Genomic DNA, 57,671 nt, shown 5'->3' with positions numbered 1-57,671 from the left:
GAGAGAGGTTCTTCGTAAAAGGACTGGTCATGGGCTCGGTAAAGGAATAGGGCAGCGGTTGAAGGCATATCTTGATAACAAAAGCATAGTCGGTTAGGCAATGGAGCCTAGGCAGGAAGCGTGCGCGGAGCACGCTTTCATCCTAGGCTCTTTCTGTCTGCCGACGATTTCTCGGCAAGGAGGTGAGTGGGGTGATTCGGCAATCGCAACCCCAGCTGCAACGGCGTCCTATATGGGCAATTCCGATGTCCGTCAGGGTCATTCCGAATGTGGATGCCGGATTGGCTGCACAACTGGGCCTCAAGCCCGGCATTCGGAGCATCGGGCTCCTGACATCGACCATTGACGATGTTGGTTATACCGCAATTGACGAAGCTACGAAGAAAGCGGCAGTGGAGGTGGTCTATGCGAAGTCATTCTATGCCGGATCCTCACACGCGTCCGGACCGTTGTCGGGGGAATTTATCGGCATGATCGGCGGCGCATCGCCGGCCGAAGTGACGAGCGGACTGGAAGCTGCGGTCGCGCTGATGCAGAGCGGAGCTTGTTTCTATGCCTTGAATGAGGAAGGGACACATGCCTATTACGCGCATGTCGTCTCCCGAACCGGCTCTTATCTGTCAGGCATAGCCAATATAGCGGAAGGCGAGCCGCTGGCTTATCTAATCGCGCCGCCGCTTGAAGCGGTATGCGGCTTGGATGCCGCGCTCAAGGCTGCGGATGTGAGGCTGTGCACCTTCTACGGACCGCCAACGGAAACGAACTTCGCCGGCGGTTTATTAACGGGCAGTCAATCCGCTTGTATGGCTGCTGCCGAAGCCTTCGCCGAGGTGGTAGCGGAGATCGCCGGGAGACCCATCAAACTGTGAGAAAGCAAAGGTGAGCGGACATGAAACAGCCCTTGCAATCACTGGGGATGATTGAGACGTATGGACTTCCCGCGCTTATTGCAGCTGCGGATGCTGCAGCCAAGACGGCAGATGTGCGGGTGACGGCTTACGAGAAAATCGATGCCGGTATCGTGACCCTCTATATTCTCGGCGATGTCGCTGCGGTGAAAGCAGCCGTGGATGCAGGCGGACAGGCAGCGCGGGCGGTCGGCAAGCTGCTTGGCGTTCATGTTATCGCAAGGCCGGATGCTGCCATCTCCCATTTCGTAGCATCGCTGCTGCCTCCGGATTTGGCGGGAGGAGGTGACAGCGGGGCATGAAGCTGGATGCGGATTTGCAAGCGATCCAGGAAGTGCGCGATTGTCTGCATGAAGCGAAGGCTGCGCAAAAGCAGTACGAGTCTATGACGCAGCTTCAAGTAGACCGCATCGTGGAGGCGATGGCTGCTGCAGCGGAGGAGCATGCGGAGCGGCTTGGCAGACTGGCGGTAGAGGAAACCGGCTTTGGGAACGGCGCGGATAAGAAAGCGAAGAACCTGTTTGTGGCGCGCAATGTTTATGAGGCGATCAAGGATATGAAGACCGTCGGCATCATCCGCAAGGATGAGGAGCGGAGCGTATGGGAAGTGGCGCAGCCTGTTGGCGTTGTAGCTGCTATCGTGCCATCGACCAACCCGACTTCAACGGTTCTCTTCAAAAGCATAATCGCGCTCAAAGCAAGGAATGCCGTCGTCATTTCCCCACACCCCGCTGCGCTGCGATGCTCGCAGGAGGCGGCGAGGCTGATGCGGCAGGCGGCGGAGCAGGCAGGCGCTCCGGCGGGATTGATTCAGTGCTTGTCATACCCATCGGTCGAAGCGAGCATGGAGCTAATGAGGCATAAGCTGACGGACATCATTCTCGCAACCGGCGGATCGGCGATGGTGAAGGCTGCCTACAGTTCTGGCAAGCCCGCGTATGGTGTTGGCCCCGGCAATGTTCCTGTCTATGTTCATCACAGCGCGAATATCGCGCGCGCGGCCAGTCAGATTGTGCAGAGCAAGACGTTCGATTACGGCACAATCTGCGCCTCCGAACAAGCGATTGTGGTCGAGAGGCAAGTGAAGCCGCAGCTGGTCGATGAGTTGAAACGGCAAGGAGCATATGCACTAAGCGAGCAGGAGAAGGAGAGAGTAGCAGACATCATCATGTCCGCAAACGGTAAAAGCCTGAATCCGAAGATCGTAGGCCAATCGCCGCAAGTACTAGCCGAGATGGCAGGGATTTCTGTCCCGCTGCGCACAACCGTGCTGATTGCGGAAGAAACCAACGTCGGACCCGCGTATCCGCTGTCGGTGGAGAAGCTGACGCCAATCTTGGCTCTGTACACGGTAGACGATTGGCAGGAAGGCCGCCGCCGCTGCACGGAGCTTCTTGAGCTGGGAGGACTCGGACATACGCTCGGCATCCACTGCGAGGATGAGCGTATTATTGAGGCATTCGGGCTCGAGCTTCCCGCCTCGCGCATTATCGTGAACGCGGGGACGACCTTCGGCGGCATCGGTGCGACGACCGGCATTCAGCCATCGATGACGCTGGGCTGCGGATCGCTCGGGCATAACATTACGTCGGATAATATCGGGCCGCAGCATTTGATGAATGTAAAACGGGTGGCCTTCGGTATACGAGAGATGCCAACTTCGGAACCGGCTGGTATGACGCAACTCGCCGAACAGGTTGCGGGCAGCCTCGCTCGCGGCATTACCAGAGAGGAAGTATTAACGATCGTAAAGAGTGTGCTGTCCCAGATGAAGCTCTAATCCAGTTAGGGTCAACCAATAAGGAGGAATGAACAATGGCAGGCGAACTCACGGCCCTTGGCATGATCGAGACCAAAGGTTTAATTGGCTCAATTGAAGCAGCCGATGCGATGGTGAAGGCGGCAAACGTAAGACTGGTGGGCAAAGTCCATGTTGGAGGCGGATTGGTCACGGTTCTGGTTAGAGGCGATGTCGGTGCTGTGAAAGCGGCAACGGATGCAGGAGCAGCCGCCGCGGATAAAGTCGGAGAGCTCGTATCGGTTCACGTTATTCCGCGTCCGCATTCCGATATCGAGTTTATTTTGCCGAAGCTTGAAGGCTGACCTCCCCCTCTATGAGACTCATTACCGAAGCGTCGCTGCGCGCAAGATTGGCCGGAGGACTCCCGAACCCTTATCCGGTTGAACAAGGAGACAAATTGACGCCGGCTGCTGCTGATTTCTTGAAAGATAGAGGAATTCAACTGCTTGAGCATTCGGATTCCTTAGAGGCTGCAGCTGATATGTCCGAGCGGAATCCTGCGTTGCAGCTGATCCCTGTAGGCGTGTCGGGCCGTCATCTACATCTCTCCCAGCAGCATCTCGAAGTCCTGTTCGGCACCGGGTATCAGCTGCAGGTACATAGAGAGCTGTCACAGCCCAAGCAATTCGCGGCGCAGGAGACCGTCACCATTGCAGGTCCGAAAGGTGCCATTCCCAATGTGCGTATTCTCGGTCCGGTTCGAGCCGCGACACAGGTGGAGATTTCCCGAACGGATGCCCACCAGCTGGGGCTTCAGCCGGAAGTCAGACTGTCCGGCGATATTACCGGAACCATCGGTGTAACGATAATTGGCCCATCAGGTGTCGTCATCCTTCAGGAGGGACTGATCATCGCGAAGCGGCATGTTCATATGTCGGTGACGGAGGCGGCGGACTATCAGGTTGCAGACGGCGATCGTATCATGCTGCAGACGGACTCGGAACGACCGCTTATTTTTCCGGATGTCGTCGTACGGGTGGATGGGCGATTTGCGCTTGAGCTGCACATCGATCGAGATGAGGCGAATGCTGCCGGGCTGGAAACAGGCGATAAAGTAAGGGTCATCGGGAAAAATGGCAACATTGCCGCAGGCGGTGGTGGTGCGAGGAGGTGAGTCAGGTGGAGATGAAACAGCTGGTGGAATCGATCATCCGGGAGCTCGTCGGCACGATGCGGGCACAAGCGGCCGAGCCGCCTCCTAAAGTGTTGTACCTATTCTGCGACAGTACGGCCCATGAAGCGTATCGGGATCATTTTATCCTGCTGCAGAAGTACGGGATTCATTATGATCGGTTGTTTCTCGACGGAGTAACATCGGGATGGCTTGGCATGCATAAAGTAGAGTCAAGCGGGCTTGGCAGAACGATCGCGATTGACGAGTCCGCGCCGGCTCCGATTGAAATTCCAAACGACTATGCAGGTATCGTTATTCCGGAGATCGACTTAGGGGATGCCGGACGAGTTGCGCTTGGAATGAAGGGAACGGTGAGGTCGGAGATTATTTTCGCGGCGCTCGTGATGGGGAAGTTTGTGGTGGTGGGCGAAGACGGTTCCGGGCTCTCGCGTTCTGATCGGCGCACGCTCAAGGAGCTGACCTTGCCGGTGCCGTACCAGAAGCTGTTCAGCTATTACAAGAGCGAGATGGCAATGTACGGCGTAGCGTTCGCTCCGGCAAAAGAGTTGGCGGAATGGGTGGTACAACGAGTAGGCCGAGCTGCTGTTCTGATGAATGGGAATGCCGGGGAACCTACTGCTGATGCAACTGCTAGTGAAAGGCATGAGCACGCCGAATCCGCCGAGCCCACCGAACCGTTGCCCGAGCATACCGAACGTTTCGATGGTAAATTCCTGTCCGCGGACTGGGTTAATCAGAGGACAAGGCATAAACGCATCACGGTCGTTCTCGTGAAGAGAGGGACCATTCTATCGCCGCTCGCCAAAGATGTGCTGAGAGAGAAAGGCATCGCTGTCCAATTCCGGGAAGAAGGGTGAGCAGCCAATGTTCTACGGGAAAGTAATCGGAAGCGTTTGGGCGACCCAGAAGGAAGAAGGGATGGATAATCTGAAGCTCATGGTTGTTCAGCCTGTTGATTTCGTTGGCAGGTCGAAGGGTACGGCGGTGATAGCTGTCGATCGTATTGGGGCAGGAGTTGGCGAGCATGTGATTATTTCTCGCGGGAGCCCGGCAAGAGCGCTGTTCGGCGGCCGCAATGTCCCGATCGACGCCATGGTTGTCGGCATTGTCGACAGCTTCGACGTTGTAACACCGCAAGATGGAGCGGAGGATGAATGATGGAGCCACAGTCGCAGAAACAACGCGTCATCCAGGAATATGTGCCGGGCAAGCAGCTGACGCTTGCGCATGTCATTGCGAACCCCGATCCGATGCTGTACACGAAGCTCGGCATTGAAGAAGCGAGCGCCATCGGAATCCTGACGCTGACGCCAACGGAAACCGCCATCATCGCCGCAGATATCGCGACGAAGGCAGCCCATGTAAGCATTGGCTACCTAGACCGATTTACCGGGTCGCTGGTTATTGTCGGCGAAGTATCCGCTGTTAGTATGGCAATTGAAGCGGTGAATATTTTTCTGGCTGAGAAGCTTCAATTCACCATTGCGCCGTTAACGAGATCATGATGAAGACAGTCGCGAAGAAAATCATGATGATTGGCGCCATCGGCTCGGGCAAATCCACTTTGATTAAACGGCTGTTCGGCGAGCAGGACCCGGCACTGAAGACGCAGTCACTTGTCTATCGCGATTGGCTGATCGATACGCCGGGCGAGTACAGCGAGAACCCGCTCTTCTATCGCGCATTAATGGCTACTTCGTATGAGGCATGCGCGCTCGTGCTGGTTCAAGATGCGACGCGGCTGCGGAACTATTTTCCACCCGGATTCTCCGGCGGATTTCCTATCCCGGCGATCGGTGTCATCACGAAGATGGATGCCGAAGGGGCGGATGGCGATCGGGCAGTCAAGCTGCTGCGGCAGTCTCTAGGTATCGGAAATGAAATCTTCTTTACTTCCTCCCTGCAGCTTCAAGGGATCGAAGAGCTTCGCGTTAAGCTTCGTTCAATTGCGTTTAAGGAGTGACGAGCGGTGATGGGTATGGTTAGGGAATTGTGCGGCAGCCATACAACGATGCCAATCGATGACGTGGAAACGATTGAGGATTTGGCGCGCCACCTGCAGTGGATAGCCGATGCGTCCCAATCCGATGCTTTTATAGATTGCCCGCTCGCCGATGAGCGCACGGCGCTCGTTGTTGCGCAGGCGCATCCGACGACTGCGGCTTCGCTGTACAAGACCTCCGTTGTCGGTCAATTTGCCCATTTTCATAATGAACCTGCCGTGATGTTCTGCCTCTTGTCAGGTAAACCGATGCTGGGCTCGCGCGGTACCTCGCAGGAAGGAATCGCCATGCAGCAGAACGTCGTACCGATCCGCTCCAAACGGGGCAGCGTCATTGGCGCGCTTATCCTGGAATCGGATATATCCAAACATGTCGAGCAAGAGCGGAATGTCGAGAGATTGCTAGAGTCGAATGAGCAGCTGGGCGAAACCTTGCTCTCGCTTGCCATGTCCGAAGGCGGGATGCAGTCCTTGATGCAAGAGGGGATTGTGCTGTTCGATGATCGGCATGCCGTCACTTATACGAATGTTCAGGCACACAAGCTGCTCCAGGAAATCGGCTGCACCGGCTCAATTGAGGGCAGCTCAATTGGTGATTTGTTTGGCGGCGAGTTGAGCAGTGTTGTTATGCAAGAGCATACCGGCGTCTACCGCAGCGAATTCCAATCGAGGCATGTGGCGCTGGAGCTGAAAGCTTTATCGCTGCAGCGAGATCATCGCATGGTAGGCGGTTTTATTCTCATTCGGGATTTGACGGAGCTGAAGGAGAAGGAGAAGCAGCTTCTCGTCAAGTCGGCCGTCATCAAGGAAATCCATCACCGGGTCAAAAATAATCTGCAAACGGTAGCCGGTCTTCTGCGGCTGCAAATGCGAAGAACGAAACATGAGGAAATCCGGCATGTCTATCTGGACAGCATCAATCGGATCAACAGTATTGCCGTCATCCATGAGATGCTGGCTTTCGAAGGGATGGAGACGATCCCATTCCATGACGTTGCGGCCCGGATCGTGAAGTCGATCATTGCCTCTTCCGTCAAACCGGAACAAAGGATAACGACGAATATTTGCGGGGATGAGCTGATTTTATCGGCAGAGCAGGCAATGACGCTGGGACTTGTATTGAACGAGCTCGTGCAAAATTGCGTCAATCATGCTTTCGTGGAGCGAAGCGCAGGCAACATTGAAGTTTCGCTGCAGCTCCTTGGTGCGGATGGACGAGTTCGGGTGTCGGATACAGGGGGAGGTATGCGTGGCAGTGGAACAGTTTCAGCGGAGAGGAAGGGACATATCGGCCTCCAAATCTCCGAAACGCTGGTGATCGAAAATCTTGGCGGTACGCTAAACCTGTCTTCCAGCCCGCTTGGCACGCAGGTTGACATCACATTTCCGCTTAGGGGGATGAACGGTGAGCAGAACGATTGTCATTATCGACGATGATCCGATCATTCGGATGGATATTCGCGAGATGCTGGAGGAAGAGCACTATTCCGTTGTAGGCGAAGGGAAGAACGGACAAGAGGCGATTGAGCTTGCCGCGAAGCTAAAGCCGGATCTTGTCATCATGGATGTGAAGATGCCTGTGATGAACGGGATCAAGGCTTCGATGATCATTCGAAGCATGCAGCATTCTTCGGTGCTGCTGCTCACGGCGTACAGCCAGAAGGAACTGGTGCAGCAGGCGCGCGACGCCGGTGTGATCGCCTATCTGGTCAAGCCGGTGTCAGAGGCGGATTTAATTCCCGCTGTTGAGATTGCACTAAGTCAGAAGGCTGCGTTGGATGGGCTGAAGCAAGATATCCGGCAGCTTCAACGAACGCTGGAAGAGCGCAAGCTCATTGAGAAGGCAAAAGGAATCCTAATGAAGCGGCATGGACTGGATGAGCCTGCCGCCTATCATCGCATCCAAGCGCACAGTATGACGGAGCGTATCCCGCTGCCGGAGCTGGCAGTACGCATTATCGAAGGCGGCGGATAGGGGGAGCCGCCATGGAGGATCAGTGGATCACGAGTGTCGGTATCGATATCGGAACGAGCACGACGAAGATGATCGTAAGCCGGCTGCGACTGAAGCGCACCTCGAGCGTGGTTTCGATCCCCCGCTATGAAATTGTGGAGCGGCAGCTGGTGTATGCAAGCCCTATGTATAGCACACCGCTGAGTGGAAGGGATCAGCTCGATTCGGACGGTGTCTGGGCGATGATTACGGCGGAGTATCAGCATGCAGGTATTCGTCCGGCCGAGCTGAAGACAGGCGCCGTTATCATCACGGGTGAGACTGCGAATAAGAGGAACGCTCGCGAGATCGTTCAGCGGCTCGCGGAGCGTTCCGGCGACTTCGTTGTAGCGGCGGCCGGCGCGGATCTGGAAGGATTGCTAGCAGGCAGGGGAGCGGGAGCGGATCAGCGTTCCCTGCAAACCAAAGGCGCGGTAGCCAATCTGGATATTGGCGGCGGAACTGCGAATGTAGCGATCTTTCGGCGGGGGAGGCCAATCGGTACGGTAACGTTTCATGTCGGCGGCCGATTGATTGAGCTTGATACGACCGGGAGGGTTACGGCGGTATCCCCAACGATCCGGCCGTGGCTCACATCGAGAGGATATGGGATCGAAAAGGGACAATCCATCAGCTTCGAAGCCGTAGCGGAGATTTGCCGTGACATGAGCCGCAGCATGCTGGACTATTTGGCAGGTGGCGATTCTGCGCATCTCACGGATAATACCGCATTGCGAGTGCTCCTTCTTGGCGGCGGTGAACCGGCGGATGGGAGTGGTCTACCGCAGATTGAGGAATGGATGGTTTCAGGCGGCATCGGCCTGTTGATGGAGCTTAAGAAGCCGACTACGATCGCGGAGGTTGCCGTTTACGGCGACATCGGTCCTTTGCTTGCGCATGAGATCAAGGCTGCAATGGCTCATTACGATATCGCGCTGGGGAAACCGAATCAGACTGTTCGAGCGACCGTCATCGGAGCAGGCATGCAAAGCACGGAAATAAGTGGGGCCACCGTCTATCTCGATGCTTCGTCGATACTGCCGATTCGGAACTTGCCGGTGCACCGGCTGGATGAGCTGACAGATGATATCCTCGCGGATCAAGACGCGCTGATGGAGCTGGCATCGGCTGTGATGCGGGTATGCGCCGGTCTCTATGACAAAGGGGCTTCGATCCCTTTTGCGCTCGCTATGCGGGGGATGAAAGGAATCTCTTATGCCTCTGTGCAGCGCTTGGCAGCGGTGATCAGCCGCGTTTATTTGGAATACTTCGCTCAAGCAAAGGTGCTGGTCGTCGTATGCGAGCATGATATGGCGCAGGCGCTCGGACAATCGCTCCGGAAGCGGCTGGAGAAACGGCTATCTCTTATTTGCATCGACCAAATCACCGTGATGCATGGCGATTATATGGATCTGGGAGAACCTCTGCCCGGATTGATGCTCCCGGTTGTGATTAAAACGCTTGTTTTCCAGTCTGAGTCTGCGCTTGGCCGCTCCGAGGGGGGATAGAAGGATGAAGCTGAAGACGGGTTTGCTCGGGCGAACGTTCCAATTCCGTGATTTGAAGTCCGTTATGGCAAAGGCCAATGAGGAGAAATCAGGGGATCAGTTAGCCGGAATCGCTGCGGAGGATGCCAAAGAGAGAATGGCCGCGAAGCTCGTACTCTCCGAGCTGACGCTTGGCGATATTCGCGATCATCCGCTCCTTGCTCCCGAGGAGGACGAGGTATCTCGGATTATTGAAGAAGCGGTTAACGAGCGGGTTTTTGCCGAGATTCGCAATTGGAGCATTGGCGAGCTGAGGGAATATCTGCTGAGGCAGGATACCGGTCAAGAGCAGCTCCGCCGCTTGAGCCGCGGCTTAACGAGCGAGATGATTGCAGCCGTCACGAAGGTAATGAGCAATCTGGACCTGATCCAAGCCGCGTCGAAGGCGGAGATTATTACTAGCTGTAACAGTACGATGGGTCAGCGGGGCGTTCTCGCAGGGCGCGCGCAGCCCAATCATCCGTCGGACAGTATTCAGGGCGTAAAAGCTTCCTTATTCGAAGCATTAAGCTACGGCATTGGGGACGCCGTCATTGGCGTGAATCCGGTCATCGATACGGCTGACAGCGTGAAGAGCCTGCTCGAAGCGACGAAGGAAGAGATGACCAAGTGGAAGATTCCAACGCAAAACTGCGTCTTAGCCCATGTGAAAACGCAAATGCGCGCGATTCGCAGCGGCGCGCCGGCGGATCTGATGTTCCAAAGCCTCGCCGGCACGGAGAAAGGGAACGGCGCGTTCGGCATTAGCGTAGGGTTGCTCGATGAGGCGCATGAGCTGATTCAAAGGCAGGGGACGGGAGCGGGACCGAACCTGTGGTATTTTGAAACCGGGCAAGGGTCGGAGCTCTCCAGCGAAGCTCATCATGGCATCGATCAGGTGACGCTGGAAGCCAGATGCTACGGTCTTGCTAGACGATATCGGCCCTTCATGATCAATACGGTCGTCGGGTTCATCGGCCCGGAATATCTCTACGATAGCAGGCAGGTTATTCGAGCTGGGCTTGAGGATCATTTTATGGGGAAGCTGCATGGGCTGCCGATGGGAGTCGACGTCTGTTACACAAATCATATGCGGGCGGATCAGAATGATATGGATAACTTGGCGGTGCTGCTCACGGCGGCCGGTGTGAATTTCATCATCGGTGTCGCGATGGCGGACGATTGCATGCTCAACTATCAATCTACCAGCTACCACGATATCGCAACGCTTCGGGAGACGCTTGGGCGAAGGCCGGCACCGGAGTTCGAGAAGTGGCTTGTCTCGATGGGACTGATGGAGAACGGCAGGCTGACGCCGCTGGCAGGCGACCCAAGCCTCTTCATGATTTGAGCGCAAAGGAGGAAGCGGGCATGCACTCGAAACTATCCGTGGAGCAGTTGGTTGATCGCGTTATGGCTGAACTGGAGAAGCGTATAGCTCCGGCGCCTACTCCGGCTCCATCACATTCATTTTCGCAATCGCATACACCATTACATCCTACTGAGGTTGGAGGTTCAGTCGAAGGCTCAGCGGCGGAAGAAACATTCGGCGACCCTCGTATATCCCATGTACCGAACCCCAAATGGGAGGAAGGGATGTCGGAGCTCATCGCCAGCACACCTGCTCGTATTGGCGTATGGCGGGCAGGCACGCGTCCGCTTACGAGAGAGCTGCTCCATTTTCGCTGTGACCATGCTGCTGCGGTGGACTCCATCTACGGGAGCGTCAGCCAGTCGCTGCTGGATGAATACAAGCTTTTTACCGTGGAGACCTGCTTCGTAAATACGGAGAACTATCTGAAACGTCCCGATATGGGCCGCGTCATTACGGAAGAGGGAGCCCGAGTCATCTTGGAGAGGTGTAAGAGGAGACCTCAAGTTCAAATCGTCGTCTCCGACGGCCTGAGCGCGAATGCGGTTAATGCTAATTTTGCCGACGTCTATCCTTCCTTGCTGGATTCGCTTAGCGGATTGGGGCTCTCCACCGGAACACCGTTCTTCGTACGCGGAGGACGGGTTGCCGTGATGGATCACATTGGCGACCTGCTGGAACCGGAGGTGCTCGTGCTGCTGATCGGAGAAAGGCCGGGGCTCGTCTCGTCGAAGTCGATGAGCGCCTATATGTGTTACCGGCCCCGTGCGGGAACGGTTGAGAGCAGCCGAACCGTGTTATCCAACATTCATGCCGGAGGAACAGCACCGGTTGAAGCAGGAGCCCATATGGGCTCGATTGTCCGCAAAATGCTAGAGCAGCGCGCGAGCGGCGTGCATCTCGAGTAGAGAAGAGCCTTCGACCCACTGAAGCAGTGGTGTCGGAGGCTTTTTTTACTGCGGCAGCCAGATGGTCTAGATCCTCTGCACTCGATTCGGCTACCTAAAAAAAACACAAGCGCTATTAAAGCGATTCCATTGTTGGCTCCCCCGATGAACAGCTAGGATGGGAATATGCAGAAACGACTATCATGAGGGAGGGACGGCTATTGTTCGGTTTTATGTGGAAGTACCGGACGTTATATCTGATTTCATTTCCGGGCATCGTCTATTTCGTCGTCTTCAAGTATGTGCCGTTGCTCGGCTCGGTCATCGCGTTCCAAAATTATAATATCTTCTCCGGATTCAGCGGAAGCCCCTGGGTCGGTTTCAATCATTTCGAGCGCATGTTCCAGCATTACGACTTTCTGCGGATTTTGAAAAATACGCTCATTCTGGGATTCCTCGATATACTAATCGCCTTCACGGCACCGATTATACTTGCCCTGCTGCTCAATGAAGTCCGGCTCGCCGTGTACAAGAAGATTGTCCAGACGATTGTTTATGCGCCGCACTTTCTGTCTTGGGTCATCGTGAGCGGGATCTTCGTTGGCATGCTTTCTCCGACTTCCGGTATCGTGAATGTCATTATAGGCTGGTTCGGCATCGAACCGATCTACTTTCTGGGTGAGGACTCCTATATACGGGCTATCTTGGTCGGCTCGGGATTATGGCGCGACGTAGGCTGGGGGACGATTATTTATTTGGCTGCGTTGACCGGGATCAACCCGGAATTGTATGAAGCATCCGAAATCGACGGCGCGGGCCGCTGGAAGCAGACCATCCGAATTACGCTGCCGTCCCTGCTGCCTGTTATCACGGTGCTGTTCCTGCTTAAGATTGGGGATTTCATGGACTATGGCTTTGAACGCGTCTTTGTTTTCCAGAATCCGCTGAACATTACCAATAGTGAAATCTTGGATACTTATATTTACAAAGCCGGCTTGAAACAAATGCAATACAGCTATGCGACTGCCATTGGTCTGTTCAAATCGGTCGTAGGTTTGGTCTTGCTTGTGATCGCCAACGCATTAAGCCGCAAGGCTACCGGAGAATCGTTGTATTGAAGGAGGGGTGGCCGTGATTCGGCGAGAGCATTGGAGCAGGAAGCTGTTTCTTATTGCAAACTATTTGGTATTAACAGGGCTGTCGCTAACGATGCTGCTCCCTTTTCTAAATGTGATTGCTCAGTCATTTAGCGGAGCGGCGGCGATTGATCGAGGGGATGTCATGTTCTGGCCTGTTGATTTCACGCTCAATTATTATCGCTACGTCTTCGATGACGTCTCCATTTGGCGGGCATTCAGTATTACCGTTTATATCACAGTTCTCGGTACACTCATTAATCTGGCTGCTACTTCCTCCTTGGCCTATCCGTTATCGCGAGCGGAATACGTTGGACGCAAATACGTGCTGCTGTTTGTCTTGATGACGATGATCTTCACGGCACCGCTGATCCCGCAGTTTATTCTCATGAGGGAAATCCATCTGATCAATACACTATGGGCACTTATGATTCCAACCGCGATCAGTGCGTTTAATATGATCGTCTTGCGGTCGTTCTTCGTCCAAATTCCGACGGAGCTTATCGATAGTGCAAGGATTGACGGCTGCGGCGAAATGAGGATACTCTGGAGCTTGATGCTCCCGTTGTCCAAGCCTGCCCTGGCGACAATCGGCATTTTCTATTCCGTGACGAACTGGAACAAGTACATGGATGCCCTGTATTATTTGAATGATCGCAGGCTGTATCCGCTGCAGGTTAAGCTGCGGGAGCTGCTCATTAACGATGACCTGGTCGACACCGGTAATTTGCCGTTCGACATCGCATCCCAATCGGTACAAGGGGTCCAGATGGCCGTCATTCTCGTGGCAACCTTGCCGATCATTATGCTGTATCCGTTCATGCAGCGTTATTTTATTAAGGGGATGCTCATAGGTTCGATCAAATCTTGAGTGTGGAACGATGATACAGAAATATAAAAAAATGACAAACCGAGCCAAACAAACTCCATTGTGACCGTGTAGCGTTCGTACCTATACTGAGGTTGAGTTTTGAAAGCGCTCTACGGAGCGAATTTCGACTGAGGAGATGAGGGGGATTTTATGAGAAAGCTTGTCGTACTGGCCACGGTTGCCGCACTATCCATCTCGATGCTGTCATCCTGTTCGAAGAACAGCAACAATGAACCATCCAAGGCTGCGAACACCCCTGCAAGCACGGCGGCTACAACGAACCAAACAGATGAAACGCCGGCAGCGGAACCGACTAAATTCTCCATTTCCATGCGGACACTGAACGTGCCTTACGTAGAGCAGAACCCAGACATCAACAAAGACAAGTACGTGCTCGCAATGGAGAAAATGACGAACACCGATCTCGATATACGGCTTATTCCGCATAACGAGTATCAAGACAAAATGATCCAAATGTTTGCGACCAATGACATTCCGGACGTTGTTCAAGGCAGCGGCGGCATTAGCGGCCAAGAGCTCGGCGGCGCAGTACAAAGCGGAGTGTTCCTGCCACTGAATGATCTACTCAAGGAAAATGGACAGAATTTGCTCAAGTTCCTTCCGCAGGCAGCCTGGGATCGATTAACGGATGCGAAGACCGGCAACATATACGGAATTCCGGAAGTACTGAGCAATCCATCGAGACGGGCAACTTGGATTCGGACTGACCTGCTGGAGAAAGCCGGCAAACCGATTCCGAAGACGGTGGAGGAAACGCTTGACGTGCTGCGGGCGTTCAAAGAGCTTGGCGTCGAGCATCCGTACATGGGGCGCAAGAACTTCAAGTACGCGGACACCTTCTTCGGTTCGTATGACGTCTTCGGTTATTTGAACCAATTCAAACAGTTCCCCGACGGTAAAGTGAAGCCGAGCTTCTTCGATGCCGATCCGATGAAGAAAGCCATTCAGACCTACAAAACGATGTACGATGAAGGTTTGATCAGCAAAGAATTTGCCACCATCGAAAGCGCAGACTTCAAGAGCATCATTACCAGCGGTAAAGCGGGCATGTGGTCCATGAACGCTAACGAGCTTCCGATCTGGGGCACGCAGCTTACGACGAACGTTCCCGGCGCGAAGGTTGCCCTCATTCCGTCTCCGGTTGGCGATGACGGCAAAGGCGGCTATGCGCACTATAACCCGGTTACGCGGTCCTACTTTATCAATGTGAGCGCGAAAGACAAAGCGGCTGAAATCATCAAGTTCTTCGATTGGATGGTCAGCGAGCAAGCACAGGAGTTCTTCAGCTATGGCATCCAAGGCGAAGACTATACGAATGATGGCGGCACGATCAGCTACACGCCTCCTACGGACGAAGCCGGCACGAACAAGCAGCGTTTCTTGAACTACTGGCTGTGGATGGTGCAGGATACGACGTACAACAAGCGCATCGCCGAGCTTTCGGAGCCGGGCAAACAAATGGTCGATGCATTCGATAACCTGCTGACGAAGGAAGGACGCAGAGGCATCGAGTTCGATCCAAGGCTGGAAGCGTTCGTAAACTACCCGGATTTGAGCCCGTTATCCGATCAGCTTCCGCCGCTGGTGCTTGAGCATGTGCTCAAGATGGTTTATGGCAAAGAGCCGATCGACAATTACGGCAAGGTGCTGGAGGAGTATCTTTCCAAGGGCGGCAACGAAGTCATAGAGGAAGCAACTACCCGGTTTAATAGTAAAGAAAACGCTTTTGAGTAAGGTTCGCGATGCACTAAAATGACAGTAAGAGACTCGGATGCTCCCCCTGCTTGGCTGGGGGAGCATCTTGCTCCATAACCGGATTGCCGACTGCAATCGGTAATCGAGGAGGACACAGCCATGTACCGCATCTTAGTCGTCGACGACGAACCGATGATTCGCAAAGGATTGCAGAAGCTGATTAGCGAAGCCGATCCCACTATTTTCCATGCCGAAACAGCGGACAATGGTCAGGATGCGCTGGACAAAATAGCGGCGAACCGTCCCGACCTACTGTTCACCGATATCAAAATGCCGAAGATGGACGGATTGGAGCTTTGCCGCCAATTGAATGAGCAGTATCCCGACCTGCCAGTCGTCATTATATCGGGCTATGGAGATTTCGAATACGCCAGGCAGTGTATGTCTTTTGGCGTGAAGGAATATTTGTTGAAGCCGGTCACCAAAGCAGCTGTGAGCCAAACGGTTGCGAAGATGATTGCCGGCCTCGAAGCCCAGCGGCAAGCCACCTATATTCCGCTGAAGCTGACGGAAGAATGGCTGGATCAACTGCAGGACAGCATCTGGTTTTTGCGCTCCGAATCTATTCAAGCCGTAATCGCGAACATGGAGCAGTACTGCGCGATGAGCAAGTTCGATGCCCAGATGGTTGGAGAGCTGATGCAAGAGCTTTCAGGCAAATTGGCGGATCGACTGAACGCGCGCGATGTGTATCCGTTCGAGCGGCCGCTGCGGCCGGCGGACCGGGACTTGGCCGCGATCACCTGGCTTGGAGAATCGGCGACCTTGATGATGGAGCAATTGCGATCGAAACGTAAAGGCAATCTGAAGGATCCGGTCGAGGAAGCCAAGCGCTATATCGAGCAGCATCTGGGCAGGGAATTATCGCTTGAGGAAGTGGCTGACAAGCTGGGCTTGAATGCTTCGTATTTCAGTCAGTTATTTAAGCAAATGACGAATGAGACGTTCGTGCAATATCGGACGAAGCGGCGGATGGAGCGGGCGAAACGGCTGCTATCGCTGCCGCATCATAAGATTACGGATGTATCTGCTGAAGTCGGATTTGCCGATCATCCGCATTTTACGAAGACCTTCAAGAAATACAGCGGGCAAACGCCATCCGAATACCGGGAATCGCTGGGGATTCGCGGATGAAGCTAAGTTTATCGCGAAAGTTGTTTCTCTATTTTCTGATCGTCATCCTGTTCTCGCTATCTACGGTCGGGATCTTCACCTACTTAAAGTCGTCCGCTGCAATCGACAAGCAGGTCGAGCGCTATATTTCTACTGTCATTGAGAACGCGGGGGCACAAACCGACCAACAGCTCGAAACGTTCGAGCGGGTGAGCAATTCGATTCTATCCCAGCAATCCGTCAAACGGTTCCTCGATATGGACCCGTCGGATAGCTACGAGTATTACCGGTTTGCCAATGGTATCCGTCAGGATGTATTTCAGAAGATATTCATTACGTATCCGACTCAGATTCATATGATCTACATATTAGGCGAGCATGGACGTTCTATCTTCGATCAGAATCAAAGCTTCTCGTCGCTCTCGGTCGACCCTACGAATCGGTACGAGGAGTTGAAGGCGAAGACGCCTGATAATGGCGAGATTGCAATACTGAACACGGCGCTGATGAACGGTGAGCGAGTCGTTACGATTGCCCGCAAGATCAGAGGCTATACGTCTTATGCGGTGAAGGGGATTCTCGCGATCGAGCTGAACGAAAGTCAACTGGCAACGTTATGGAATAACGTGGATCTGGGCGAGAACGGCTTCTTCTTCATCCTCGATTCGGAAGGGTCTATTGTATACGCCCCTGCTGCCGGTACGAGGAGTGAACTGGCGAAGACGGACCTTGGGAAACGAATCGCAACCGGCGAGAACACGCGCTTCAATGAGAAGATGAATGGGAGGAACATGTTGATCGTCTCGCATAAGTCTACATACTCGGGGTGGAGCCTCGCAGTCTCGATGCCGCTTGATGAGCTGCGCGAGCCGATCTCGGGCATTCGTTCCACAACGGTAACGGTCGGTCTTGTCACGCTTGTGATCGCCCTGTTCCTTGCATTCCGGTTTGGCAATTCCATCGTTCGCCCGATTCGAACACTGAAGAACGGGATGCGCGAGACGGAGAAGGGAAACTGGATCAGCATCGAAAGCAAGCAGCGGGATGACGAGATTGGCGGGCTCATTCACAGCTACAATCTCATGGTAAGTCGGCTCTCGGACATGATTGAGCGCGTGTACGATACGGAGCTCAGCAGCCAGAAGACAAAGCTGCAGCTGCAGGAGATTGAGCTGGAGCGGCATAAGGCGGAGTTCCAGGCGCTGCAGCTGCAAATTAATCCTCATTTTCTGTACAACACGCTGGAGACGATCAATTGCTATGCGATTGTACAGGATTCGGATGAAATATCGGAAATGGTCGAGGCGATGGCGTTCATGCTGCGCTACTCGATTCAAACGAATCTCGAAGAAGTGACGCTGGCCAACGAATTGAATCATGTGCGCAATTATATGATCATCCAGAAGCACCGCATCGGACATGATTTCGAAATTGAAGTCGCTACACCGCCATCGCTGCTGCTGTCGGGGATGGTCAGGCTGACATTGCAGCCGATTGTGGAAAATATTTTTCAGCACGCGTTTGCAGATGGGTTTGAAGCAAAGCATTTCATCCGCATCGATACCCGCCTAGACGAGGGCGAGCTGCTTGTCATTGTGGAAGACAACGGAGTGGGGATGACGGAAGAGAAGCTGGCTGGATTGCGAAGGAGATTGGAACGGAATCGTCTGGTAGAGGTGGAGACGGCAAACGATGGACGGCGCGGGGGAATCGGACTGGTGAATGTTCACCGGAGAATTCAGATGGTGTATGGCGATACATTCGGACTTCGCATCGACAGCTCGCTTGGCCAAGGAACGCGGATTGTGCTGCGAATGCCGCATGAGGTTCGTTCGCTTGCGAAGCCGGAGCTCGCGGTCGAGCTTAAGCATGAGCTTGCGAAGGCCTAACGACGAGAAGGGAAGGCGATTGGGATGGCAATCGATTTGACGGGGAAAGTCGCGATCATAACGGGAGCGAGCGGAGGAATTGGGCGAGCAATTGCGATCTCGCTCGCTGCTTCCGGAGCGAAGGTGGTTCTGAACTACTTGAACAGCAAGGAGGCTGCTGAAGAGGCAGTTGCTTTGATTAAACTTAGAGGCGGAAAGGCGAATGCCATTCAGGCAGACGTCTCAAAGGCGGAAGAAGCGCAGCGGCTGGCAGCCGCGTCGGAGCAAGCCTTCGGCCAGCCGGTCGATGTGCTGATCAACAATGCGGGACATCTCGTTCAGCGCGTACTCAATGAGGACATGACGGAGGAAGCGTACGAGCGCATCATGGATGTGAACCTGAAGAGCGCTGTGTTCGTTACGAAAGCGGTCATTCCGGGCATGAAGGCTGCAGGCGGCGGATGCATCGTGAACTTAACTTCGGTAGCCGCTCACAACGGAGGAGGGCCCGGCGCTTCCATCTACGCCGCAAGTAAAGCAGCCGTGCTCGCGTATACGAAAGGGTTGGCCAAAGAAGTTGCGGCCAGCGGCATCCGCGTTAATGCGATATCACCCGGCTTTATCGGGAATACGGCGTTTCATGCAACGTTCACGTCTGCTGCAGCGAGAGAAGCGACGATTCAGAGCATACCGCTTCGAAGAGAAGGGACGCCGGAGGATGTGGCAGGAGTCGCTCTGTTCCTCGTTTCCGATTTGTCGGCCTATCTGACCGGCGAGACGATTGAGGTTAATGGCGGCATGTTCATGCGATAAACGCATTTGGAGGCTATCAACGACGAGCGAAAGTGAGGGACTGCCATGTCCAAGCTATTCGAACCGGTCAGCGGCTTGTTGACCGTACCCTATGAACCGAACGAAGCATCAGAGCTTCGGGAGAATCCGCCGCGATTCACGTGGATGCCAGCAAAGCCGGATGAAGATCGGTATATGCTGCAGGTTTCTGCTTCCGAGCGATTCGAAGCGGATCAGGTGGAGACAATCGGACCGATCCCCTATAACTTCTATACGCCGGATCATGTCTATGAGCCGGGAATCTATTATTGGCGTTATGCTTTGGTATTAGAAGAGGCGGCTTCGCAGTCGAATTGGAGCCAGGTGAGGACGTTTACCGTCCCGGCTTCCATTCCGGCGACGCCACTGCCCGCGCCTGATGCAAGATACGCGCAGACGAGCGCCGCACATCCTCGGCTGTGGCTTGATCGCGATCGAGTAGAAGCGCTCCGAAGCCGTATCCGTGAGGATGCTTCGAGCTGCGGCTTCGATGTCTTCTACGAGAAGTCGGTTAGGCCGTGGATGGAACGGGAGCTCATCGCCGAGCCGGAGCGATACCCGGATAATAAACGCGTCGCGAAGCTGTGGCGCCGGATGTATATGGACTGCCAAGAAACGCTGTATGCGATTCGCCATCTGAGCGTGGCAGGGGTGCTGCTTGAGGATGCACACATCGTAGAGAAGGCTAAGCGCTGGTTGCTGCATGTCATTTCTTGGAATCCGCAAGGAACGACTTCACGAGATTACAACGATGAAGCTGCGTTTCGTATCGCCCAAGCCGTGGCTTGGGGATACGACTGGCTGCATGGTTTCTTGTCAGAGGAGGAGCGCTCAGCGGTCCGGGCGAATTTGCTTGTCCGCACGGAGCAGGTTGCTATTCACGTCATCGAACGATCTCGCATTCATTGGGTCCCCTATGATAGTCACGCGGTGCGCTCTCTCTCTTCCGTGCTTGTGCCGGCATGTATCGCCATGCTGCATGAAGAGCCGGAAGCCCGGGAATGGCTGGATTACACGCTGGAATATTACGCATGTCTATACTCCCCTTGGGGCGGTCAAGATGGCGGATGGGCGGAAGGGCCGATGTATTGGACGACAGGCCTTGCCTATCTCATTGACGCTTTTAATCTGGTTCGGCAATATGTTGGCATCGATTTGTTTGAGCGGCCTTTCTTCACGAGTACCGGCGATTTCCCGCTTTATGTACACAGCCCGGATACAGTGCGAGCCAGCTTCGGCGATCAGTCCACGCTTGGCGAGCCGCCGAGCCTGAAGACCGCTTATAACATTCGCCAATTTGCAGGTTTAACAGGCAATGGGCTGTACCAGTGGTATTATGAGCAGGTCAAAGAGCGGGATAAAGACGCCGACAGCAAGTTTTATAACTACGGCTGGTGGGATTTCCGGTTTGACGATTTACTCTATGCTCACGACTATCCGGCGGTCGAGCCGCTGTCTCCTGAACCGGGGAGAATTGAGCCGGTCAAGTGGTTTCGAGATGTTGGCTGGGTCGCCTTTCATCGGCGGATGGACGATCCGAACGAGCATATTCAGTTGATCGTGAAGAGCAGTCCCTACGGGTCGATCAGTCATAGCCATGGAGATCAGAACGGCTTCCTGCTCCATGCCTACGGTGAACCGATTGCCATCGACAGCGGCTACTATGTTGCCCACGGAAGTACGATGCACCGCAACTGGCGGAGGCAGACGATTTCGAAAAACAACCTGCTTATTGATGGCAACGGTCAATACGCCGGCGCAGATAAGGTGCTTTGCAAGGAAGCCTATGGCGTCGTGGAGGAGGTCTCCTCGAAGCCGGGATTTGCAAGCGTACGCATGAACGCGACAAAGGCGTATCGGGAGACGGTACCGTATTTGAAGCAATTCGTACGCGAGGTGTACTGGCTGGATGACACGTATGCCGTCATCGTGGACGCCGTAGACCTGGAGCAGCCGAGCCGCGTGAGCTGGCTTATGCATACGCTGCATCCCATGGAGCTGAAAGGACAGACGTTCCGTACGATCGGAGCCAGGGCGGAAATGGATGGCCGATTCGTATATGCCTCTTCCGGCGACCTGACGCTTCGTCAGCATGATCAGTTTACCGATGTGGATCCTTCCGAATACGAAGGGCTACCAAACCAGTGGCATCTGATGGCTGCAACCAAGGAAGCGACGAACCACCGTATCGTTACGCTGTTAGTGCCAATGAAGAAGGGCGAGGACAAGTTCGTCTCCTATTTCATTGACGATCAGGATCATGGCATTCACCTCTACTTCACGAACGAAGACGGCATAACCCGCATGATTGCGGTGCCCAAAGCATACTGATCAGCCGAAGGAGGCATAGAAGAGTATGAGCAACATTGGAGTATGGGAAGCGGCAGAGCCTGGCGTGACACGCAAAATATTACGGGCCGATGGCGGTCTTATGATGATGGAAGTGCATTTCGAGAGCGGCGCGGAAGGCTACGAGCATGACCATCCGCATGAGCAAATGTCCTATTGCCTCAAAGGGGCTATGGCGTTCACAATCGATGGAATAGAGACGGTGATTAGTCAGGGCGAATCCATCTATATCCCAGGGGGAGCGAGGCACGGGGCAAAGGCGCTGGAGCCGTCCGCATTGCTGGACACGTTTACGCCGATCCGTCAGGATTTATTGAAGTAAGACCTATACGATAAGGTGAAAGAAGCTCGGTGTTCGCGGCAGGTAGCGTGGATGCGGGGCTTCTTTTGATGATGAAGAGAAGTGAGTTGAGTACTCTTGTTTACTCTACTGCTCTCTATTAATCGCTCTACTAATGTCCCGATCAAACTATTGTATACATATTGTGTACAGATTTAATATATGATAGGCTGAGGGTACAGCTAGATGATGCCGATCAATAACCTATACCAGGAGCGTGAGTAAGAGGATGTCGAGCACGTTGCAGCAGTTGAAGGTCAGCGATAACAAGAGGTTTTTGATGCAAGCGGACGGTACGCCGTTTTTTTGGCTTGGGGATACGGCTTGGGAGCTGTTTCATAGATTAAACCGCGAGGATGCGGACGAATATTTAAGAGGCAGAGCAGAGCAGAAGTTCAACGTGGTTCAAATCGTTGCACTTGCCGAGTTTGAGGGGCTGACCGTCGATAACGTTTACGGTCGCCGTCCGCTGAAGCAGAATGCTGAGGGAAACTATGATCCGACATTGCCTGATCTAGACGGTGACGATAACTACTGGAGCCATGTCGATTATGTTGTGGATCGTGCGGCGGAGTACGGCATTTATGTAGCGTTCCTGCCTACTTGGGGCGATAAATACAATGTAGCATGGGGCAAAGGGCCGGCTATTTTCAATGCAGATAATGCGCGAGTCTACGGACAATGGTTAGGTGAGCGGTACAAGAATCGTTCGAACATCATCTGGGTGCTGGGCGGCGACCGTCCTCTGCAGACGCTGTTGCATTTTGAGGTGAATAACGAATTGGCAGCGGGTCTGCGTGAAGGGGATGGCGGACGCAATCTGATTACCTTCCATCCGTGCGGCGATTCTTCCTCCTCGCGCCATCTGCATGATGCGTCTTGGCTTGACTTTAATATGATTCAATCCGGTCATCATGAGCGAATTCGCGTCAATTACAAACATGTGAAAGCGGATTACGAGAAGCTGCCGGTAAAGCCTACATTTGATGCAGAGCCATGTTATGAGGACCATCCGGTTAACTTCAATGCGGTAAATGGCTACTTCGACCAAGCGGATGTTCGGACAGGGGCGTATTATGCGGTATTCGCCGGCGGGTTCGGCCATACGTACGGGCATCATTCCATCTGGTCGATGACAACGAAGCCGGAACCCTATTTCATTATGAACTGGAGACAAGCGCTCCACCGTCCAGGCGCTCAGCAAATGCAGCATGTGCGCAATCTGATTGAATCGGTGTCCTTCTTTGACCGGGTACCGGATCAAAGCCTAATAGCAGAAAACTACGAAGGCGCCAACTACATGGTCGCTACTCGTGGCGAGGATTACGGCTTTATCTACAGCCCGAACGGCTTGCCGTTCCGAGCGGCGCTCGGTATCTTGGCAGGAAGCCGCATCGAAGCTTCGTGGTTTGACCCTCGGACAGGGGAGTACAGCTCAATTAGCGAATACGACAATAGCGGCGAAGTCGCGTTCACCCCGCCAATCAGCGGCAGAGGAAATGACTGGGTGCTGGTGCTCAGAACCGTGCAATAAGAGTCAGTCCGGCATTTCTATTCCTGCACTCCTAATTCCTCATCTATTAAATGCCTGTCATTATGCCTCCACCGGCATAGTGACAGGCATTTTGGCGTTTCTAAGTTATTTAGGGTGCAAATGGAACGGAAAGCAGCATGAAAAATCACATGTTAATATATTCGTGTCCGAATGACGTGCTCTATGATGATGGTGTCTCTCTATTGAAATAAAGGAGCCCTGGTCCTATGAATCTCTATCGCCCGATCTATCATTTTCTGCCGCCGAGCAACTGGATGAACGATCCTAACGGCCTGCTTTATTATCAAGGAGATTATCATGTGTTCTATCAATACAATCCGAACGGAGATACATGGGGAACGATTCATTGGGGTCATGCGAAGAGCAAGGATCTGATCCATTGGGAGCATCTTCCTGTCGCGCTGACCCCCTCGACGGATCGAGGGGAAGAGCATTGTTTCTCTGGCTGCGCCGTGATCGGACCGGAAGGCGTTCCCACCTTGTTCTATACAAGCATCGGCAGCGGGGAGCGGGGATACGAAGATGGAGCAGAGCAATGGATGGCTACGAGCACGGATGGGATGATGACCTGGAACAAGGATCCGGGCAATCCGGTTCTGTCGAAGGACGTTCATGGAGAGCTGAATATCCGCGATTGGCGCGATCCATACATTTGGAAGCACGAGGGAAGCTGGCTGATGGTACTCGGTGGAAAGCATGACGGCAAAGGCTGTGCCATGATCTATGGTTCGGACGATCTGAAGTCATGGAAGCTGCTGAACAAGCTGATGGAAGCTGAGCGCAAAGAAGAGTATCTATGGGAGTGCCCGATATTCTTCCCGCTGGATGGCAAATATGTGTTGATCTACTCGCCTAAGGATGCAGTTCGCTATTATACGGGCACTTTAAATGACGACTTTACGTTTACGCCTGAGCGGCATGGGATACTCGACCCCAGCGGTTGGGAAGGCTTCTATGCGCCGAATGTGATGGAGGATGGCGAGGGACGGAAATTACTGTGGGCTTGGATGCCCGAATTTGCGCGGGGAGAATTCGATGGCGCGAAGGGTTGGGCAGGCGCGCTGACCGTTCCTCGGACTTTATCGCTGACGGAGACTGGAGCGCTCCGCATGGAGCCGGTCCAGGAGCTTAAGCAGTTACGCGGTGAGTACGAGAGCACAAGCGATTTGACATTGAGCTCTGGTCAGACATTGACGCTGAAGACGAGGGGGCGGGCGTTCGAGTTGCTTGCAGAAATCGAGTTGACGGATTCGGACTCGACGTTCGGATTCAAGCTGCTGCATGGGGAGAATGATGAAGAAGCAACGCTCATCTTATTTGATCCAAGTCAGCGGCGGTTTATTCTTGACCGCTCCCGTTCAAGCCTTTCACCTTCGACACATCGCATGGAGCTGCAGGGTGAGATCAATTGGAAGATCGGCGATACGGCGACCGTACATATTTTCCTGGATCATTCCTTGTTGGAGATATTTGCCGGCTATGAATCCTGTCTGTCTGCACGGATGTACCCGCTATTGGAAGACAGTGATCGAATTACTGTATTTGCCGGCAGCGGGAGCGTCACGTTCCGTTCGCTGCAGGTCTGGACGCTTCATTCGATATGGCCTCAGCAGCACGAACCCGGATAACCATCCGGGTTTTTCTATTTTCCCCGAATGAAACCCACCCAAGGATGGAGGCAGCTGTTCACCTTAAAAAGAGCGTTTTCAAACATGAATGTCCGCTAATTTGGATATTTCCCGAGAGAGGCGTGAGCTATGATGAATACAGGAAATGAATCCGCTTTCAATGCAGCGAGGAAAGGCCAGAGAGGATGACCAGAATATGAATCATGTCCCGGCAGAGTTAATAACGGCAGCTTCCCCTCCTATTCATCGAAGAAACCACATATGGAGGAAGATTAAGAGGCAGAAAATACTACTACTCTTCAGCCTCCCATTTGCGATTTGGGCAGCCGTGTTCTGCTATGCTCCGATTTGGGGCTGGATCATGGCTTTCCAGGACTACAATCCCGGTAAAGGAGTGACGGGCAGTCCTTGGGTTGGCTTCAAGCATTTTCAAGCTTTTTTCCAAGAAGAAATGCTCTATACGCTGCTTCGGAACACCATTGCGATCAGCGTCTTGAATATCGTGGTGGGTACGTTCGGAGCTGTAGCCCTTGCGTTACTGCTGAATGAAGTGAAGGGCGTTTTCTTCAAGCGGACGGTTCAAACCGTATCGTATTTGCCCTATTTCATTTCGTATGTAGTTGTCGCCAACCTGTTCCTGACGCTACTCTCTCCTTCAGATGGGACAGTTAACCGAATATTATTGAAGCTTGGCTTGATCGATAAGCCGATCTTCTTCTTCGCCGAGCCGCATCTGTTCTGGGTGCTCGTCGTACTCATCAACGTTTGGAAAAACATCGGCTGGGATGCGATTATCTACATTGCAGCGATGTCGTCCGTAGACACGGAATTGTACGATGCAGCCAGTGTAGATGGGGCGGGACGCTGGCGGAAAATGTGGCATATCACCTTACCATGTATCCGTCCGACAATTGTGGTGCTGCTCGTGCTTAGCGCAAGCGGAATCTTGAATGCAGGCTTCGATCCTTCCTACTTGCTCGGCAATCCGATGGTTCACGATTATTCCGAAGTCATTGATACGTACGTTTACCGCATGGGACTAGGGAATGCGATGTATTCCTACGCAACTGCGATTGGCCTGTTTCGATTGTTGGTATCCCTGGTGCTATTGTATCTTGTAAACCGCATGGCGAAGAAGCTCGGAGAGGACAACGTGCTATGAAAAGAGGGACAAGACGATGAAACAGAGATGGCAGGATACCGCGTTCGATTTCTTTAACATAGGCGGACTTACGATATTGATGATTGTTACTCTGTACCCGTTCCTGCATGTGCTGGCTTTCTCTCTAAATGATGCCGTAGATTCCATGCGGGGAGGGCTGATGGTATGGCCGCGTAAATTCACTTTTGCGAATTACGGCGTCATCTTCCGCTACGATGCATTAATCGATGCTTCCATCATGAGCGTGCTTCGGACCGTCGTCGGGACGGTGACCTCAGTCATATGCACGGCTATGCTGGCTTATTCGTTATGTAAGAAGGATCTGATCGGCTACAAGTTTTTCAATTCGCTGTTCATTATGACCATGTTCCTCTACGGCGGCTTGATACCAACGTTTATTTTGTTTAAGACGATTCACATTTACAATTCGTTCTGGGTCTATATTGTCCCGGGGTTGATCAGCGCCTTCAATATGATCTTGCTTCGTACCAATTTCAAGTCCATTCCGGATTCCCTGATTGAATCCGCCTATATGGACGGGGCTAACGATGTGTATGTGTTTTTCCGAATCATATTGCCGCTATCGACGCCGATTATCGCCACGATTGGCCTGTTCGTTGCCGTCGGCCAATGGAACTCCTGGCAGGACACGCTGTTTTTCACGGTCAATGGCAAGCTGCAGACGCTTCAGTACGTGCTTATGAAAATTTTGAATCAGACCGAGGCCGGCGCGATGATCAATCAGATGAAATCCAGCATGGCTCGCCGCGGTATGGTCAAAGTAACGCCTGAAGCAGTCAAGATGGCGATTACAATGGTTGCCACGGTGCCCATACTGTGCGTGTACCCCTTCATTCAGAAATATTTCGTCAAAGGCATGCTGCTCGGCTCCATCAAGGGTTAATCGGTTAGGCTGGTTCGAGGCTGTTCGTCCTCCAAGAGGATTTGTAATAGCAAAATAGGCAAAGAGAATTTACACTAATGGGGGAGGTTTCAAATGAGAAAAGCAAGTGTTCGGAAAGTACTTGGTATTATGTTGAGCGTTTTTATGATCATTTCCGCAGCGGCCGGTTGCTCAAACAACAATAACAATACGACGGGCGATTCGACGCAGCAGGCATCGGAATCAAACGGGGCGGCGAATACGGAAGGAAACACAGCGGCGCAGGCAGGAGATATGTCTACATTGCCGGATGCCGAATTCAGCGTCATGCTTGGTTGGAACGTACCGCAGCTTGCGTCTCAGGATGCGCCGATCGTGAAGCAGGTCTATGATAAAACGAAAGTCCGCCTTAATCTTGAATCGCCTCCGGCTAATGTGGATGAGAAGCTGAACATTATGCTGGCAAGCGGGGAAATGACGGATGCGATCGTTATTACGAACCCCTCGATGGCGCAAAAGTTCATTGACGCCGGATATGTGATTCCATTAGACGAATTGTTCGATAAATACGGCGGACAAATCAAAGAAAATTTAAGCTCGGTATGGGGCCAGCTGAAGAACGAAGACGGCAAGATCTATAAAATCCCTTCGGGCTACATTCTTCCGGGTGCGGATAGAATGCTCGAGACCGGCTATAGCTTTCAGTTTCTGACCAACGTTCTGGAGGCTAAGGGCTGGTACAAGCCGCAAACGTTCGACGAACTTACGGCGCTGCTCAAAGAAGTGAAGGAAAAGTATCCGCAATACATTCCGATGTCTCTGGCGCTCGGAACGGAGAGCTTCTTTACGAACATGGTCAAAACCTTGGCAGGCGCCGAGGGCGTAAGGCTGTACAACGATTATGTCTGGACGCCCGACGATAAGCTGATTTACAAATATAAGGATGCCGGCATCCGCGATTCGCTGAAATGGCTGAACCAACTCTATCAGCAAGGGCTGCTCGACGAGGAGTCTGCCGTTCAGAACATCGACGGGTTTAAGGCGAAGATGGCTTCAGAGAAGGTTTTCTCTTCTATCGGATCTTGGTTCGACAACATGTACGAAGCGAACAGTATCTTCACCCAAGACAAGAAGCCGTTTCGCTTCAAATACTTCCTGTTGAAAGGGAAACCGGAAGTAGCGAAGACGACTTACGACGCATACGGAGCAAACTACGATTCGGGCGTCTATATTTCGAGTAAAATGAAAGATCCGGAGCGGTTTATGCAGTTCGTGAATTACTTGAATACGCAGGAAGGCAACTTACTGCAAAAAGGCGTCGTGAACTTTGACGGTGAAGATAAAGATGGCTATGATTATTTTATTACGGAAGAAGACGGCAAAAAATATATTAAGAGCACGACTTTCCAAGTGAACGGTTGGCAGAATGATGAGCTGTTTGCGTCGAAGCGCGGATTGAACACATTTGGGTTTCTGACCTTCAGCACGGATATGAACGACCACCCGAGCTTCACTTACCAAATGTCGCGCAAAGAACTGGATTTCTCCATGTGGTGGGACGAAGAGACAAAGCGGGCCAACGAGGGTTATGGCGAGAAAGGGACGGATTGGATCGAGGAAGGAAGAAACACGGGGTGGGACTTCACGGATATCGCCGGACTTAACTTTAAACCGGAGAGCAAGGAGTTCATTGCTTCGACTAAAGTCAATCAGTTATCCTACAACTCGATCGTCAAGCTGATTCTGTCCGCGTCCGATGCGGAATTCGATAAAGGGTACGATGAATTCTTGAAGAAAGCGGATGATATGGGCATCGGCCAAGCGGAAGCGGCAATGAACCAAATGTATCAAGACCGCAAAGCAGAATGGCAACAATAAGAAGGTAAGTTTCGGAAAGGCTCCGGTTGCCACGACGGGAGCCTTTCCGAATTTCTCATGGGCAATTTCGGCAAGGAGGAATCATCATGATCAACTTGTTTATCGTGGACGACGAAGATATGGAACGGGAGGGTATCCGTTCGCTCTTTGACTGGAACCAGCTCGGCATCACGATCATTGGCGAGGCGTGGAACGGCCAAGCCGCTTTGGAGGCTCTTGTTGACGTGGAACCGGACATCGTAATTACAGATGTGAGGATGCCGGGCATGAATGGTCTGGAGTTCGCGAGCCGGTTGAAGCGGCATTATCCGAACGTCAAATTTATATTCATTAGCGGGTACGAGGATTTCGATGCGGCAAGGAACGCGGTGGATGTGAGCGCGGTTGCTTACTTAATGAAACCCATCAATAAAGAGACCCTGATGGATACGATTGCCGGAGCGATAGGCCGGATTCAGGAAGAGAAACATCGCGTGAAAGAGGAAGTCCAGCTTAAGCATCAAGTAGAAGAAAGCCTGCCCTTGCTGCGAGAGCAGCTGCTGCGGGACATTCTGCTCGGCATCGAACGGATCGACGACGATAGGACGATGCAGCGGGCAGAGTCCTATGGGTTGTCGCTGCCTGTGATCCCTACGGCCGTCATGATCGTGAAAGCGGAGGAGCTTGGGGCTGACCGCGAGGATGCGGAGCACTTGAAGACGATCGCTGTCTATCGAGAGCTCAGCGGGATGATCGGGGAGGAAACGAGCTTGCCGGCCGTCATGACCCGGGAGGGTGAATATGTCGTGCTGATTCCGTGTTCTCCGATTCTTACGCAGGAAGACATGGAAGAGCATTTGGAACAGACGGCCGCGAGCTGGATTCAGCAGCTGCAGCGGTCAACGGGCATGACCCTTGCGATCGGCATTGCGCTGGCAGAGGAAGGGATTCGAAGCTGCCCGCGCTATTACCGGATGGCCAGAACTGCAGTCGGACGCAAGTTTTATTCAGGCGCACAAAATGTGCTGTGGCACGAGGAAGACGAAGGCAGCTGGGATGATGTTCCGATTCTCGTTCATCGCTCCAAAGATGAATTGGAGGAAGCGATTATCGCCTCCGATACGTCCAGGATTGAACAAATCGTTACCACCAGCTTACAAGGCAAATCGATGAAGAAGGAACAAGCCTGGTTCGTCGCGATCGATCTTCTAAATACGGCTTTGCAAACGCTTGCGGAGAAGAAAGAGCTGGTGAAAGCGGCGTTCGAGCAAGAAAAGGCACCGTGGGAGAAGTTGATGTTGATGGATACCATTGATTCACTTGCAGCTTGGGTCGTCGCTTACATTCAAGGCATCGCTGAATTAATCAAGAAGAACCAAGGCAACCGAAACGAACACATCGTGCAAACGATCAAGCAGTGGGTGAAAAGCGAGTACATGACGGATTTAACGATCAATTCCATAGCAGGCCGAGTATTCCTGGCTCCGGGCTATGTCCGGAAACTATTTAAGAACCACACGGGCATGACGTTGAAGGAGTACATCGTGCAAACCCGAATGAAAAATGCGAGCGAGCTGCTTCGCCAACCTGAGCGTAAAGTAAACGAAGTCGCGCTTGCTGTCGGCTACGAGAACGTTTCATACTTCTGCGCGGTATTCAAAAACTTTTACGGCATATCGCCGGGGGATTTCAAAGATGCCTATCAAATCCTGGCTTAACGATTTACCCAACCATACCATTAACCGGATCAGGCTGAAGCCGAAATTAATCGCTTCTTATATGATTGCGGCCTTTTTACCGCTTCTGTTCATGGGCTTCTTTCTGGTGCATAAGGCGAATCAGATCATCGAGAATCAGACCAACCTTACCTACGGGATCTCGATGCAGCAGTTGATGTACAATATGGAAACCCGGCTTGCTTCGTATGAGGAGCTATCCAATCATTTCTACTTCGATACCAATTTGAACCTGGATCTCCAGAAGGATTACAGCAAAAGTTCGAACCTGGACAAATACGAGGTCGAGAGCGATTTCATCGAGCGGGTCAAAGTATTGCTGAAATTCAAAAACGATGTGCGTACCGTCGGTATTTATTTTCATAATGCGAGCCTGTATAATGCCAAGCCCTATTTGACCTATGCCGACGACAAAATCGCGGGTCAGCTTAATTTCCAGAGAGCCTCGGCATCCAAGTATAAAGGATATTGGGGGAAGGTGAGATCCGTACCGGACGGTAATTTGTATTGGGACGTGGAATTAAGGCGCAACGCGCCGAATACCCGCGTATTTAGCTATAATCGGCCCTTGGAGTTTTATACGGATCATCATTCGGTAGGTTTGCTGACGATTGAAATCAAGGAATCGGAGTTCTATCAGCTGCTTTCCAAAGAGGGAACCGACAAGGCAATCTACCTCGTGGAGCCAGATGGGAATATCATTACGTCCAATGATCGGGCTAGCTTGGGCAATAACCTGGAAGCGGACGTGCTGGGCGAAATCGGGAGGCAGGCTAGCGGCGATTTTCTGCTGCAGCGGAGCGAGGACCATTTCAAAGTCATGTACAGCGAATTGTCGAACGGCTGGAAAATGGTTTATATGATTCCGGTCAACCGTCTGCTGGAAGAAACGAAGAACATGCGAAATTACGGGCTGTTGTTTATTCTTGTCAGCGCAGCCGTGTCGGTAGCTTTGCTGATCATTTTCTCGAATCTGATTCTCTCCCGTATGACCATTCTGCTCAAGCGCATCCAAAGAATGAGGAACGGAGAAATCGAGACGGGGCGGTTTGTGAGCGGGAAGGATGAAATCGCCGTTCTGGACCATAGCTTTAATCAAATGGCGGAACGCATGAAATATTTGATCGACGAAGTCTATACGCTCACGATTAAGAGAAAGGAAGCAGAATTGACGGCACTCCAAAGCCAAATCAATCCGCACTTTCTGTACAATACCTTGTCCACGGTCAGCTGGCTTGGGCGGAAGAACGGGAATGACGACGTATGCGAGATCGTCGAAAGCCTGGCGAAGTTCTACCGTATTTCCCTGAGCAAGGGAAAGGATGTCATTACGATGCGGGAGGAGTTCGAATGCATTAAAGCTTATATCGATATTCAGCGATATAGGATGAAAAACCGCATCCGCTCGATCTACGCGCTCGATGAAGGCATTATGGACGCCACTGTGCTGAAGCTGATTTTACAGCCGATCGTCGAGAACGCGATTCTGCACGGACTCAGCCATGAGAAGGAACAAATTTCGATCTTGATCAAGGGAGGGTATAACGGGGGGAGCGTCCAGCTTGAGGTGAGCGACGATGGAGTCGGCATGGAGCCAGAGGTATTAGCTATGCTGCTGGATGCAAATTCACAGTTGAACCAAAAGGGCGGTTATGGCCTGCGAAACGTGAACGAACGGATTAAGCTCCAATTCGGACACGATTACGGTGTAGAAGTAAAGAGCAAGCCCGGTTTGGGTACGTCGGTATTCATCCGATTGCCGTACCAAACGGAATAAAGGAACGTTTTCGAGCACAAATGTCCGGTTATTTTGATATTTCGATGCGGGTGCCCTGATGTATGATGAGGGCAATTCCTCTGGTGCGGACAACACGGCTGGATTGGAAAATGATAAAACGGAGTGTGAAAGGGAATGATGGGGAATTCCGAAAGATCGGCTCTTGCGAATCATACAATGCCTGAGGATTATGTGGAACGCGTATATGCGGGATGGGTGGGGAAAACGATCGGCGTCCGCCATGGCGGCAACGTCGAAGGCTGGTCCTACGAGCAGCTGGAGCGTACGTTCGGCGAAATGACCGGTTATTTGCACCAATTCAAAAATTTCGCGGCTGACGACGACACGAACGGCCCGCTGTTCTTCCTGCGGGCGCTTGAGGATTATACGCATACGCCTGACATCTCCGCAGAGCAGATGGGGCTGACTTGGCTCAATTATGCGCCTGACGGACATGGTTTCTATTGGTGGGGCGGCTACGGTAAATCCACGGAGCATACCGCGTACCTGAACTTGAAGAACGGTATCATGGCACCGCGTTCCGGCTCTACGGCGTTAAATGGAAGCGCTGTCGCCGAGCAAATCGGCGGGCAAATTTTCATCGACGCATGGGGATTGATCGCGCCTGGCAACCCAAGACTGGCTGCCCATTATGCGGAGAAAATTGCCAGTGTATCGCATGACGGCAACGGCAAATACGGAGGCATGTTCATTGCGGCCTGTATCGCAGCCGCTTTTGTGGAGCGGGATATCGAAGCGATTATCAAGGCAGGCTTGGACGTTATTCCTGAGGATTGCGAATATACCCGGATGACGAAAGACGTGATCGCGTTCTATCACCGTAATCCGGAAAATTGGCGGGATTGCTTCAAGTTCGTATTTGACAACTACGGTTATGATCGTTATCCCGGCGTCTGCCATATTATCCCGAACTCCGCGGTCATCGTCTTATCCTTGCTTTATTCCGGAGGCGATTACTCCAAGGCGATTAATATATGCAATATGTGCGGATGGGACACCGATTGCAACGTCGGTAACGTGGGTACGATTATGGGCGTGATGGTCGGCCTAGACGGCATCGATCCATCGTGGCGCAAGCCAATCAACGATTTCCTCTGCTGCTCAAGCGTCATTGGTTCCCTGAACGCGATCGATTTGCCGTGGTGCGCCCAGTACGTGGCCGATTTGGGCTATCGCATCGCGGGCACCAAACCTTCGGACAAATGGAAGCCAATCTTAAGCGGCGGGCAATCGCAGTTCCATTTTGAATTTCCGGGTTCAACGCACGCGTTCAAGACCGATTGGGACGACCGGAGCCATCATGTCACGAGCTTCGTGGAGAACACGACGGAAGCCGCGGCAAGCGGAGAGCGCTCGCTCAAAGTCGTATTCGATCGTTCCCACGGCGGACAAGGCTATCGGGCTTACCGACAAACCTATTACCGTCCTGAGGATTTCAACGACAGCCGGTACGATCCATGCTTTTCGCCGAATCTTTACCCGGGGCAGTCGATTGCGGCGAAGGTAATGCTGCCGAAGACGGAGAAAAGGTCGATCCAGGTGCGACTTTATGTGCGAGACCGAAATGCCGGCGTCCGCCATTACGGAGAGAAAACGACATTGACTCCAGGGCAATGGACGGAGCTTACTTATTCCATCCCGGCGATGGAGGATGTCTGTCTGCTAGAAGCAGGTATCGAATGGATTCCCGAAGGAGGCTGGGGACCGCTGATCGCTTATGTGGACGACATGCACTTCGCCGGGAAGCCCGATTATGCGGTCGACTTTGCGCAGGAACGTCTGGAGAAGTGGACCGGCACGCATATTGAAGTAAGCCAGCTCACCTATTTGCGCGGCTTGTGGACGCTGGATGAAGGTAAGCTATGCGGCAGCTATTACGGCGAGTCAGCCGAGAGCTATACGGGAGATCTGCAGTGGAAGGATTACCGCTATACGGCTTCGGTCATTCCGCAATCGGGCAGCGAGCATCGTATTCTCTTCCGCGTGCAGGGTGGTATTCGTTCTTATGCCGCAGGCTTCTCCGAAGGGAATACGTTCCGCTTGTACAAGAACGAGAACGGCTATCGCGAGCTCGCAAGCGTAGACTTCGAATGGGCTTGCGGCCAGGAGTATGAGGTAGGGATTAGCGCAATTGGCGGTGACTTCGAAGTTACTGTTAATGGAGATACTGTGATTCGATATAAGGATGAGACCGCGCCTTATTTGAACGGAATGATAGGCTTTGCAAATAAGAACGGCAGCCGTACCCAATATGCTTCTTTCCGTGTTAAGGGACACTAGTACGCTCGTGGGATGTGTATAGGAAGAGAATAGCGGCGGTGCAGAGGTTGATCATCTGCACCGCCGCTTTTTGATTTAAGCCCGCTGCATAATAGTCTTGTACATTTCAGGGTAAATTACTACTATTATCCATTGGATTGGTGAGAGTAGGCAGCGGAGAACGATGAAGCAGGCACAGAGCACAAGCAAATCGAGATACATAACGAAAGCGTCAGCCCCCATATTGGATGCCCAATTAAATGTCGGCTTTTCAGGCAGCCTTGAGGAAGCTATCGAAGCCGTGCAGAGCATTATGATGGATGACGGCGATTTTATTATGCGCCGTTTTCATCTATTCGGGCGCTATGATGCGGTATTGTTCTTCTATAGCACGATGTCAGACCTCGCGACGATAAACAATCATATCCTAAAGCCGCTAATGCACTTGCCAGCTCACTTGGAAGGCAGGAGCGTCGAAATACAAAGTTTGCGCGATATCGTGATCGATGACGTTCTCTATCACAGCGGCGTTGAGTCGGAAATGAAGCTTTCCGGTCTGATCTCATGCATCCTGCGCGGAGATACCGCTTTGGTCATCGATGGATTGGAGGAATCCTTCTCGATTAGCACAAGCAGCGTAGAGAAGCGAGCCGTCGATCAGCCGGCCACCGAGCAAGTTATTCGCGGTCCGCGCGAAGGCTTTATTGAGATGCTGGAGAAAAATATCGCCTTGATCCGCTACCGGCTTCAAACGCCGGAGCTTCGCATTCATTCGTTAGAGATCGGCCGCAGAAGCCGGTCGAAGGTGTCCGTATGTTACTTGGATGGGGTCACCAACACAGAGCTTGTGGATGAAGTGAAACGCCGGCTCTCTTTAATCGATATCGATGCCGTGCTGGATTCCGGTTACCTGGAACAGTTTATCGAGGATAACCACGTAACCCCATTTCCGCAGGTGCAGTATACGGAGCGTCCGGATAAAGTCGTCGCGAATTTGCTGGAGGGCAGGGTAGCCATCCTAGTGAACGGATCGCCGCTTGCGCTCATCGTTCCCACGGTGTTCAGCCAGTTCTATCAGACCGTCGAGGACTATACGGAACGGTTTCTGCTCATGAGCGCCATTCGGCTGGCGAGATTGGTGGCGCTTGTTTTCTCGCTGGTTTTCCCAGCGATCTACGTCTCCATCATCTCCTTCAATCCGGAGCTGATTCCGACGGAATTTGCGGTAGCGGTGGCCGGTGGGCGGGCAGGCGTCCCTTTCCCAGCCATGGTTGAGGTCATCATCATCGAGATCTCGATGGAAGTATTGAGGGAGGCAACGATTAGGCTGCCGCAGCAGGTGGGCGGAGCGCTGTCGATTGTCGGTGTGCTGGTTATCGGCCAAGCTGCGGTAGCGGCCGGCTTCGCGAGCCCGATTACGGTTGTCATTATTGCGCTGACCACGATCGGTTCCTTCGCAACGCCGGCCTATAATGCCGCGCTCGCCTTGCGTCTGCTGCGCTTCCCGCTAATTATCATGGCGGGCATATTCGGTCTGTATGGCGTCGTGATTGGACTGATTCTCATTGCGAACCATCTGCTGTCCTTAAAGTCATTCGGTGTCCCTTACCTAAGCCCGCTTATTCCGGGAAACTTCAAGGGAATGAAGGACCTCCTCATCCGGAGTCCGTTGAAATGGATGACGGAACGCCCTGCGTCTTTGCAGACGCAGGACATGAAACGGGTTTCCACCGGGAAATCGGCTGAGGAGCAGCCTAAGAATGTGCTGGATCCCAGCAACTTCAAACCATCTAATGAGGAGCAATAAGGTATGCAGAACACCCGTACAATTACAACGATTCAGTCTGCCGCCATTCTGGTCAGCACCATCATTGGTGTAGGCGTTCTCCCGCTACCTTTGTTTACGGTGCGCGCGGCAGACGCAGGTGCGCCGCTTGTTACGTTATTAGGCGCCTTGGTCGGTTTCATCGGGCTTGGGCTGATCAGCATACTCGGCATGCGGTTTCCGAATCAATCCTTCGTGGAGTATAGCGAGGCCATCATAGGCAAATGGCTGGCCGCCATGGGAAGTCTAATGATTATTGCCTTCTTCGCCGTTCTGACTTCACTTGCCGCACGCGAGTTCGGTGAGGTTGTCGTCACCTCCGTACTCAAGAATACGCCCCTTGAGGTGACTGTCATCGTGATGCTGCTGCTTGCCGCCGTTTCCACGCGCAACAACCTGGTGACCTTTACCTATATCCATCTGTTCTATTTCCCGTTTCTCCTTGGGCCTGCGCTGCTCATTATCGCGCTTTCCTTAAAAAATGCGGACGTTATCAATCTTCAGCCGGTATGGGGAAATAACCATGCTCATATGCTGCCTGGTATTCTGACGGTTGCTTCCTTGTTTCAAGGCTCCTTCATCATGACAATCATTATTCCCAGCATGCATAATCCGAACAAATCGCTGAAGGCGAGTATAGCGGCGATGATCGTTTCGGGCGGTCTTTATGTCGCGATCGTCGTTGCGGCGGTAGGTGTCTTCGGCGCCGAGGAAATCCGTAATTTGTTGTGGCCTACACTGGAATTGGCTAAGGCTACTTCGTTGCCGGCCAATATCTTGGAACGGCTGGATGCGGCGTTTCTGGCGGTTTGGGTAACGGCGGTATTTACGACGCTGTTTTCCAGTTATTATTTAATGATTCGCTTTACCAGCTATCTGTTTCGTTTGAAGGACCATAACATGTTCGCCTTCTTCTTTCTTCCGTTTGTTTTCGTTATGGCGATCCTTCCTCAAAATATTTTGCAAATGTATGACATTATTGAAGACATCGGACGAATCGGCTTGTTTATCACGATCGGATATCCGGCATTCCTGTACATTATCTCACTCATTCGCGGGAAGAGAGGCGAGCGCAATGAGCCAGATCCCTTGGATCCGGTCGGTTAAGACCTTGCTTGTTATAGTGCTGACAGTACCGCTCCTAAGCGGCTGCTGGGACCGGCTTGAAATCGAGGAACGCGCCGTCGTACTGGGGATATCGATTGACGAAGCCGGCAAGCGAACGCAGGAGGAGCGAGAGTCCCAGGTTACGCAGACAGCGCCTCAGACGGACTTGGTTCGGGTAACGGTTCAAATCGCCTTGCCTGGCCGGATTCCGCTTGGACCGGGAGAAAGCGGAGGCAGCAGCGGCGCTGGCACGCAAGAAACACTCTGGGTGCTGGATTCAGTGGGACACTCCGTCGATGATGCGTTGATGAACTTGCAGCAACAGCTCTCCAGCAGACTGTTCTTCGGACATTTGCGCGTCATCGTCGTGTCCGAGAGCGTCGCGAGAAGAGGACTTGAGAACGTCAACGATTTCTTCCACCGTAATTCGGAGGTTAGACGATTGGCCTGGCTCATGATTTCGGAAGGCAATGCGAAGGCGCTCATGAAGGCTGCTCCGAAGCTGGAACGGGTGCCGACGCTTTATTTAATGGCAACGCTGGATGAAGGCACTCGAATGGGAAAGTTCCCGTCCAATTACATCGGCAATTTCTGGAGCAACTCGGTAAAGCTGGGGGAGGAAGGTTTCCTGCCTTATGTCGCTATTCGCAAGGAACAAAACGTCCAAATTGCCGGTCTGGCCTATTTTAGAGGCAATAAGATGGTTGGCCATACAAACGCGAGTCAAATCGGAGCCTACATGGGGGTCAAGGGCATTAATCCTGCCGGTTACCGCATCTTTGTCGATCTTGGCGGACCGAAGAAGAACGTCATGACGACAATCACGCACCGAGACAAGAAGATAGTTGTGCGCATTGTAAATGGGCTTCCCCGGTTCACCATTCATATCGCCCTTGAGATCAATGTGGAAGAGAAGCTTAGCGAGGCAGTTGCCATCGATGATTCGAGTATCTTGAAGCGAATTGAACAAGATGAGAAGGAAAAGGCGATTCAGATCTATAGAAAATTTCTCAGACAAACGCAAGCAGATGGCTCGGATATTTTCGGTTTTGGCGAATATGTGCGCGCGAAAAAGCCGGGATATTGGAATTCAAGGGTTCGCACGAAGGAGCGCTGGCAGGAGATGTACAAGGAAGTCGAGTTCGATCTGGATGTCCAAATTAATGTAAGACGAGTCGGTATGAAATCCAGATAAGGAGGAGAAGTCATGTTCGGCGGAGGCTTTGTCGCCATTAGCTATATCGGTTACTCCATCCCCTTATTCTGGTTAACCGGCATGTTGATTCTGCAATTCGATATTAAGGAATATCGGATCAAGAAAATGGAGAAAGAGCGCAGGCTTTCCAAGGTTCTGGGATGGACGAACCTCGGATTAGGAGCTGCGATGCTTATTGGTAATTACTTTTTCTTGTAATGACGTGGCAAGCGATGGGCCCGCGCCCGCTTGCACAATAAAATCGCCCGCCAATATGCATGTCTGCATAATGGCGGGCGATTTGCATTATTTGAGCAGCGATTTCAGCTTCGTGCCCGCGCTGGCGAGAACTGCCGGATCGATGACGGCTTTGCGCTCGATGAGCATCTCCGCCAGGCGGATGTCCTTGGCGATGCCGGGACCGATGCCGCTGGCTGCTGCCAGCGTGCCGTCTTCTGCCAGATGGAAGAAGAAATGCACATTGTCGGCCGATTCGCGTTTGATCTTATTCGCGCTGCCGAAGTCGACAAGGCCCGCTACCTGCAGCGACTCGTCGTATTGATCCGACCAGAACCAGGGAATCGCTTCATACGGCTGATCTGCGCCGAGCATGTTTTGCGCGGCAAGAATGCCTTGATCCTGCGCATTGCGCCACGATTCCAGACGGACGCGCTTGCCGCCGTACAGGGCAAGAGGGAAGGAGCAGCAGTCGCCGGCCGCGAAAATATCCGGGTCGCTCGTAGCAAGCTTCTCGTTGGCGCGGATGCCATTCTCAATCTCAAGGCCGCAGCCTTCGGCCAGCGCAATCTCAGGCACGGCGCCGATGCCGATGATGAGGGCATCGCAGCGAATTACAGTGCCATCGGCCAGTTCAATGATTTGCGTGCCGTTATCGTTCGTGATGCGGCTGATGGCCGTGCCGATCTTGAACGTAACGCCGGCTTCGCGATGTCTCGCTTCCACGACATTCGCGATTTCTTCCGGTACGCCACGCGTCAGAATACGCGGGCCAACTTCAAGCAAAGTAACGTCGCAGCCGCGCGCGCGCGCGCTCGCCGCAACTTCAAGGCCGATGAAGCCGCCGCCGATGATGACGATATGGTTGCCCGCGTGCAGCTGCGAACGAATCGCAAGCGCATCGGAGAAGGTACGAAGGTACATGGCGCCGGATGTATCGGAGCCTTCCATGATCAGTTTGCGCGGGCTTGCACCTGTTGCTAGCAGCAGCTTCTCATAGGACAGCTCTCTGCCGTCTGCCAGTACAATCCGATGTGCATCGCGATCGATGCTTGTTACATGGCTGTCCGATAGCAGCTGAATATTAAGCTCGTCGAGCTTAGCCGCATCCAGCATGAATGTCGGAGCCGGTGTTTCTTCTTCGAGCAGGACGCTCTTCGATAGCGGCGGACGCTCGTAAGGCGTACGATTTTCCTTGCCGATCAGCGTAATGCCGCCCGTGTAGCCTTGATTGCGCAGCTCCATTGCCGCATTTGCACCAGCCTCGCCGGCGCCGATAATAACCATTCCCGGTTGTGTCATCTATGTTAAGTCTCCTGTCTTAGTCAAGTTTGATATAGACCTTGCCCGATTCCACTTGAACCGGATAGGTTTTGAGATCTTCGCAGACAGGAGCTTTCTTGCCTTGTCCCGTCGTATAGTCGAATCTGCCGTTATGTTTCGGACATTCAATCGTGTGCCCCATCACCAAACCGTCGGATAAGTGAACCTTCTCATGGGTGCAAAAGCCGTCGGTCGCGTAAAATTTCCCTTTATCGGAATGGTAGACGGCAAACGTCCGGTCTTGATGATCGAAACGGATGACATCCTCCTCATCAATATCGTCAACTTCACAAACTTCAATCCAGCCTTCTAGTGTACTCATGTGTTAACTTCCTCCTGTTCGTAATGGTGAAACGTTTCACCTTCGTTATTCCATTATAAACATTGCTCCATCTGCTGTCTATTATACAGATCCTACATACCGGGCTGGATGACGTGGGGCGGCGATTATAAAGGTGCGAATATCGATGCGGATTACACGCAAGCAGGCGGAATGAGCGGAGGTTCCTACGAGGCGGTGCACTGGAAAGCGACAGCCTATAACGTGTACACAAGCCAAGATATTAGTTTGCCGAACGGAACGTATACGCTGAAAGCGAATGTAAGATCAAGCGGCGGCCAGAGCCAGGCGAGGATGGTTGCTAAGAACTATGGCGGGGCAGAGCTGTCTGTGAACATTCCGACGACCTCCACTTATACGACGGTCACGATTCCGAGCGTTCCGGTCAGCAATGGCAGCGTTCAGATCGGATTCTATTCCGTCGCTAACGGAGGGAACTGGATCGCTTTTGATAATGTAAGTTTAACACCGGTGAATTTGGGGCTGAACAAGACGATTTGGGGCTCAAGCCAGTGGGATGCGAACTATGCGCCTGCGAAGGCCAACGATGGCGACTCAGCGGGAACAAGATGGAACTCGGCTTCGGGAACAAGTGCGGGGGAATGGCTGCAGATTGATTTTGGCAGCAGTACGACGTTTAATACGGTGGTGCTGAAGGAGTTCGATACGCGGATTACGAGCTTCAAGATCTCCTACTGGAATGGCTCGGCTTAGGTGGATAGCGCCACGGGAACAACGATTGGTGCAAGCAAGACGGTGACCTTCGCGCCGGTAACGGGTACGAGCGTCAGGCTGCTGATTAACTCGGCGACCAATACGCCATCCATCTATGAGTTTGAGGTTTATAATCAGTAAAAAGAAGGGAAGCACCGCCCTCTCAAGGTTGGCCGGTTCCCTTTTCTAATTTCTAAGAATTTATAAGTTCCACATCTATGAATGAGCTTAGAAATCTCCGGAATGAACCGCGCTACGCCATCAAAGGACGGCGTCAGCCGTTTCACCTTGTGCGTGGAATTTCCGTACTGTTCAAGGAATCTACAAAGGTGCGGGGTACATGTTCGCGTCGTTATTTGTAAACTAGTAGCAGGAAGTATTTCTTCGTTTACTAGTCTATTTCAGGTGGTGAGCAGGATGGGTTTTTGGTTCAGAAAGAGCAAAAAACAATCCACATCAGTCGATACTCCGCAAACAGACGAAGTGCCGAATGCGAAGTCCGAATTAACGGTGGAATCTACTGCGGAAACGGAACGTCCCGAATCTGCGGTCGAGTCTAGACAATTCTGGAATTCCGGTCTGTCCACGCAGGATTGGATCGGTGAGATGTACAAGGAGCAGGAGCGAAAAGGCGCGTTCGATCATCTGCCCGGAAAAGGGAAGCCAATCGAGGTTCCTTCGGGCGATATGACCAACAGTTTTCTGAAGGAAGCTAATTTCTTGCCGGCTTGGCTGATGCTGCAGCATGAAATCCGGGATCAACTGCAGAAGCTGCTACTTTCATCAGATGGTGGCAGAAACAGCAGTGGCAGTGGCAGTATCGAATCGGAGCTTACTGAAATCAACAAGAAAATCATGAAGTACAACAACATGGTGCCGAGTGCGATTTTGCAAAAGAGGCGCATAACGAAGGAAACGATGCAGCAGCAGTTTGAGCTTTGGAAATAACAAAAGCAGCCCGGGCGGGCTGCTTTTATTTTGGTTGACTTCCCATCGGCGCCAGCTTAATAATCAAGGTACAGATGGAAATAACTAGGACAAGGTTAGTCCTTTGGCAGGTGCTGCTTAAGAGCAGCTTTTTTCGTGACCAGCTCTTTGGCCAGATCGGCTTGCTTGCGCGTGCTTGCCTTAATCTCTTCATTTAGCTTATTCATCCGTGACATCTTGCTGCTTAAATCACTTGCGGATTGACTTAGCTTCATGTCGCGCTGCAGCTGCTTGATTTTCGCTTGCGCCTTATCCGTCTTGGCTTTCTCTTGCGGTATTTTGCTCTCTATTTCAGCAATTTCGCGTTGCAAACGATCGACAATTGCTTTGGTGAAATTAATGGACATGTCGGGCACCCCATACTCGTTTAGTGTAGCTAAGTCCTCATTTTACTATAGATGATCCGGTTATGCGAGGGATGGGGGCTGAAGGATCGAAGGAGGCAGCGTGATGCAGGAGCTAGTCGGGCAGTGTGAGCAATGTAAGAAGGACATTTACTGCAAGGATGGATTTGTGGAAGGTATGATTTTGGAGAATGGGAAATTGGTTTGTTTGGATTGTTCAAATCAGGAAGAAATGGAGCGATTCCAATAATATGCCGATCCAATTAAGGAGCACCTATCTGAACGTTCCGGTAAGCAGTTTCACGAAGTCCATTGCGTGGTATGGTGAACATGTGGGATTTCGCGTAGTGAAAGAGGATCCATTCTATATCGAATTAGCGAATGATACGGGCATTCGTATCCTATTCCAGCAGAACGAGCATAGGCTTCATTCGCATTTCGTATACCCGGATGGATCGCTGCAGTCCTCGTATGGTTTTAAGGTGGAAGATGCGGAGGCTGCTTATCATGAATTTGCGGAGCGAGGCATTGAGGTCGGCCAGCTCTTCGATTATCAGGGCAAGTCGTTCTCCTTCTATGATCCGGATGGCAATTTCATTGAAATATGGAGCACGGAGCGATAACGGATTGCAGGAGGTAGTCAGCTATGATCAAGCTTCATACCTGTTATGCGAAGGATTTTCACGGTAAATGGGAAATGGGCAAAAGCCCCACGCAGTTTCACATTCTGCTCGTAGTGACGAAGGGGAAAATCATCTATTACGTCAATGATGAGTCCGTTTTGCTCCAAAAAGGGGATGTTCTCTTCATGCCGGCCGGCACGGTACGCGGAGGGATTTCGAGTGAAGAGCATCAGCGGTATGCGACTCATTTTACGCTGGACGATAGTGATCGCATGCTGCTTCCGCTTCTAACGGAGAATCGTTATTGCAAAACGACGATCAGCGGATTTGAATATTTTAAGCAGCGGTTCATGTTATTGAAGCATCATTGGCTCATGAGGGGGCCGTATTCGGAGCCGACTTGTTACGCGATTCTGCTGGAGCTGCTTAGCATTATCAACTACGAGCGGGATAAGTGGAAGCTTCCGGCTAAGAAGATTGAGATGGCGGAGGATATCAAAACCTATCTGCTCGATCATTATAAGGAATCCGTATCGCTGGATGATCTGGCGCAATTGACGGGGAGGACGCCGAATCATGTCTCGCATCTGTTCAAGTCGGTCACGGGCTTGTCCCCGATTGATTATTTGCACCATGTTCGGATCGCGAAGGCGAAAGAGCTGATGTTCGACAAAATGATGTCGATCAGCGATATCGCAGAGGAGACGGGCTTCTGTGATCAGGCGTATTTTAACCGGGTGTTCAAGAAAGTGACGGGCTGCTCGCCTACGGCATTTATGAAGGGGAGAACGGGCTGAGTGGGGTGGCAGTGGTGTTAGTTTGTGGCAGCGCTGTCATCGAAATCGTTGAATCGTCCAAAAGAAAGCTAGATCGTTACTCGAAAGGAGCACGTAAACCATCTATGATTGAAACAGGTTGATTACCAATCATACGGAGGGGATTACGCGTGGATCCATCTTGCTTGCAGTATGCGTTGACCGAAGAAGAACGGAAACAGTTTAACGAATTGGGTTATTTGATTGTGGAGGATGCGCTCTCGCCGGAGCAGATTGCTGAACTGACTACGGAATTTGACCGTATTTATGAAGATAAGCTAAGCAGCGGCCATGATCCGAAGACGGCATTGTTTTATCCAAACTTTATTCCTGATCATTCATCTTTTCTAAACCTGGTGGATTACGATAAAGTGCTGCCGAAGGTATGGGACATTCTCGGCTGGAACATCTACTTGTATCATGCGCATATGATTGCGACGCCTCCGTCGGGGAAAGCGAAGAGCGATGCGACGTTCGGCTGGCACCAGGACAGCGGTCGCGTCAATATGGAGATGGAGTCGCATCCGCGTCCGCGCTTATCGCTCAAGGTGGCGTATTTCCTCTCCGATGTGTCGGAGCCGGACCGGGGCAACTTCTGGGTGGTGCCGGGCAGTCACCTGAAGGACAGCCTGGAGATGCCGGCTGATCGACAAGGCCAGCCGGAAGGCGCCATTCCGGTATGCGTGAAGCCGGGGTCAGCGGTCTTCTTCGATCGCCGCACCTGGCATGCCGGTTCGCCGAACTGGTCGGACTACACGCGCAAAGTGCTGTTCTACGGCTACGGATACCGTTGGATCCGCACGAAGGACGATATGACCGTGCAGCACCTGTGGGAGAGCGCCGATCCGATCCGCCGTCAGCTGCTTGGCGCAGGCGTGAATTGCAACGGCTATTACAGTCCGACGGACGAGGATGTGCCGCTGCGCGGTTGGCTGAAGGAACACCAGCCGGAATTGGTGCGATAATAGGTGAAGTTGCGAGGCTGCCGATCATGTGATCGGCAGCCCTTTTTTTTGTTATGTGGCGCGCAAGAAAGGCATGAAGGGATCTACATGAGCGAGATTGCCGGGTTTTCGGCAGAAGAAGGGTACGTAGGGATCTACATGAGCGAGATTGCCGGGTATTCGGCGGAAGAATGGTACGTAGGGATCTACATGAGTGTGATTGCCGGGTTTTCGCCGGAAGAAGGGTACGTAGGGATCTACATGAGCAAGATTGCCGGGTTTTCGGCGGAAGAAGGGTACGTAGGGATCTACATGAGCGAGATTGCCGGGTTTTTGGCGGAAGAAGGGTACATAGGGATCTACATGAGCGGGATGGCCGTGTTTTCGGCGGAAGAAGCGCATGTAGAGATCTACATGCGCCGAGCTTTCCGGGTTTCCCGCCGAGCCCCTACTCCATCCCATACTGCCGCTTGCGGAATTCGCTTGGCGTGCAGTCCATTAATTTCTTGAACACTTTGCTGAAGTACTTCTCGTCCTGGAAGCCGGACATTTCGGCGACTTGGGTGATCTTCAAGTGTGCGCTTGCTAGTAGAATCTTTGCCCGGTTGATCCGGCAAGCGGTGATGAAGTCCGAGACATTCTGGTTCAGCTCCTGCTTGAATTTGCGTGAGATGTACTCGCGGCTGAGATGAAACTTGTCCGAGATACTCTGCAGCGTCAGGTCTTCATGAGCGAACTTCTCAATATGAGCAGCGATGTCGCGAATGGTGCTGCCACGCTCGCTGGCGGCGTTCAGCCGGGCTCCGATCTCGCATGCTTCGCGGACGAAAGCTTCCTTCCATGCTGCATACTGGAAAGCGCCGCCAGCATCTACAGGCAAGGAGCTGCTGCCTTCTCTCGAATAGGGAATGTCCGCCTCGGCGACATTGCGTCCGCCTTCCCAAATCGCTGCGGCGAGCTGGAATTCCCTCTGCCAGAGCAGGAGATTATCCGGCGTCAGCCGGCTTCTCTGATCGAGAGCGTCGAACCATAGCTGCAGCGCGCGGCGGATGTTAACCGGACTGCCGCTTTGCACGGCGTAGCGTACTCGCTCCTCGTAAGGGCTGAAGAATAATGCCGGCTCCGTAGAAGTAGCCGACCGAACATCAAAGCAGTGGATGCATTTACCCGTTTGCAGCAGGTTTCGCTGCATCAGTGCAGTCCGCGCTTGCCGGTAGGAAGCGGTAAGTCCGGACGGGAAAGCAACCGGCAGGCCGAGTCCTATGGCCAGCCGCGCTTTCAATGCGACGAACAAGGCGTCGTTGCACTCGACGAGCAGTCCGGGCACATCATCCGGGTTACCCCAGAAGAGCAGGACAATCTCCTGCTCAGCTCCGGCGTGATGGCGGAAGGCGTGACCCGCACCGCGCTCGCGCAGCATCTCATTCACGATGTTGGCTACAGCATAAGCAAAGAGATCCCGGCCGGAAGAGCCGAATTTATCTGCAACGGCAGGTGGGGTGGAGCTTAGCTCCACAACAGCAGTCCGAATGATCGTCTCGGAAGCGGCCAAAGTCGCAGCGTCCTTCACAGTTCTGCCCTCGCCAGCAGCGCTAGTCCCGCCGCCAGCACTCCCAATTCCGCCCCCGCCAGCTCCATACCGCATCCCAAACGGCTTCATCGCCTGCGCGAACTCCTGCGCAGATCCTGTCCCCTTCATCAGAGCAGCCAACAGCTGCTCCGAATAAAGCGGCTTGAGCTGATTCAGCTCAATATCCTGCCCGCGCGCGCGCGAGCGGCTCGCATCCTCGCTGCGCCAGCTGCTGACCGCCCGTTCCACGGCACTCGTCAGCTGCTCCGCATCGATCGGCTTCAAGATGTAGTCCATGCCCCCGAATTTCACGGCCGTGCGGACAAAATCAAACGTATCATGCCCGCTGATGACGATGATTTTGCTCTCCGGCGCATGCTCCGCCATCCATTCCATCAGCTTGTCGCCGCCCATATGGGGCATCATCATATCCGTGAATACAAGCGCAGGCCGCTGCGCCTGAATCATCGCCATTCCGGTCGTCCCGTCATCGGCCTCCAGCACCGTTTCAATGCCAAATTGCTGCCATGGCACAAGCAGCCGAATCGCCTCGCGAACATGCCGTTCATCATCTACTATGAGTGCTTTCATAAAGGCTGGTCCTCCAATGCATGTGGAATGTGAAGCGTCACCGAAAATCCATGCGGGTGCAAATGCTGGATACTAAGCGCCGCATCCTGTTTAAAGTAAAGCCTCAGACGGAATAGGACGTTTCGAAGTCCGATAGCCAGCCCTTCTTCCTCCTCGTTTTCCACCTCGTGATCCTGCATTAGAAGCCGGTTAAGCTCCGCCATACGTGCAGCAGATATCCCTTTCCCGTTGTCCGATACCACGATCGTGAGTGCCCCGTCATCGCCAAGCGAACTGGCAATTACCAGCTTCGCCGGCCGCTCCGAAGGCAAGAAACCATGCTTGAAGAAGTTCTCCACCAGCGGCTGCAATATCATCTTCGGCAGCCTTATGCTGCGAGTGCGCTCGTCGATCATCAAGATGATATCGAGCGAGGTGTCGAAACGCTCTTTTTGCAAATCCAGGTAGGCCTGCACGTAATCCAGCTCCCGGCTCAGCTCCACCCCAACATCTGCCATGTCCATTTGATAGCGCATCATCTTCCCAAGTGACGTCACAAGCTGATATACTTTCATGTTGCCATGCTGCAGCGCCACGGTCCCAACGGATTGCAGCGCATTATACAGGAAGTGCGGGTTTACCTGCGCCTGCAGCGCTTTGAGCTGAATGGTTTTGTTCGCAAGCTCGAGTCTATATTCTTTCAAAATCAAATTGTTAATCGTCTGCATCATCGACCGGAATCGCTTGGCCAGCAGCCCGATTTCATCATTGCTCTGGATATCGATGTGGACGTTCAGATTACCGGAATCGATCTTGTTAACATAACCGATAAGCGCAAGCAGCGGCTTCGTGAAACGATAAGAGATGAGCATCAGGGCAATAACAGCAATGGCAAGGAAGGCCGCCCCAACCCAGGTATTAATTAAAGCGGTTTCATTGGCAGTCGCGTATAGATGGCTGTTAGGCGTTTGCTTGATTAGGTACCAATTCATGTAGTTGGTCTTCACCTGCTGGTAGAAAATCATGCCGGAGAACGCATTCCCATCCCAGTCAAAATGCCCCTTCGTCGTCGAAGCATTCCGTACGTTATGAAACCATTCACTATCCAGACGTTTGCCAATTTGGGACTCATCGGAGGAGATCAGGACACCGCCATCGGCGTCAACCAGATAGAAATTCTCATGACCGGCATCGTACAATTGACGGTTCAGATCACTAAGCACGGTTGTTTTCACATCAATCGTAAGCTCCGCCAGCTGCGTGCTGCTCGGGGCTAAGAAGATCGGACGATGAAGGGTGAAGACCTGTTCTTCTTTCACGGGAGACTTAATGGACAGCCCGTAATTGTGGCTCAAATGGGTCGGTTCGATATAGGTTTTGGAAGCCATCGCTATTGAACCGTTCTGATGTTTGCCAACTTTAATGTCGTCATTCCATAGTAGATAGCTGGTGTTCTGACCTGCTACGTAGAGTCTGATTTTATAAAACTCCTGCACGCTTTGATAGATATTGTAGAGATGATCCTTGAGCAAATTGCGGTTCTGGATGACATCGCTGATTTGGTTGGGGAACACTTCGTTCTCCATATTGTGCTCCAAAATATAGTAGAGTGAGCGGGGAACATTCATCGAATTGTAGACGGCAAGCGACTTCTGGTTGATATTGTTCATATAGTTGATGATGTTCGTGCCCCCGAGTGCGAGCAGCCGGTTGTTCTTCGAGATGGCCTCCTTCGTAATCGAGGACTTCGTCTCGTGATACGAGATTGCGATGGAAGCGGCTATGGGCAGTATAGTGGCGATTAAGAAGAGCATCATCATCTTTTTACGGATTGTCGTGTTTTTGAACAAGGTTGTGGTCAAGGATGCGCCTCCCGAATCGATGGCGTGGATTTTGGTATAAACATACGCTATGAATTGTGAGTTGGTCAATATATTCCACCATGAAGTTCACGATCTTCTGTCGATTGGTGTTATCGGGAGCCGCTATACTGAGGTACGAGGGTTAAGAAAGGGGACATCTAGGTGCAGAGCGTGAATCGCAAAATCAAATGGCATGAATGGCTGCAGCAAACCGTATTTGTCGGACCGGGACTTCTGATTTTTCTGCTTATCGTCGCGGTGCCGTTCTTTATGGGTTTCTATTATACGTTTACGGAGTGGGACGGGCTGGATCTGAACCATGCGAAATGGGTCGGCTTTCAGAATATTCATCGGATCTTCACGGATGATGAACGGTTCTGGACCGCTTTCTGGTTTACGGCGAGATTTACATTGGCAGCCGTTCTGGCGACCAATGTGATGGGGCTATTATTGGCGATGCTGCTTACTCGCAATCTGAAGAGTCGAAATGTGCTTCGCACCATCTTCTTCCTGCCGAATGTAATCGGCGGCTTGCTGCTGGGCTACATTTGGTACTTTATCTACGTCCGCGGGTTTGCGGCTGTCGGCGAAGCGACGGGGCTGGAGTTCTTCAATCTTCCTTGGCTCGGTACGCCGACTACGGCATTCTGGGGGATTGTTAACGTGTTCGTGTGGCAGACGGCAGGCTACATGATGATCATCTATATCGCAGCGATTATTGGAATCCCGAAGGATTTGACGGAAGCAGCTCGTATAGACGGCGCTAATGCGTGGCAGGTTTTCCGCTCGATCACGATTCCGCTTATAATGCCGGCCATTACGATTTGTCTGTTCCTGACGACATCGAATGCCTTCCGGATGTTCGATCTGAATTTGTCCTTAACGGCCGGCGGACCGGGCTATGCATCTGAATCGATCGCACTCAACATTTATCGTGAGGCGCTGACGAATAATCGATACGGATTGGGTACGGCCAAAGCGATGATCTTCTTCTTCGCAGTCGCGCTGATCACCGTCACACAGGTATGGTTCACCAAGAAGAAAGAGGTGGAAGCGTAACGATGGAAGACAAACAACGATATACGCCACTCCTTTTCGTATTCGAGCTAGCATGCGTACTATTGGCGCTGCTTTTCCTGACGCCTTTCTATTTTCTAGTCATTAATTCGTTCAAAAAGCTTGGCGCCATTCTATTAAACGCAGCTGAGCTGCCGACGAGCTGGGGGTTTGGGAATTTCAAGCGAGCTTGGATCGCGATTGATTTTCCGGTCGTATTCATGCACTCCCTAGTTATTACAGTGCTCAGCGTTGGCTGTCTGGTAATAGTTGCGAGTATGAGTGCTTACCGTTTGGTGAGAAAACCGACAACGTTCAATAAGTTCCTGTTTACCGTCTATGTCGCGGCGATGATTATTCCGTTCCAATCGGTCATGCTGCCGCTGATGCGCATCACGTCGCTGTTTGAACTGCGCGGGCATGTATACGGAATCGTCATTTGCTACATCGGTTTTGGGATCTCGCTCTCGATGTTTCTGTTCCATGGCTTTATCAAATCGGTGCCGCTTGAGATTGAAGAAGCTGCTGTTGTGGATGGCTGTTCGCCTTATGGCGTGTTCTGGCGCATCGTATTCCCGCTGCTCAAGCCAATTGCCGTTACGGTTATCATTCTGAACGTGCTGTGGATTTGGAACGACTATTTGCTGCCGGTGCTTGTCATCAACGACAACTTCACCACGATTCCGCTAGCGGTGCAGAAGTTCTTCGGACAATATTTGCGCAAATGGGATTTGGCGATGGCGTCGCTTACTTTGAGTACATTGCCGATCATTGCATTTTTCCTTTTTCTACAAAAACATATTATTCAAGGCATTACGGCAGGATCAGTTAAGGGGTAATAAATTGATATTTACCTAATTTAATCAAAATATTACACTATCTAGTTCAATTTATTCGGTGTAATAGCCGAAATATGCACTCTATAATTGGAAATGTAACCAAAACCCTTTGGGAGGCCAATCATGAAAAAGAGATCGATATTCGCACTTACGCTTGCCACTGCACTTATCGCAAGTGGATGTTCCAGCAACAATAATAACGGGGGCAACAGCACAGACGGGGAGAACGCGAAAGCTGCTAATAACACTGCTGCAGCTAACAACACTGCTGCAGCTAACAACACTGCTGCTGCAAACAATTCGGCGACTACAGAGACAACAAACGCGCCGAAAGAGCCGGTAACGATTAAAGTATTCCAATTCAAAGTCGAGATTGCAGCTGCGCTTGCCAAGATGGCAGAAGCTTATGAGAAAGAAACAGGCGTGAAGGTTGAAATCGAAACGCATGGCGGCGGCGAGGACTACAGCGCATTGCTGAAGGCTGAGCTTGCAGCGGGCGAAGAGCCGGAAATCATTACCTCCAGCGGCTGGGCCGGCTTCGATCCTTATGTAGATCGTGCGGTGGATCTCTCCAATGAGCCATGGGCAAAGGATCTGGTAGAAGCTTCCCGTGCACAAATTTCGCGCGACGGCAAACTGCTCGGCATGCCAATGACGCTTGAAGCGTACGGCTTGACGTACAACAAAGATCTGTTTGCAAAAGCAGGCATTACGACGCTTCCGCAAACGCTTGATGAACTGGAAGCGGATTGCAAGAAGCTTCAAGATGCAGGGATTATTCCTTTCGCATTGACGAACGAGTGGTGGTCGCTCGGTATTCATACCTTTAATATCGCGAACGCAACGCAAGCTGATCCTGCTGCATTCATCGATGAAATCAAAGCAGGCACCAAAACATTCAAGGACGATCCGCTTACCAAACAATGGATTCGCCTAGTAGACATCATGTTCGCAAACGGCCAGAAGGCCGCTCTGACAACGGACTACAACACGCAAGTGGCAGAGTTTGCTGCTGGCAAATACGCAATGATTCAACATGGTAACTGGATCCAAGGTATGGTGGATGAAGTGAATCCGGATCTGAACCTGGGCATGATGCCGGTACCGCTGGAAGGCAAACCGAACGTATTCACAGGCGTACCAAGCAACTGGGTTGTGAACAACAAATCCGCTCATCCGGATGAAGCAAAAGCGTTCCTTAACTGGATGGCTACTTCGGAAACAGGCAAGAAATTCGTAGCAACCGACTTCAAATTTATCCCGTCGATCACTTCGATTCCGGCTGATCCAGCGGCAATCGGCAAAATCGCGGCAGACTTCGCAACGTTCTCCCAAGAACACCCGGATCAAGTGAAGGGCTGGCAGTGGGATCGTTTCCCAGACGGCATCACGCAACAATTCGGTGCTGCGATGCAGGAATACATGGGCAAACGCATCAAATCCGACGAGCTGCTTGGCAAGTTTGATAAAGCGGTAGCGGACATCGTGAAGAAATAAGGAAATGGCTGAGCGGGGGAGACCTTGCTTGGCCTTTTTTGTTTGCTTGCACGTTGCTGGCGGCACTCAGCTTGAATTGGGGTTTCTTACTATGAGATGATCGGACTAGAAGAAAGCAGAGGAGGATGAGAAAGAGGATGAGGACATGGCTCGGAGGACTTTCTGCAGCAGGTTGGTTGCTCGGACTTTGTTTACTGCTCACTGCTTGTAAAGGCGAAGAAGAATCGGTGGTGCTGCCTTCGAATGAGAACGGACAAGCCACCTCGGCAGCGGAGAAGCCGGTTATATTAGAGACGATTGTACCGGAAGGGACGCTGGATAATCCGGTTGGGATGGTGAGTGAGTTCGGTATAACGACAGCGCTGCGTAGTAAAGCCTTCGTGATCGAACAGCCGGGCCAAGTGGTGATGCTGGACCTGGAGAAACCTTCTGGGAAACCGAAGGTTGTGCTCGATATTCGGGATCGCGTATACAGTGACGGCAATGAGCAGGGACTGCTTGGGTTAGCTTTTCACCCGAAGAAGCCCGGTGTTGCATTCGTGAATTACACGACGAAGACCCATACGGTTATCTCTCGCTTCGTGATGAGTGATCCGGAGCATCCGGAAATGCTGGATCCGGCGAGCGAGGTGAAGCTTCTGACGTATGAACAGCCTTTCTCGAATCATAAAGGCGGGCAGCTGGCTTTTGGACCGGACGACGGGTATCTATATATTGCGGCAGGAGACGGGGGCAGCGGCGGCGATCCGCATGGCAACGGCCAGAATAAGCAGAGCTTACTGGGCAAACTGCTGCGCATCGACGTGGATACCGGAGCTAACGGGAAGAAATACAGGATTCCGTCGGATAATCCTTTTGCCGGCGGAGGCGGGGCACCGGAAATCTACGCGGTTGGGCTGCGCAATCCATGGCGATTCAGCTTCGATGCGGTTACGGGTAAACTGTGGGCGGCGGATGTCGGACAGGATCGGCTGGAGGAAATTAATCTCATCGAGAAAGGCGGCAACTACGGTTGGAACGTCATGGAGGGGAATCTCTGCTTCAAACCTCAGGAAGGCTGTAAGAAGGAAGGATTAATTGAGCCAATCTTCACGTACGGCCGCGATCAAGGCGTGTCCATTACGGGCGGATTCGTGTATCGGGGTAAGGCGCTGCCAGCGCTTGTCGGTTGGTATGTCTATGCGGATTATGCCATGGGCACGATCTGGGCATTAAGGCAAAACGAGGATGGCAGCGTTGAAAATAAGGTGCTGATCGAATCCGATCACCTGATTACTTCGTTTGGCGTTGACGCAGACGGGGAGCTGTACATTTGCTCGCAGAAGGGAAGTTTGCTGCGACTGGAATAAGCTGGAATAAGCCGCTCGGCAATGGGAGAGAAACGAATTCGTTCCTTGCTCACACTGCCTTGCGGCTTATTTGTTGTTCTTATTCTGACGTAGGAAGCTGTTTATACTTGATGAACGCTTCCCACTGTGCAGGTGTCAGCTTATGGCCTTCGAAGAGACTGCCGGAGCGCGCTTCCTCCAGCAGCGTTGTCAGCCACTGCTTCTCCGTCTCGCCGAATTGGATGAAGCCTTGAATCATCAGCGCGGAGCCGCGGGGCAAGAAGTTTCCTTTGAGCTGTAGTACCGCATGCATGCGCTCAATTCGCGATTGGCAGGCTTCGAGCTGTTTGACGATGTTCTCTTCCACCTTCTTAGGTTCGCCGTGGCGAACGAACGCCATCGAAAGAAACAGCGGATGCTGCGGGTATGAAATTTGTTTGAACTGTGTGTCGAGCAGCTCTTGGAAGGCCTCTCGTCCGGAATCCGTGATCCGATAAATCGTCTTATCCGGCCGATTCTCCCCTGGGACCGAAACGACCTCAGCCGCCTCGATCAGCCCATCCTCGCGCAGCTGGTCTACCGCATAATACAGTGATCCGTCGCGAAGCTTGAAGCATTCATTCCAGTTGCGGTCTTTAATCGTCTGGCGAATTTCGTAGGGGTGACGGTCATACTCCATAAGCAGCCCTAAGATTAAGAGCCTCATTGACATGGACGTTTATCCTCCGTGGAACGATGGCGCTGGTTTGCCGTCGCCTTGAGGACCTTGTTGTCCTCCAGCGCCCGGTTTGCCAGGTGCGCCTTGCGGCCCGCCTAATTTGGATGCTTCCAGCTTTGCACGTCCCATCAAGATCGCGAAGACGAGAGCCAGTATCGGAAGAATGATCGTCCATTGGAAAATAAAGATGACGGAGTCGCCAAGCTTGCTGAGCAGCTGGTTAATGAGATCGGCAGGCAATCCCATTTGAGCTTGAACATCAGGGTTCAGCAGCGCTTGGCCGCCTTTGATCTGGGAAGCTAATTCCGGATTAATATTCGGAATTTCTTTCACGCCGGATTGGAAGGCTGACTTCTGCATCGCGCCGAATACCGTAATGCCAAGTGCGGAGCCGATTGTCCGGAAGAACGTAATCAGGGATGAAGCAGAACCTTTATATTGCGGAGGAACAGCGTTCAACGTCGAGATATTGAGCAAGGAGAAGGAAACCCCGATGCCAAGACCGACGATGACCATAAACAAAGTAATGACGAGTCTGGATGTTTCTTGATCCATTACATAACCTAGAAGCAATGTGCCGACCAACAGGGTCAGTGCAGATACGACCATGACGTCACGATATCTGAACTTGCTGACCACGCGACCGCCGACTTGGCTGCTGAGTACGACGCCAAGCATCATCGGTGTAAGTACGCTGCTTGTTTCTGTAGCTGTTTTGTGAAATACACCTTGAATGAAGAGCGGAATGTACGTTGCAGCAGCGATCATAATGCCGCCGTAGAGCACGCTGATGGCCATGCTGCTGGTGACGACTTTGTTTTTGAATAAAGAAAGCTTGATGATCGGATCTTTCGCCGAACGTTCGATGAACAAGAAGGCGATCAGCAATACGCCGGCAGCAACGAAGAGCGAAATGGTTTTTGCCGAATCCCATGCCCAGCCGTCCGAGCCGCCAAGTTCCAGGCCGAACATAAGCGTAAGTACAAAACCTGTAAGCGAGATGGCACCCAACCAGTCGATGATTTGTTTACGCGGATTGGATTGTTCGTGATAGGCCTGCGCGATGAAGATCACCGCTAGAATACCGATGGGGACATTGATGTAGAAAATCCAGCGCCAGCTGAGATTGTCGGTGATCAGCCCGCCCATTACCGGGCCGAAGACGCTGGATACGCCGAATACGGCGCCGAAGAGTCCCATCATTTTGCCGCGTTTCTCGGCTGGGAATAGATCGAAAATAATCGTGAAGACGATTGGCATCAAAGCGCCGCCGCCGATCCCTTGAATCGCACGGTAGATGATGAGCTGCTCCATGTTCTGCGCGGTTCCGCAAAGGATGGAACCCGCCATGAACAGAATCAATCCGGCGAGAAAGAACCGTTTGCGTCCGTACATATCCGATAATTTACCGAAGATCGGGGTCGATACGACCATCGCGATCATATAGGCAGAGTATACCCAGATAAATTTATCGAAGCCTCCAATCTTCTCGATAATCGTAGTCATTGCCGTCGACACGATCGTTTGATCGAGTGCAGCCATAAACAGACCGAGGAGCAGGCCCGCAATTACGAGTTTGACATTACTTCTTTTGGCGTCCACTGCATTCATTCCTTTCCTTGTTGAGAGTATGTACTCAAATTTGAATACTACTCATTTTATTATACTCAAATTTGAGTTTACAACAAGAAGAATTTGGATGTAGTGAACATTATTATGATTTGGTGAAGGGGAAGTGGATTTGGTGGTTGGCGATGCGGATTCGATAGGGAAAGCGGCGCTTAGTTTAGTCGGAAGGCTGGGATCGCTATCGGCGATGGATGAGAGTTCGAAAATTGAACTCTCAGCTCCTAGCGAGATCTAGATTACTGTGAAATCGGTGGCTGCACCACATCTTAAGCGGGATATCCGCTTAAAGTGGAGCAATCTCCTCCGAACTTCTGCTGTAAGCGACATATCCGCTTAAAGCGCCAATCGAGAGCGAGATTACTGAAATTCGGCGCGTATTCCACATCCTAAGCGGTATATCCGCTTAAAGCGGAACAACCCTCTCCGAATTGCTCCTGTAAGCGGAATATCCGCTTACAGTCCCCAGCAAGAGCAACAAAAAAGCCAAGAGTCGAATACTTCGACTCTTGGCTCAAACCCGGCGCTGCCGCCACCGCCAGCACAGCTGCCGCATGCAGCCGTGCCGCCTCAGTCGTTTTCGACGACGCGGGCGACGGGGCTGGCGCAGGTGCGGCATTTGCCGGTTAGCAGCAGCGCGTATTTCTCTTCGCGGATGCTGTAATCGACGATCTCGACGGCGCCGCCGCAATTGCCGCAAAATACGTTGCGGACCAGCTTGTCCCGCAGCTGCTGCGGGATGGATTTCCATGCTTGTAACGCTTTAAGCGAAGTGACATTATCGGCCTTGTTCATGCGATTCTCCACTCCCATTCGATTCGAATTACTTGAGCCAATCAGCCAATGAGATCAGAACAATAATGCGAGCCATTCCTCTCGCTCAACCGGACCGAAGCACAGGGTCAAATCAACGTTCGCGAGCGCTTCAGCGACGGCTTGCGGATTATATCTCACACCGGCGAGCCGATCAGTAACGAGGGACACTTCAGCAGTTCCGAAGAAATCGCCGAAGACAGAGGCTTCGGCAATAACGCCTTCCTGCACGTTAAGCCGAACATCGAAGGTGCCGGCCGTTAACCGTTTGACCTGCCGCACATTGAATGCCGGCGAGCGTCCGTAGTTCCAGTCCCAGCTGCGGTAGCGTTCTTCCGCGAGCTGCTGCACGGCGGCGATATCCGCATCGGTCAGCTTGTACTCCGGAATTCCGGTGCTGCTGCCGAAGATCGACTCCAGCAGGAACTGGCGAAATTGCTCCATCGTAAGCGGCTCCCGCAGAAATTCCGTGATGTTCGCGACACGGCTGCGGACGGACTTGGTCGCTTTGGACTCGAACTTGGCCGGGTTGACGTTCAACGCCGAAACGAT

At 52.4% G+C, this 57,671-nt stretch carries 55 protein-coding genes (1 of these 55 running past the window's edge); 46 read left to right on the top strand and 9 right to left on the bottom strand.

The window, feature by feature from the left end:
• Positions 1-245 precede the first annotated feature (245 nt).
• The 34 genes from eutL to AC6ESO_RS08535 all read left to right on the top strand — a co-directional run bounded on the left by eutL (position 246) and on the right by AC6ESO_RS08535 (position 39,132).
• Positions 246-869, top strand: coding sequence for an ethanolamine utilization microcompartment protein EutL (eutL, locus tag AC6ESO_RS08700; protein WP_497091080.1), 624 nt, complete (start codon positions 246-248; stop codon positions 867-869).
• 20 nt (positions 870-889) lie between these two features.
• A complete protein-coding gene (locus tag AC6ESO_RS08695; protein WP_497091038.1) occupies positions 890-1,210 on the top strand; it encodes a BMC domain-containing protein in 321 nt (106 codons plus the stop codon).
• The gene (locus AC6ESO_RS08690; RefSeq protein WP_497091037.1) at positions 1,207-2,688 is read left to right on the top strand and encodes an acetaldehyde dehydrogenase (acetylating); all 1,482 of its coding nucleotides are present in this window, start codon (positions 1,207-1,209) and stop codon (positions 2,686-2,688) included. The genes AC6ESO_RS08695 and AC6ESO_RS08690 overlap by 4 nt, the downstream gene beginning before the upstream one ends.
• A gap of 35 nt (positions 2,689-2,723) precedes the next feature.
• The gene (locus tag AC6ESO_RS08685) at positions 2,724-3,011 is read left to right on the top strand and encodes a BMC domain-containing protein (RefSeq protein WP_497091036.1); all 288 of its coding nucleotides are present in this window, start codon (positions 2,724-2,726) and stop codon (positions 3,009-3,011) included.
• Positions 3,012-3,022: 11 nt separating this feature from the next.
• Positions 3,023-3,823: a phosphate propanoyltransferase gene (pduL, locus tag AC6ESO_RS08680; RefSeq protein ID WP_497091035.1), complete on the top strand. Its 801-nt coding sequence runs from the start codon at positions 3,023-3,025 to the stop codon at positions 3,821-3,823.
• Positions 3,824-3,834: 11 nt separating this feature from the next.
• Positions 3,835-4,701, top strand: a complete 867-nt coding sequence (locus tag AC6ESO_RS08675; RefSeq protein WP_497091079.1) for a hypothetical protein — start codon at positions 3,835-3,837, stop codon at positions 4,699-4,701.
• 7 nt (positions 4,702-4,708) lie between these two features.
• On the top strand, positions 4,709-5,002 hold the full coding sequence (locus tag AC6ESO_RS08670; RefSeq protein ID WP_497091034.1) for a EutN/CcmL family microcompartment protein: 294 nt from the start codon (positions 4,709-4,711) through the stop codon (positions 5,000-5,002).
• Positions 4,999-5,349 (top strand): BMC domain-containing protein, encoded by a 351-nt coding sequence (locus tag AC6ESO_RS08665; protein WP_494817975.1) that lies wholly within the window; start codon positions 4,999-5,001, stop codon positions 5,347-5,349. Before AC6ESO_RS08670 ends, AC6ESO_RS08665 begins: the two co-directional genes overlap by 4 nt.
• Positions 5,346-5,807 (top strand): EutP/PduV family microcompartment system protein, encoded by a 462-nt coding sequence (locus AC6ESO_RS08660; protein WP_497091033.1) that lies wholly within the window; start codon positions 5,346-5,348, stop codon positions 5,805-5,807. The genes AC6ESO_RS08665 and AC6ESO_RS08660 overlap by 4 nt, the downstream gene beginning before the upstream one ends.
• 9 nt (positions 5,808-5,816) lie before the next feature.
• Positions 5,817-7,283 carry a sensor histidine kinase gene (locus AC6ESO_RS08655; protein ID WP_497091078.1) on the top strand — a complete coding sequence of 489 codons (1,467 nt, stop codon included), beginning with the start codon at positions 5,817-5,819 and terminating at the stop codon, positions 7,281-7,283.
• A complete protein-coding gene (locus tag AC6ESO_RS08650; protein WP_497091032.1) occupies positions 7,252-7,821 on the top strand; it encodes an ANTAR domain-containing response regulator in 570 nt (189 codons plus the stop codon). Before AC6ESO_RS08655 ends, AC6ESO_RS08650 begins: the two co-directional genes overlap by 32 nt.
• Positions 7,822-7,832: 11 nt before the next feature.
• Positions 7,833-9,347, top strand: coding sequence for an ethanolamine ammonia-lyase reactivating factor EutA (locus AC6ESO_RS08645; RefSeq protein WP_497091031.1), 1,515 nt, complete (start codon positions 7,833-7,835; stop codon positions 9,345-9,347).
• Positions 9,348-9,351: 4 nt separating this feature from the next.
• On the top strand, positions 9,352-10,716 hold the full coding sequence (locus tag AC6ESO_RS08640) for an ethanolamine ammonia-lyase subunit EutB (protein WP_497091030.1): 1,365 nt from the start codon (positions 9,352-9,354) through the stop codon (positions 10,714-10,716).
• Between the two features lie 20 nt (positions 10,717-10,736).
• A complete protein-coding gene (gene eutC, locus AC6ESO_RS08635; protein WP_497091029.1) occupies positions 10,737-11,645 on the top strand; it encodes an ethanolamine ammonia-lyase subunit EutC in 909 nt (302 codons plus the stop codon).
• A gap of 182 nt (positions 11,646-11,827) precedes the next feature.
• Complete coding sequence (locus AC6ESO_RS08630; RefSeq protein WP_497091028.1) at positions 11,828-12,742, top strand: ABC transporter permease; 915 nt, start codon at positions 11,828-11,830, stop codon at positions 12,740-12,742.
• Between the two features lie 13 nt (positions 12,743-12,755).
• Positions 12,756-13,631 (top strand): carbohydrate ABC transporter permease, encoded by an 876-nt coding sequence (locus tag AC6ESO_RS08625; RefSeq protein ID WP_497091027.1) that lies wholly within the window; start codon positions 12,756-12,758, stop codon positions 13,629-13,631.
• A 150-nt stretch (positions 13,632-13,781) separates the two neighbouring features.
• Positions 13,782-15,386 carry an extracellular solute-binding protein gene (locus tag AC6ESO_RS08620; RefSeq protein ID WP_497091026.1) on the top strand — a complete coding sequence of 535 codons (1,605 nt, stop codon included), beginning with the start codon at positions 13,782-13,784 and terminating at the stop codon, positions 15,384-15,386.
• Positions 15,387-15,506: 120 nt separating this feature from the next.
• Positions 15,507-16,541 (top strand): response regulator, encoded by a 1,035-nt coding sequence (locus AC6ESO_RS08615; protein WP_497091025.1) that lies wholly within the window; start codon positions 15,507-15,509, stop codon positions 16,539-16,541.
• A complete protein-coding gene (locus AC6ESO_RS08610) occupies positions 16,538-18,409 on the top strand; it encodes a cache domain-containing sensor histidine kinase (protein WP_497091024.1) in 1,872 nt (623 codons plus the stop codon). Before AC6ESO_RS08615 ends, AC6ESO_RS08610 begins: the two co-directional genes overlap by 4 nt.
• A 24-nt stretch (positions 18,410-18,433) precedes the next feature.
• On the top strand, positions 18,434-19,201 hold the full coding sequence (locus AC6ESO_RS08605; protein WP_497091023.1) for an SDR family NAD(P)-dependent oxidoreductase: 768 nt from the start codon (positions 18,434-18,436) through the stop codon (positions 19,199-19,201).
• A gap of 45 nt (positions 19,202-19,246) precedes the next feature.
• Positions 19,247-21,550 carry a DUF4962 domain-containing protein gene (locus AC6ESO_RS08600; RefSeq protein WP_497091022.1) on the top strand — a complete coding sequence of 768 codons (2,304 nt, stop codon included), beginning with the start codon at positions 19,247-19,249 and terminating at the stop codon, positions 21,548-21,550.
• A gap of 25 nt (positions 21,551-21,575) precedes the next feature.
• Positions 21,576-21,890 carry a cupin domain-containing protein gene (locus AC6ESO_RS08595; protein WP_497091021.1) on the top strand — a complete coding sequence of 105 codons (315 nt, stop codon included), beginning with the start codon at positions 21,576-21,578 and terminating at the stop codon, positions 21,888-21,890.
• A gap of 247 nt (positions 21,891-22,137) precedes the next feature.
• Positions 22,138-23,442 (top strand): glycoside hydrolase family 140 protein, encoded by a 1,305-nt coding sequence (locus tag AC6ESO_RS08590; RefSeq protein ID WP_497091020.1) that lies wholly within the window; start codon positions 22,138-22,140, stop codon positions 23,440-23,442.
• 227 nt (positions 23,443-23,669) lie between these two features.
• Entirely contained in the window at positions 23,670-25,091 is a 1,422-nt protein-coding gene (locus tag AC6ESO_RS08585; protein ID WP_497091019.1) for a glycoside hydrolase family 32 protein, read from the top strand.
• A 361-nt stretch (positions 25,092-25,452) separates the two neighbouring features.
• Complete coding sequence (locus AC6ESO_RS08580) at positions 25,453-26,253, top strand: ABC transporter permease (RefSeq protein ID WP_497091018.1); 801 nt, start codon at positions 25,453-25,455, stop codon at positions 26,251-26,253.
• Between the two features lie 16 nt (positions 26,254-26,269).
• The gene (locus tag AC6ESO_RS08575; protein ID WP_497091017.1) at positions 26,270-27,157 is read left to right on the top strand and encodes a carbohydrate ABC transporter permease; all 888 of its coding nucleotides are present in this window, start codon (positions 26,270-26,272) and stop codon (positions 27,155-27,157) included.
• A gap of 93 nt (positions 27,158-27,250) precedes the next feature.
• Positions 27,251-29,014: an extracellular solute-binding protein gene (locus AC6ESO_RS08570; RefSeq protein ID WP_497091016.1), complete on the top strand. Its 1,764-nt coding sequence runs from the start codon at positions 27,251-27,253 to the stop codon at positions 29,012-29,014.
• Between the two features lie 86 nt (positions 29,015-29,100).
• Entirely contained in the window at positions 29,101-30,711 is a 1,611-nt protein-coding gene (locus tag AC6ESO_RS08565) for a response regulator (protein WP_497091015.1), read from the top strand.
• Entirely contained in the window at positions 30,689-32,506 is a 1,818-nt protein-coding gene (locus AC6ESO_RS08560) for a cache domain-containing sensor histidine kinase (RefSeq protein WP_497091014.1), read from the top strand. Before AC6ESO_RS08565 ends, AC6ESO_RS08560 begins: the two co-directional genes overlap by 23 nt.
• 135 nt (positions 32,507-32,641) lie before the next feature.
• The gene (locus AC6ESO_RS08555) at positions 32,642-34,807 is read left to right on the top strand and encodes an ADP-ribosylglycohydrolase family protein (protein ID WP_497091013.1); all 2,166 of its coding nucleotides are present in this window, start codon (positions 32,642-32,644) and stop codon (positions 34,805-34,807) included.
• Positions 34,808-34,970: 163 nt separating this feature from the next.
• A complete protein-coding gene (locus AC6ESO_RS08550) occupies positions 34,971-36,593 on the top strand; it encodes a spore germination protein (RefSeq protein ID WP_497091012.1) in 1,623 nt (540 codons plus the stop codon).
• A gap of 3 nt (positions 36,594-36,596) precedes the next feature.
• The gene (locus tag AC6ESO_RS08545; RefSeq protein ID WP_497091011.1) at positions 36,597-37,718 is read left to right on the top strand and encodes a GerAB/ArcD/ProY family transporter; all 1,122 of its coding nucleotides are present in this window, start codon (positions 36,597-36,599) and stop codon (positions 37,716-37,718) included.
• The gene (locus tag AC6ESO_RS08540; RefSeq protein ID WP_497091010.1) at positions 37,687-38,913 is read left to right on the top strand and encodes a Ger(x)C family spore germination protein; all 1,227 of its coding nucleotides are present in this window, start codon (positions 37,687-37,689) and stop codon (positions 38,911-38,913) included. The genes AC6ESO_RS08545 and AC6ESO_RS08540 overlap by 32 nt, the downstream gene beginning before the upstream one ends.
• 12 nt (positions 38,914-38,925) lie before the next feature.
• Positions 38,926-39,132, top strand: a complete 207-nt coding sequence (locus AC6ESO_RS08535) for a CLC_0170 family protein (protein ID WP_497091009.1) — start codon at positions 38,926-38,928, stop codon at positions 39,130-39,132.
• 87 nt (positions 39,133-39,219) lie between these two features.
• Here AC6ESO_RS08535 and AC6ESO_RS08530 read toward each other — a convergent pair whose 3' ends face one another.
• Positions 39,220-40,452 carry an NAD(P)/FAD-dependent oxidoreductase gene (locus tag AC6ESO_RS08530; protein ID WP_497091008.1) on the bottom strand — a complete coding sequence of 411 codons (1,233 nt, stop codon included), beginning with the start codon at positions 40,450-40,452 and terminating at the stop codon, positions 39,220-39,222.
• Between the two features lie 19 nt (positions 40,453-40,471).
• Positions 40,472-40,795 (bottom strand): MocE family 2Fe-2S type ferredoxin, encoded by a 324-nt coding sequence (locus AC6ESO_RS08525; protein WP_497091007.1) that lies wholly within the window; start codon positions 40,793-40,795, stop codon positions 40,472-40,474.
• 108 nt (positions 40,796-40,903) lie between these two features.
• Between AC6ESO_RS08525 and AC6ESO_RS08520 the strand changes: the two genes are divergently transcribed.
• From AC6ESO_RS08520 to AC6ESO_RS08510, 3 genes are all read left to right on the top strand, one after another.
• Positions 40,904-41,527 (top strand): discoidin domain-containing protein, encoded by a 624-nt coding sequence (locus tag AC6ESO_RS08520; RefSeq protein WP_497091006.1) that lies wholly within the window; start codon positions 40,904-40,906, stop codon positions 41,525-41,527.
• Positions 41,528-41,668, top strand: a complete 141-nt coding sequence (locus tag AC6ESO_RS08515) for a hypothetical protein (protein ID WP_497091005.1) — start codon at positions 41,528-41,530, stop codon at positions 41,666-41,668.
• 276 nt (positions 41,669-41,944) lie between these two features.
• Positions 41,945-42,475, top strand: coding sequence for a DnaJ family domain-containing protein (locus AC6ESO_RS08510; protein WP_497091004.1), 531 nt, complete (start codon positions 41,945-41,947; stop codon positions 42,473-42,475).
• 95 nt (positions 42,476-42,570) lie between these two features.
• Here the strand turns inward: AC6ESO_RS08510 and AC6ESO_RS08505 are convergent, their stop codons facing one another.
• The gene (locus AC6ESO_RS08505) at positions 42,571-42,861 is read right to left on the bottom strand and encodes a hypothetical protein (protein ID WP_497091003.1); all 291 of its coding nucleotides are present in this window, start codon (positions 42,859-42,861) and stop codon (positions 42,571-42,573) included.
• A gap of 103 nt (positions 42,862-42,964) precedes the next feature.
• Here AC6ESO_RS08505 and AC6ESO_RS08500 point away from each other — a divergent pair, with 103 nt between their 5' ends.
• The 5 genes from AC6ESO_RS08500 (at position 42,965) to AC6ESO_RS08480 (ending at position 45,750) form a co-directional block, all read left to right on the top strand.
• Complete coding sequence (locus AC6ESO_RS08500; protein WP_497091002.1) at positions 42,965-43,108, top strand: hypothetical protein; 144 nt, start codon at positions 42,965-42,967, stop codon at positions 43,106-43,108.
• Between the two features lies 1 nt (position 43,109).
• Positions 43,110-43,481 (top strand): VOC family protein, encoded by a 372-nt coding sequence (locus AC6ESO_RS08495; RefSeq protein ID WP_497091001.1) that lies wholly within the window; start codon positions 43,110-43,112, stop codon positions 43,479-43,481.
• A gap of 23 nt (positions 43,482-43,504) precedes the next feature.
• Positions 43,505-44,278 carry a helix-turn-helix domain-containing protein gene (locus tag AC6ESO_RS08490; RefSeq protein ID WP_497091000.1) on the top strand — a complete coding sequence of 258 codons (774 nt, stop codon included), beginning with the start codon at positions 43,505-43,507 and terminating at the stop codon, positions 44,276-44,278.
• A gap of 149 nt (positions 44,279-44,427) precedes the next feature.
• The gene (locus AC6ESO_RS08485) at positions 44,428-45,261 is read left to right on the top strand and encodes a phytanoyl-CoA dioxygenase family protein (RefSeq protein ID WP_497090999.1); all 834 of its coding nucleotides are present in this window, start codon (positions 44,428-44,430) and stop codon (positions 45,259-45,261) included.
• Positions 45,262-45,348: 87 nt separating this feature from the next.
• Complete coding sequence (locus tag AC6ESO_RS08480; protein ID WP_497090998.1) at positions 45,349-45,750, top strand: hypothetical protein; 402 nt, start codon at positions 45,349-45,351, stop codon at positions 45,748-45,750.
• Here AC6ESO_RS08480 and AC6ESO_RS08475 read toward each other — a convergent pair.
• Positions 45,689-47,401: a response regulator gene (locus AC6ESO_RS08475; RefSeq protein ID WP_497090997.1), complete on the bottom strand. Its 1,713-nt coding sequence runs from the start codon at positions 47,399-47,401 to the stop codon at positions 45,689-45,691. The genes AC6ESO_RS08480 and AC6ESO_RS08475 overlap by 62 nt on opposite strands.
• Complete coding sequence (locus tag AC6ESO_RS08470) at positions 47,398-49,242, bottom strand: sensor histidine kinase (protein WP_497090996.1); 1,845 nt, start codon at positions 49,240-49,242, stop codon at positions 47,398-47,400. The genes AC6ESO_RS08475 and AC6ESO_RS08470 overlap by 4 nt, the downstream gene beginning before the upstream one ends.
• 171 nt (positions 49,243-49,413) lie before the next feature.
• Here AC6ESO_RS08470 and AC6ESO_RS08465 point away from each other — a divergent pair, with 171 nt between their 5' ends.
• From AC6ESO_RS08465 to AC6ESO_RS08450, 4 genes are all read left to right on the top strand, one after another.
• A complete protein-coding gene (locus tag AC6ESO_RS08465) occupies positions 49,414-50,301 on the top strand; it encodes a carbohydrate ABC transporter permease (protein WP_497091077.1) in 888 nt (295 codons plus the stop codon).
• A 2-nt stretch (positions 50,302-50,303) separates the two neighbouring features.
• On the top strand, positions 50,304-51,137 hold the full coding sequence (locus AC6ESO_RS08460; protein ID WP_497090995.1) for a carbohydrate ABC transporter permease: 834 nt from the start codon (positions 50,304-50,306) through the stop codon (positions 51,135-51,137).
• A 123-nt stretch (positions 51,138-51,260) separates the two neighbouring features.
• A complete protein-coding gene (locus tag AC6ESO_RS08455; RefSeq protein ID WP_497090994.1) occupies positions 51,261-52,634 on the top strand; it encodes an ABC transporter substrate-binding protein in 1,374 nt (457 codons plus the stop codon).
• Between the two features lie 137 nt (positions 52,635-52,771).
• Positions 52,772-53,983 (top strand): PQQ-dependent sugar dehydrogenase, encoded by a 1,212-nt coding sequence (locus tag AC6ESO_RS08450; RefSeq protein ID WP_497090993.1) that lies wholly within the window; start codon positions 52,772-52,774, stop codon positions 53,981-53,983.
• Positions 53,984-54,062: 79 nt separating this feature from the next.
• Here AC6ESO_RS08450 and AC6ESO_RS08445 read toward each other — a convergent pair whose 3' ends face one another.
• From AC6ESO_RS08445 to lplA, 4 genes are all read right to left on the bottom strand, one after another.
• Positions 54,063-54,674 (bottom strand): PadR family transcriptional regulator, encoded by a 612-nt coding sequence (locus AC6ESO_RS08445; RefSeq protein ID WP_497090992.1) that lies wholly within the window; start codon positions 54,672-54,674, stop codon positions 54,063-54,065.
• A gap of 6 nt (positions 54,675-54,680) precedes the next feature.
• Positions 54,681-56,291 (bottom strand): MDR family MFS transporter, encoded by a 1,611-nt coding sequence (locus AC6ESO_RS08440; RefSeq protein WP_497090991.1) that lies wholly within the window; start codon positions 56,289-56,291, stop codon positions 54,681-54,683.
• A gap of 585 nt (positions 56,292-56,876) precedes the next feature.
• Complete coding sequence (locus AC6ESO_RS08435) at positions 56,877-57,101, bottom strand: hypothetical protein (protein ID WP_494818007.1); 225 nt, start codon at positions 57,099-57,101, stop codon at positions 56,877-56,879.
• A gap of 54 nt (positions 57,102-57,155) precedes the next feature.
• Positions 57,156-57,671 carry the 3' portion of a lipoate--protein ligase gene (gene lplA, locus AC6ESO_RS08430; protein ID WP_497090990.1) on the bottom strand. It continues 477 nt past the right edge of the window, so the window shows 516 of its 993 coding nt (coding positions 478-993); its start codon lies off the right edge, out of view; its stop codon occupies positions 57,156-57,158.

It is taken from the genome of Paenibacillus rhizoryzae (assembly GCF_059686995.1).
This window is presented reverse-complemented; position numbering and strand designations above follow the sequence as displayed.

Bases quoted from the DNA above. Each gene is read 5' to 3' on its own strand.
- eutL (WP_497091080.1), top strand. From the start codon at position 246: ATGTCCGTCAGGGTCATTCCGAATGTGGATGCCGGATTGGCTGCACAA.
- AC6ESO_RS08695 (WP_497091038.1), top strand. From the start codon at position 890: ATGAAACAGCCCTTGCAATCACTGGGGATGATTGAGACGTATGGACTT.
- AC6ESO_RS08690 (WP_497091037.1), top strand. From the start codon at position 1,207: ATGAAGCTGGATGCGGATTTGCAAGCGATCCAGGAAGTGCGCGATTGT.
- AC6ESO_RS08685 (WP_497091036.1), top strand. From the start codon at position 2,724: ATGGCAGGCGAACTCACGGCCCTTGGCATGATCGAGACCAAAGGTTTA.
- pduL (WP_497091035.1), top strand. From the start codon at position 3,023: ATGAGACTCATTACCGAAGCGTCGCTGCGCGCAAGATTGGCCGGAGGA.
- AC6ESO_RS08675 (WP_497091079.1), top strand. From the start codon at position 3,835: ATGAAACAGCTGGTGGAATCGATCATCCGGGAGCTCGTCGGCACGATG.
- AC6ESO_RS08670 (WP_497091034.1), top strand. From the start codon at position 4,709: ATGTTCTACGGGAAAGTAATCGGAAGCGTTTGGGCGACCCAGAAGGAA.
- AC6ESO_RS08665 (WP_494817975.1), top strand. From the start codon at position 4,999: ATGATGGAGCCACAGTCGCAGAAACAACGCGTCATCCAGGAATATGTG.
- AC6ESO_RS08660 (WP_497091033.1), top strand. From the start codon at position 5,346: ATGATGAAGACAGTCGCGAAGAAAATCATGATGATTGGCGCCATCGGC.
- AC6ESO_RS08655 (WP_497091078.1), top strand. From the start codon at position 5,817: ATGGGTATGGTTAGGGAATTGTGCGGCAGCCATACAACGATGCCAATC.
- AC6ESO_RS08645 (WP_497091031.1), top strand. From the start codon at position 7,833: ATGGAGGATCAGTGGATCACGAGTGTCGGTATCGATATCGGAACGAGC.
- AC6ESO_RS08640 (WP_497091030.1), top strand. From the start codon at position 9,352: ATGAAGCTGAAGACGGGTTTGCTCGGGCGAACGTTCCAATTCCGTGAT.
- eutC (WP_497091029.1), top strand. From the start codon at position 10,737: ATGCACTCGAAACTATCCGTGGAGCAGTTGGTTGATCGCGTTATGGCT.
- AC6ESO_RS08630 (WP_497091028.1), top strand. From the start codon at position 11,828: ATGAGGGAGGGACGGCTATTGTTCGGTTTTATGTGGAAGTACCGGACG.
- AC6ESO_RS08620 (WP_497091026.1), top strand. From the start codon at position 13,782: ATGAGAAAGCTTGTCGTACTGGCCACGGTTGCCGCACTATCCATCTCG.
- AC6ESO_RS08615 (WP_497091025.1), top strand. From the start codon at position 15,507: ATGTACCGCATCTTAGTCGTCGACGACGAACCGATGATTCGCAAAGGA.
- AC6ESO_RS08610 (WP_497091024.1), top strand. From the start codon at position 16,538: ATGAAGCTAAGTTTATCGCGAAAGTTGTTTCTCTATTTTCTGATCGTC.
- AC6ESO_RS08605 (WP_497091023.1), top strand. From the start codon at position 18,434: ATGGCAATCGATTTGACGGGGAAAGTCGCGATCATAACGGGAGCGAGC.
- AC6ESO_RS08600 (WP_497091022.1), top strand. From the start codon at position 19,247: ATGTCCAAGCTATTCGAACCGGTCAGCGGCTTGTTGACCGTACCCTAT.
- AC6ESO_RS08595 (WP_497091021.1), top strand. From the start codon at position 21,576: ATGAGCAACATTGGAGTATGGGAAGCGGCAGAGCCTGGCGTGACACGC.
- AC6ESO_RS08590 (WP_497091020.1), top strand. From the start codon at position 22,138: ATGTCGAGCACGTTGCAGCAGTTGAAGGTCAGCGATAACAAGAGGTTT.
- AC6ESO_RS08585 (WP_497091019.1), top strand. From the start codon at position 23,670: ATGAATCTCTATCGCCCGATCTATCATTTTCTGCCGCCGAGCAACTGG.
- AC6ESO_RS08580 (WP_497091018.1), top strand. From the start codon at position 25,453: ATGGCTTTCCAGGACTACAATCCCGGTAAAGGAGTGACGGGCAGTCCT.
- AC6ESO_RS08575 (WP_497091017.1), top strand. From the start codon at position 26,270: ATGAAACAGAGATGGCAGGATACCGCGTTCGATTTCTTTAACATAGGC.
- AC6ESO_RS08570 (WP_497091016.1), top strand. From the start codon at position 27,251: ATGAGAAAAGCAAGTGTTCGGAAAGTACTTGGTATTATGTTGAGCGTT.
- AC6ESO_RS08565 (WP_497091015.1), top strand. From the start codon at position 29,101: ATGATCAACTTGTTTATCGTGGACGACGAAGATATGGAACGGGAGGGT.
- AC6ESO_RS08560 (WP_497091014.1), top strand. From the start codon at position 30,689: ATGCCTATCAAATCCTGGCTTAACGATTTACCCAACCATACCATTAAC.
- AC6ESO_RS08555 (WP_497091013.1), top strand. From the start codon at position 32,642: ATGATGGGGAATTCCGAAAGATCGGCTCTTGCGAATCATACAATGCCT.
- AC6ESO_RS08550 (WP_497091012.1), top strand. From the start codon at position 34,971: ATGAAGCAGGCACAGAGCACAAGCAAATCGAGATACATAACGAAAGCG.
- AC6ESO_RS08545 (WP_497091011.1), top strand. From the start codon at position 36,597: ATGCAGAACACCCGTACAATTACAACGATTCAGTCTGCCGCCATTCTG.
- AC6ESO_RS08540 (WP_497091010.1), top strand. From the start codon at position 37,687: ATGAGCCAGATCCCTTGGATCCGGTCGGTTAAGACCTTGCTTGTTATA.
- AC6ESO_RS08535 (WP_497091009.1), top strand. From the start codon at position 38,926: ATGTTCGGCGGAGGCTTTGTCGCCATTAGCTATATCGGTTACTCCATC.
- AC6ESO_RS08530 (WP_497091008.1), bottom strand. From the start codon at position 40,452: ATGACACAACCGGGAATGGTTATTATCGGCGCCGGCGAGGCTGGTGCA.
- AC6ESO_RS08525 (WP_497091007.1), bottom strand. From the start codon at position 40,795: ATGAGTACACTAGAAGGCTGGATTGAAGTTTGTGAAGTTGACGATATT.
- AC6ESO_RS08520 (WP_497091006.1), top strand. From the start codon at position 40,904: ATGACGTGGGGCGGCGATTATAAAGGTGCGAATATCGATGCGGATTAC.
- AC6ESO_RS08510 (WP_497091004.1), top strand. From the start codon at position 41,945: ATGGGTTTTTGGTTCAGAAAGAGCAAAAAACAATCCACATCAGTCGAT.
- AC6ESO_RS08505 (WP_497091003.1), bottom strand. From the start codon at position 42,861: ATGTCCATTAATTTCACCAAAGCAATTGTCGATCGTTTGCAACGCGAA.
- AC6ESO_RS08500 (WP_497091002.1), top strand. From the start codon at position 42,965: ATGCAGGAGCTAGTCGGGCAGTGTGAGCAATGTAAGAAGGACATTTAC.
- AC6ESO_RS08495 (WP_497091001.1), top strand. From the start codon at position 43,110: ATGCCGATCCAATTAAGGAGCACCTATCTGAACGTTCCGGTAAGCAGT.
- AC6ESO_RS08490 (WP_497091000.1), top strand. From the start codon at position 43,505: ATGATCAAGCTTCATACCTGTTATGCGAAGGATTTTCACGGTAAATGG.
- AC6ESO_RS08480 (WP_497090998.1), top strand. From the start codon at position 45,349: ATGAGCGAGATTGCCGGGTTTTCGGCAGAAGAAGGGTACGTAGGGATC.
- AC6ESO_RS08475 (WP_497090997.1), bottom strand. From the start codon at position 47,401: ATGAAAGCACTCATAGTAGATGATGAACGGCATGTTCGCGAGGCGATT.
- AC6ESO_RS08460 (WP_497090995.1), top strand. From the start codon at position 50,304: ATGGAAGACAAACAACGATATACGCCACTCCTTTTCGTATTCGAGCTA.
- AC6ESO_RS08455 (WP_497090994.1), top strand. From the start codon at position 51,261: ATGAAAAAGAGATCGATATTCGCACTTACGCTTGCCACTGCACTTATC.
- AC6ESO_RS08450 (WP_497090993.1), top strand. From the start codon at position 52,772: ATGAGGACATGGCTCGGAGGACTTTCTGCAGCAGGTTGGTTGCTCGGA.
- AC6ESO_RS08445 (WP_497090992.1), bottom strand. From the start codon at position 54,674: ATGTCAATGAGGCTCTTAATCTTAGGGCTGCTTATGGAGTATGACCGT.
- AC6ESO_RS08440 (WP_497090991.1), bottom strand. From the start codon at position 56,291: ATGAATGCAGTGGACGCCAAAAGAAGTAATGTCAAACTCGTAATTGCG.
- AC6ESO_RS08435 (WP_494818007.1), bottom strand. From the start codon at position 57,101: ATGAACAAGGCCGATAATGTCACTTCGCTTAAAGCGTTACAAGCATGG.